The 57,671-nt window shown below is 59.9% G+C and carries 34 protein-coding genes, 1 tRNA gene and 1 pseudogene (1 of these 36 running past the window's edge); 22 read left to right on the top strand and 14 right to left on the bottom strand.

Annotated features, from left to right (window positions below):
- The 4 genes from H1B37_RS27550 to H1B37_RS27535 form a co-directional block, all read right to left on the bottom strand.
- On the bottom strand, positions 1–1,583 hold the 5' portion of the coding sequence (locus H1B37_RS27550) for a prenyltransferase/squalene oxidase repeat-containing protein (RefSeq protein ID WP_286178265.1). It extends 259 nt beyond the left edge of the window; the window shows 1,583 of its 1,842 coding nt (coding positions 1–1,583); the start codon lies at positions 1,581–1,583; its stop codon lies off the left edge, out of view.
- A complete protein-coding gene (locus tag H1B37_RS27545) occupies positions 1,580–2,014 on the bottom strand; it encodes an ExbD/TolR family protein (protein ID WP_182870497.1) in 435 nt (144 codons plus the stop codon). The genes H1B37_RS27550 and H1B37_RS27545 overlap by 4 nt, the downstream gene beginning before the upstream one ends.
- Before the next feature lie 180 nt (positions 2,015–2,194).
- Positions 2,195–3,325: a MotA/TolQ/ExbB proton channel family protein gene (locus H1B37_RS27540; protein ID WP_182870496.1), complete on the bottom strand. Its 1,131-nt coding sequence runs from the start codon at positions 3,323–3,325 to the stop codon at positions 2,195–2,197.
- Between the two features lie 13 nt (positions 3,326–3,338).
- Positions 3,339–5,096 carry a tetratricopeptide repeat protein gene (locus H1B37_RS27535; RefSeq protein ID WP_182870495.1) on the bottom strand — a complete coding sequence of 586 codons (1,758 nt, stop codon included), beginning with the start codon at positions 5,094–5,096 and terminating at the stop codon, positions 3,339–3,341.
- A gap of 699 nt (positions 5,097–5,795) precedes the next feature.
- Between H1B37_RS27535 and smc the strand changes: the two genes are divergently transcribed.
- Positions 5,796–9,392, top strand: a complete 3,597-nt coding sequence (gene smc, locus H1B37_RS27530; protein WP_182870494.1) for a chromosome segregation protein SMC — start codon at positions 5,796–5,798, stop codon at positions 9,390–9,392.
- 447 nt (positions 9,393–9,839) lie between these two features.
- Here smc and tnpA read toward each other — a convergent pair whose 3' ends face one another.
- Positions 9,840–10,286 (bottom strand): IS200/IS605 family transposase, encoded by a 447-nt coding sequence (tnpA, locus tag H1B37_RS27525; RefSeq protein ID WP_182870493.1) that lies wholly within the window; start codon positions 10,284–10,286, stop codon positions 9,840–9,842.
- Between the two features lie 318 nt (positions 10,287–10,604).
- Positions 10,605–11,633: a TIGR03009 domain-containing protein gene (locus H1B37_RS27520; RefSeq protein WP_286178264.1), complete on the bottom strand. Its 1,029-nt coding sequence runs from the start codon at positions 11,631–11,633 to the stop codon at positions 10,605–10,607.
- 339 nt (positions 11,634–11,972) lie between these two features.
- Here H1B37_RS27520 and H1B37_RS27515 point away from each other — a divergent pair, with 339 nt between their 5' ends.
- From H1B37_RS27515 to H1B37_RS27505, 3 genes are all read left to right on the top strand, one after another.
- Positions 11,973–13,097: a WD40 repeat domain-containing protein gene (locus tag H1B37_RS27515; RefSeq protein WP_182870492.1), complete on the top strand. Its 1,125-nt coding sequence runs from the start codon at positions 11,973–11,975 to the stop codon at positions 13,095–13,097.
- 243 nt (positions 13,098–13,340) lie between these two features.
- Positions 13,341–18,113 (top strand): SdrD B-like domain-containing protein, encoded by a 4,773-nt coding sequence (locus H1B37_RS27510; RefSeq protein WP_286178263.1) that lies wholly within the window; start codon positions 13,341–13,343, stop codon positions 18,111–18,113.
- A 108-nt stretch (positions 18,114–18,221) separates the two neighbouring features.
- Entirely contained in the window at positions 18,222–20,315 is a 2,094-nt protein-coding gene (locus H1B37_RS27505; RefSeq protein WP_220498398.1) for a prolyl oligopeptidase family serine peptidase, read from the top strand.
- A gap of 253 nt (positions 20,316–20,568) precedes the next feature.
- Here H1B37_RS27505 and H1B37_RS27500 read toward each other — a convergent pair whose 3' ends face one another.
- The 4 genes from H1B37_RS27500 to ligA all read right to left on the bottom strand — a co-directional run bounded on the left by H1B37_RS27500 (position 20,569) and on the right by ligA (position 24,335).
- Entirely contained in the window at positions 20,569–21,069 is a 501-nt protein-coding gene (locus H1B37_RS27500) for a TIGR03067 domain-containing protein (protein WP_286178262.1), read from the bottom strand.
- 85 nt (positions 21,070–21,154) lie between these two features.
- Positions 21,155–21,751: a CDP-alcohol phosphatidyltransferase family protein gene (locus H1B37_RS27495; RefSeq protein WP_182870491.1), complete on the bottom strand. Its 597-nt coding sequence runs from the start codon at positions 21,749–21,751 to the stop codon at positions 21,155–21,157.
- A 398-nt stretch (positions 21,752–22,149) separates the two neighbouring features.
- Positions 22,150–22,223 (bottom strand) — tRNA-Met (locus H1B37_RS27490).
- 54 nt (positions 22,224–22,277) lie between these two features.
- Complete coding sequence (gene ligA / locus H1B37_RS27485) at positions 22,278–24,335, bottom strand: NAD-dependent DNA ligase LigA (protein WP_182870490.1); 2,058 nt, start codon at positions 24,333–24,335, stop codon at positions 22,278–22,280.
- A 165-nt stretch (positions 24,336–24,500) separates the two neighbouring features.
- Between ligA and H1B37_RS27480 the strand changes: the two genes are divergently transcribed.
- Complete coding sequence (locus H1B37_RS27480; protein ID WP_182870489.1) at positions 24,501–24,812, top strand: Dabb family protein; 312 nt, start codon at positions 24,501–24,503, stop codon at positions 24,810–24,812.
- Between the two features lie 110 nt (positions 24,813–24,922).
- Here H1B37_RS27480 and H1B37_RS27475 read toward each other — a convergent pair whose 3' ends face one another.
- Positions 24,923–26,182, bottom strand: a complete 1,260-nt coding sequence (locus tag H1B37_RS27475) for a glycosyltransferase family 4 protein (RefSeq protein ID WP_182870488.1) — start codon at positions 26,180–26,182, stop codon at positions 24,923–24,925.
- Between the two features lie 256 nt (positions 26,183–26,438).
- Between H1B37_RS27475 and leuB the strand changes: the two genes are divergently transcribed.
- The 4 genes from leuB to H1B37_RS27455 all read left to right on the top strand — a co-directional run bounded on the left by leuB (position 26,439) and on the right by H1B37_RS27455 (position 30,626).
- Positions 26,439–27,512, top strand: coding sequence for a 3-isopropylmalate dehydrogenase (gene leuB, locus H1B37_RS27470; RefSeq protein WP_182870487.1), 1,074 nt, complete (start codon positions 26,439–26,441; stop codon positions 27,510–27,512).
- Positions 27,513–27,550: 38 nt separating this feature from the next.
- Positions 27,551–28,591 (top strand): phosphatidate cytidylyltransferase, encoded by a 1,041-nt coding sequence (locus tag H1B37_RS27465; RefSeq protein WP_286178261.1) that lies wholly within the window; start codon positions 27,551–27,553, stop codon positions 28,589–28,591.
- Entirely contained in the window at positions 28,591–29,370 is a 780-nt protein-coding gene (locus tag H1B37_RS27460; RefSeq protein WP_182870486.1) for a TatD family hydrolase, read from the top strand. The genes H1B37_RS27465 and H1B37_RS27460 overlap by 1 nt, the downstream gene beginning before the upstream one ends.
- A 356-nt stretch (positions 29,371–29,726) precedes the next feature.
- The gene (locus H1B37_RS27455; protein ID WP_182870485.1) at positions 29,727–30,626 is read left to right on the top strand and encodes a LysR family transcriptional regulator; all 900 of its coding nucleotides are present in this window, start codon (positions 29,727–29,729) and stop codon (positions 30,624–30,626) included.
- Positions 30,627–31,075: 449 nt separating this feature from the next.
- Here H1B37_RS27455 and H1B37_RS27450 read toward each other — a convergent pair whose 3' ends face one another.
- Complete coding sequence (locus H1B37_RS27450) at positions 31,076–31,795, bottom strand: hypothetical protein (protein ID WP_182870484.1); 720 nt, start codon at positions 31,793–31,795, stop codon at positions 31,076–31,078.
- A 119-nt stretch (positions 31,796–31,914) separates the two neighbouring features.
- Between H1B37_RS27450 and H1B37_RS27445 the strand changes: the two genes are divergently transcribed.
- Complete coding sequence (locus H1B37_RS27445) at positions 31,915–32,331, top strand: VOC family protein (RefSeq protein ID WP_182870483.1); 417 nt, start codon at positions 31,915–31,917, stop codon at positions 32,329–32,331.
- Positions 32,332–32,352: 21 nt separating this feature from the next.
- Here H1B37_RS27445 and H1B37_RS27440 read toward each other — a convergent pair whose 3' ends face one another.
- A complete protein-coding gene (locus H1B37_RS27440; protein WP_182870482.1) occupies positions 32,353–33,339 on the bottom strand; it encodes an SDR family oxidoreductase in 987 nt (328 codons plus the stop codon).
- Positions 33,340–33,914: 575 nt separating this feature from the next.
- Here H1B37_RS27440 and H1B37_RS27435 point away from each other — a divergent pair.
- The 12 genes from H1B37_RS27435 (at position 33,915) to H1B37_RS27380 (ending at position 56,891) form a co-directional block, all read left to right on the top strand.
- Entirely contained in the window at positions 33,915–36,539 is a 2,625-nt protein-coding gene (locus H1B37_RS27435; protein WP_182870481.1) for a polysaccharide biosynthesis tyrosine autokinase, read from the top strand.
- Between the two features lie 66 nt (positions 36,540–36,605).
- Entirely contained in the window at positions 36,606–38,462 is a 1,857-nt protein-coding gene (xrtU, locus tag H1B37_RS27430) for an exosortase U (protein WP_182870480.1), read from the top strand.
- A gap of 1 nt (position 38,463) precedes the next feature.
- Complete coding sequence (locus H1B37_RS27425; protein WP_182870479.1) at positions 38,464–40,014, top strand: tetratricopeptide repeat protein; 1,551 nt, start codon at positions 38,464–38,466, stop codon at positions 40,012–40,014.
- Positions 40,015–40,460: 446 nt separating this feature from the next.
- Positions 40,461–40,850, top strand: a complete 390-nt coding sequence (locus H1B37_RS27420; RefSeq protein WP_182870478.1) for a hypothetical protein — start codon at positions 40,461–40,463, stop codon at positions 40,848–40,850.
- A gap of 329 nt (positions 40,851–41,179) precedes the next feature.
- A complete protein-coding gene (cimA, locus tag H1B37_RS27415) occupies positions 41,180–42,775 on the top strand; it encodes a citramalate synthase (RefSeq protein WP_182870477.1) in 1,596 nt (531 codons plus the stop codon).
- An 8-nt stretch (positions 42,776–42,783) separates the two neighbouring features.
- Positions 42,784–45,882 (top strand): valine--tRNA ligase, encoded by a 3,099-nt coding sequence (locus tag H1B37_RS27410; RefSeq protein ID WP_182870476.1) that lies wholly within the window; start codon positions 42,784–42,786, stop codon positions 45,880–45,882.
- Positions 45,879–46,223, top strand: coding sequence for a hypothetical protein (locus tag H1B37_RS27405; RefSeq protein WP_182870475.1), 345 nt, complete (start codon positions 45,879–45,881; stop codon positions 46,221–46,223). The genes H1B37_RS27410 and H1B37_RS27405 overlap by 4 nt, the downstream gene beginning before the upstream one ends.
- Positions 46,224–46,620: 397 nt before the next feature.
- Positions 46,621–47,922 carry a DUF1501 domain-containing protein gene (locus H1B37_RS27400; RefSeq protein WP_182870474.1) on the top strand — a complete coding sequence of 434 codons (1,302 nt, stop codon included), beginning with the start codon at positions 46,621–46,623 and terminating at the stop codon, positions 47,920–47,922.
- Between the two features lie 119 nt (positions 47,923–48,041).
- Positions 48,042–50,480, top strand: a complete 2,439-nt coding sequence (locus tag H1B37_RS27395; protein ID WP_182870473.1) for a pre-peptidase C-terminal domain-containing protein — start codon at positions 48,042–48,044, stop codon at positions 50,478–50,480.
- 147 nt (positions 50,481–50,627) lie between these two features.
- A complete protein-coding gene (locus H1B37_RS27390) occupies positions 50,628–53,096 on the top strand; it encodes a DUF1549 domain-containing protein (protein ID WP_182870472.1) in 2,469 nt (822 codons plus the stop codon).
- Between the two features lie 237 nt (positions 53,097–53,333).
- Positions 53,334–55,331, top strand: coding sequence for a c-type cytochrome domain-containing protein (locus H1B37_RS27385; protein WP_182870471.1), 1,998 nt, complete (start codon positions 53,334–53,336; stop codon positions 55,329–55,331).
- Positions 55,332–55,880: 549 nt separating this feature from the next.
- A complete protein-coding gene (locus H1B37_RS27380) occupies positions 55,881–56,891 on the top strand; it encodes a PIN/TRAM domain-containing protein (protein WP_182870470.1) in 1,011 nt (336 codons plus the stop codon).
- A 566-nt stretch (positions 56,892–57,457) separates the two neighbouring features.
- Here H1B37_RS27380 and H1B37_RS33450 read toward each other — a convergent pair.
- A pseudogene (locus H1B37_RS33450) lies at positions 57,458–57,671 on the bottom strand (hypothetical protein); the annotation flags it as partial.

The raw sequence follows: 57,671 nt of genomic DNA, 5'->3' as shown, positions 1-57,671 counted from the left end.
TGTCGCATCCCTGGCAACGATTCCAACAGATACCGTTCCGCTTCGTCGATTTCGGTTTGCGGGACGTTTTCTCCGATCAGCAAACGCGTCGCCAAGGCTTCGGCGGTCATCGTTCGGCTGACCGCTTCACCGGGACGGTAGCACGCCAAGCCGCCGTTGCCCGCACGAACGCTGCGCAGGAACCGGGCGATTCCCGCAACCGATTCACGCTGAATCGCAATCCCCGCCCGTTTGCCTGCATCGAGTACCATCGCTTGCCAGCCGAGTTGACTGAGATCGCCGGGATCGCCACGCGTGTACCGCCAGCCGCCGGTGACCGGGTGTTGCATCCGAACAGTGTGGGCGATCGCCCGGCGGGAGGCTTCGATCGCGGATTTGTCGTTCGTCATCACCGCGGCTTCACACAACGACAGCGCCGCCATCGAATGACAGTAGCTGGCCGCATACACGGTGGCGTCACCGCTGAGCGATCCGTCGGGGTGTTGGTGTTGTATCAGATAGGCCAACCCGCGATAGACGTTTTCGGCATAGTCACCGGACAGGTGCGTGTTGCCGGCACCCATCATGGCCAACAGGGAAAGCCCCGTCAGCCCCGTCGTGCTCTTGCTTCCCGCGCCCGGTCGGCGTTCACCCAGCGGCATCCGATCGACACCGCCGCCGGACGCTTGGGGGTCCCACGCGCCGTCGCGTCGTTGTGCCGCGGCCAAAAAACGAAGCGCGGCTTTCACGGCCGCTTCGGTCTGTGCGTCGCCGCCGGTTTCCGCGATCGCCACCTGTTTCGCCGCGCCGACTCGGTTGGCAAAGTCGGCTTGTTCGGATCCCGGCACGACCGCCGCGGCGGAGCGTGTGCTTGCAGTCCGCTCGACAGGTTCGGCTCGCGGAATCGGTTCGGTCGTCGGCTTGGACGTTTTCGTAGCGACCGACGGTGGCGTTGGTTCGGAGGCAATGGCGGGATCCGATTCGGCGACCTGAGGCACATTGGTCTCGTCAGGGACTTCCGCGGCCGCCAGGCTCTCGGCCATCTCCAGTTGCGATTGCAGTAACTGATCAAGCGACGCATCGACGGCTTGAGCGATCTGATCGATCGACGTAGCGGGTTCCAACGGCGATGTCTCTGCCAAGGATTCCGGCGCTGGCATCGGTTCGACCGTGTCCGGCGGGTCGCTGACCGTCATGGTGTCTTCCACAACGGGTTCATCAAACGGCTCGTCCAGCAAGTCCTGAAGCTCCGCCACCGGTAACGGTTCGATCGCCGGCGTGTCGCTGTCGCCCGATGCGTCGTCGACGGCCAGGTCGGGATCGAAGGTGGAGAACGTCAACGCTTCCACTCCGTCGGTGTCCGGTTCCAGCTCTTGCGTTGCCGATCCGCCGTTGTCACTAGCCTGGTAAGGCACCAAATAAATCAAGACGGCATGCAAGGCCACCGACAGCACCAGACAAATCGTTCCGGCGGCTCGGCCATCGCGTTTGGCGCGGCGGAACAACCAGATGGTGATCGCCAACAGGACGACCGCCACGATCGCGACGGCATAGATCAGTCGCGGATCGTCCCACAGCCCCGTGATTTCGCCGATCAAGTTCAACGAAGCATCCCTCCGCCTCCGCCGGCATCCACCTTCACGGCGATCCCGATTTGAGCGACACCGGACCGGCGAACGGTGTGAATGGTTTCCGCGAACCCTTGCAGCGATCCGGCGCTGTCGGCCCGCACGACGACCTTCAGATCCGGGTACTGGGCGAACTGGGTTGCCAGGACGTCGGCGAGTTGTTCGTTGGTGACGGCCTGTCCGTCGAGCAACACGTTCCCTTCAGCGGTCAACTCGACCACGCGTTCATCGGGGACGCGCGAGATCGCTTGCATCGGGCCGACCGAGGGGACCGAGACGTCGATGCGGCTTTCCGATTCACTGAACTTGCTGCCGACCATGAAGAAGATGACCAGCAGGAACACGACGTCGATCATCGGCGTCAAGTTGATCGTCACGTCTTCGTTGGATCGGTTGCGTTTGGCCATGGGAGTTGAGTTGCGAGCGTCGAGTCGCGAGTCGTGAGGGGGTGGTGATGCTAGCGGGGCGCGTTAGCGAACGGCGGTTGGAGGAGACAGAATGATTCGGGGCAGAATGATGTGAGGGGCAAAACAATGGGGGCAGAACGATGGGGTGTGTGCCGACAGGCTGGAAGCCTATCCCACCGGTCAGGCTGCCTTGCGTCGTTTGTTTCGCGAAGCTCCGCCGTTTTCTTCGAGCCCTTCGGCGGAAATGCAGTCGATCACGCGTTGGCACAGTCGTTCGATCTCGCCCAGGTAGCGATCCGATTTGCTGCTGAAATACATGTACGCCAGGTAGGCCGGGATGGCGACGGCCAGTCCTCCGGCGGTGGTCATCAATGCCATGCTGATTCCACTGGCCAAGGTCTCCGGGCGTCCGATCGAACTCTGGTCGCTGATCACTTCAAAGGCGTCGATCATCCCGATCACCGTACCGAGCAACCCGATCAATGGCGCGACGTTGCTGATCGCGTGAAAGACTCGCAAGTACTTTCGCAGTCCGTCCGACACACGATCGCCGGCATCCAGAACCGCTTGTTCGATTTCGAACATCGGCCGGCCCCAGCGACGCAATGCCGCTCGAAAGACTTCACTAACCGGACAGTCAAACTCCTTGCACAACTCGGTCGCTTCATCATAGCTGAGCACGCCGTCTTCGACACATTCGGTGAACCGCTGCACAAACGGACGTGGGATCACGCGGCCACGTCGAAGTGCAATCAAGCGTTCAAACGACAGCGACAACACGACCAGCGAGCAGATCGCCAGCGGCAGCATCAGCCAGCCGCCCGTCATCACTTTGCTGACCAGCGCGGGCGTTTGAAACCAACCGGCTTCGGCCTCGCTTTCGGTGTTTCCATCGGCGCCGATCTGTTCGGTGGCCGGCCCCGTGGCAGGGATGGCCGGGATGCCGCCCTGTGTCGGCGCAGCTTGGCCTTGGACATTCCCTGGTTGCATCGCGGTGCGAAAGGCGGGTTGTCCCGGCGTCGCCGAGTATTGGGGCTGATTGCCGTACTGGCCGTTTTGAAATTGACCGCCGTATTGACCACCTGGAATTTGGCCGCTTGGAATTTGGCCGGCCGAGAACTGCGTTTGTGCGACCTGGGCCTGGGCGGTGCTGATCGTGGACATCCACCACAGCGTCCCGACGGCCAAGACGGCAACGGGCAACACGTGCGAAAGCAAACCGCCCCATCGTCGTGGTTGCCGCGCCGGTCGCAGTTGAACGGTCGAACGCTGCTTGCGGGGCGATCGTTGATTGAGTGCAGAATCTGTCATCGGTTGGCGTGGTTCAGCGTCGCAAAATGGGGGAATCAAAAGACGCGTCGTCGGGAGGAGATCCGACGGGTGGGCGCCCGCTTGGTGGTCGCTTGCCCGATGACCGACGCACGCCTGGCAAAACGGCCATCCGGCGGCGTGCTTCGGTCGCGTGCGAACTGTCGGCGAAACGGCCCAGCAGTGCTGAGTAACAATCTCCGGCCTCGCGTGTCAGCCCCAATTGCTCAAACGACTTGCCGGCTTGAACCAGCGCCGCCGCCACATAGGGACCCCCGGGATCAAGCCCTTCCACCTTGCGGTAGTTCTCGATCGCTTCGCTAAACTGTCGCTGCATCAAGTGGGTTTCGCCGATCATCCACTGGGCACGCCCGCGCAACGCCGGCGTGGCATCGGGACTGCGAACGACGTTTTCGTAAAGGGATCGAGCGGCTGCGAAGTCGACTTGCCGGACTGCCAAGTCGGCTGCCAGCAGATCCGCCAGCGCGGTTTGCAGGCCCGACGCGTTCGCATCGACACTGTCCAAGGCGGCTCGCGCGCGTTCCAGTCGACGCGTCGCTTCGGCCACGTCCGCATGTGCGACGGCAGACTCGGCACACCGCAGCAGCGTCGCGAAGTCGGTTGCGGCGTGTTGATCGACAACATGGGCCCACCAGCGAGCTGCCGTTTGTGTTCGGCCTGTCTGGGTCAAGGCTTCGGCGAACAAGCGGTCCACGTGCGCGGTCCTGCTCTCGTCCGGCGCCGCCAAATCCGTCGATTCCGCAGCCAGCGCCAGCATCGACCAGCGACCGGTTCTGCCGGCCCAACGGCACGCCGACTCGCGTGCCATCTTGGTCGCCTCGGTCAGGTCTCCGGAAATCAGCGTGGCGGCGATCTGTTCGGCAAATCCCGAGTTGCCGTTTTCGGCCGCGTCGTGCAACAGGACCGCGACCCGCTGGCCCGTTTGGTCTGCCGCGGCCAGCCGTTTCAACAGTTCATCAAACCGTGGCGGAGGCAACGTGGGGCCGGCAAACAACAGTGCCCGGCCGAGCAACTCCGCCGACCATTGTTCGCTCCGGCCCTGCCGGACCACCCAATGCATCAGGGGATCCTTCAATGGCGAGGTCTGGTCGGGCGGATTCGACCCAAGCGTTTCCAGCACCAACGCATCGGCCGCTTGGCTCCGCGGCCAACGCTGCAGGAAATCCGCGATCGCCAGTCCGGCTGGGCGGGGATCCTCGTCCCGCCGCAGGCACTTGATCCGCATCCCGGCGGCACTCGGGGCATCGGCGTGCTTGGGATAGGCGTCGATAAATTGTTGCAGACGTTTCGCCGCCTCGGCTGTCCGGTCGGGCTGCATCGCGGTCGCCCAGCCTAACCCGAGCATCGCCAAGGCACGGTCCTTGTCCGCTTTGTCGCCACCGCCGGTCTGCCGAAAATTGTCGACCAGTTCGCGATACAACGCTTCGGCGTCATCCGGGTGCTGCTGCGTCAGTGCCTGCCAAGCCGCGCGCATCGCCAGCTGGACTAGAGGCTGTCGATGGCTTTCCGGCGGCGGGGGCGTGCTCAATCGCATCTCCTCAAAAGCCGGCAGCAAGGCCTGCACAACCAACTCGTTCTGAATGCTGCCCGCGAAGTGGCTGGCTGCGGACGTCCGAACCAGCAGTCGACGGTTGGCTGATTCCGGAGTGGGATCGTGATCATCGAGTGCTTGGATGGCTTTCAAATACAGCTCGTCGATCCGATCGGCATCCAACTGTCCCTGGGCGGCGCGAGCCAAAAGCACAAAATCCACGGACAGATCCGTGTCGGACTGATCGTCGAGCTGAATCAGCAGGTCGGCAGCCTCAGAATATCGGCCTTCGTCACGAGCCTGGCGGGCTTGTCGGATCGTCGGTTCGGGAGGGCCGGCGAGGGCGAGGGGGGCACAAAAGAGTAGGTTTGCGGTGAGGAAGAATGTCAGGGCCAGCAATCGCAAAGCGGTTGCGGCGGGAGCCCTCCCCTCACTGCGCTCGACCCTCCCCGTGGGAGGGTGAGTCCAGTCCCATGAAGACGGCTTCCACTTCACCCTCCCTCTGGGAGGGTCGCGGAGGAGTGTGCGACGACGCGGGGAGGGTTCGTCGGGGTCTGAGACCACTTGCGGGTCAGCCGTCGACCCACCCTTCGCTACGCTCGACCCTCCCTTCGAGGGAGGGTTGCTTACGGCTTGTGTGCCAGTATCTTGCGGATTTTCGGCACCGCGGCGCGCAGCACGCCCCCCTGGCCGTCTGTCCAGGCCTGGCTTTGGTTCGGGTTTGGGGGATCGGGTTCGCATGGTGGCCGGTATAATCGGAAGAACCGGGGTTACCGAAAAAGTCGGCTAAATCGCAAGCCGAATTCGGCCTGGGGAGGCCGCCGAAAGCGTGGTTTGGCGGCAAACCAGCTATCCCCGCGGACCGGTTTTATCTACTCTTAAGGAGTCGATTCCCCCGGACTTTCCTTGCCCTGACCGCGTATGCTCAAAGCTCTCGAACTCGCCGGCTTCAAAAGCTTTGCGGATCGTACGCGCTTTGATTTTCCCGACGGGATCACGGTGGTCGTCGGCCCCAACGGCAGCGGAAAGTCGAATATCGTCGACGCGATGAAGTGGGTGCTGGGGTCCCAGAGCGCAAAAAGTCTCCGCGGCAAGGAGATGTCGGACGTGATCTTCAAGGGGTCCCAGACTCGCCCGGCGGCGGGTGCAGCGGAGGCCACGATCGTGTTCGACAACGCCGATGGCAATCTGCCGGTTGACGCCCCCGAAGTCCACGTGACCCGGCGGGTGTACCGCAGCGGCGAAAGCGAGTACCTGATCAACAAGCAATCGGTGCGGCTGAAGGACGTCCGGGATCTGATCCGCGGCACGGGGATCGGTATCGACGCCTACAGCTTGATTGAGCAGGGCAAGGTCGATCGGATGCTGCAGGCCAATGCGAAGGATCGCCGCGCGATCTTCGAAGAGGCGGCGGGGATCAGCCGGTTCAAAGCCAAAAAGCTGGAAGCCGAGCGGCGGTTGGCCCGCGTCCAATCCAACCTGACGCGGCTGAGCGACATTGTCGAGGAAGTCGGAACGCGATTGCGAAGCGTCCGCAGCCAAGCAACCAAGGCCGAACGTTATCGCCAGGCGAGCGAGCGGCTGAAAGAGCTGCGCACCGTCGTGGCCTGGAACGACTGGACGAACTTGCACGAAGAGATCGACCAGTGCGATGCCGAGCTGGAGGTGGCCAATGAGCAGCTGAAAAAGCTACAAGCCGAGCGTGAGGAGCTTTCGACGCGACGCCAGGCTGCCGATCTGCAGTTGCAAAAGATCGCCGACAACGCCCAGGCCCTCGAAGCCGAGCGGCGTGAATCGCTGGGTCGGATCGCGACGCTGGAAGGCCGCAAGGATGCCGATCAATCGTCGGTGACCGACGTGCGGTTTTCGATCTCCCAATCCTTGCGCCGTGTCCGTGGGTTGCGGTCCCAGGCCGAGAAGGCGGCGGAGGAGCTTGCTGATGCGTCGGCGCGCGTGGCGGCCAGCGAGCAAGAGTTGGAATCGGTGCGTCAGCGGAGCGCGGAAGTTGAATCACAGCGCGACAAGATCCAAGCGGAAGCCGACGAAATCGTCCAGCGCCGCGACACGACTCAACGCGACCACTTGGCGGCCCTTCGCAAAGTCGCGGAGCTGGAATCGCGTCGCGAGCGGATTCAATCTCGGCTGTCGGAATATGGCCGCTTGCTGGTCAATCTGACCAAGCGGGTCGCCGAGGCGTCGGAGGCGATGCAGACCGCCGAGTCGGACGACGCGGAGTGGGGCAAGCGTGTTGAGTCGCTGAAGCGGACGATCGAATCGGCAGCGGCAGATGTTCGTGCGGCCGAAGTCAAAACCAACGAACACCGCCGCACCCTGGACCGCCGCAGCGGCGAGACGGCGGCCTTACGAACCCGCTTGGAGGGCGTAAGGCAACGGTACTTGGTGCTGGAGGATCTGCAGCAACGTCATGAAGGTGTTTCCGGCGGCGTGCTGGGCGTGCTGGATCAGGTTTCCGCGCCCGATCATCCCCTGGTCGATTCGGTCGAGGGCATGGTCGCCGACCTGGTGACCGCCAACACCGACATCGCCCCGATGATCGACGCCGCCCTCGGTGAGCGATCGCAGTTCTTGGTCGCCCGGTCGGGTGACTTGGCCGATGCAATCTGCGATGGCTCGGTCCAGGCCGACGGTCGCGTGGGGATCATTCGCAGCGACCTGCTGCCTGAGCCGCCGAAAGAAAACCGCATTCAGCTGGAAGGCTTGCAAGGGGTGATCGGTCGCGCCGATCGTGTGATTGATTGTGCCCCCGAGCAGGTCAAACTGATCAGTCACTTGCTTTCGTCGACTTGGTTGGTCGAGGACCTGCAGACGGCGCGTACGGTCAAGAAATTCAGCGGCCCCGGACAACGGATCGTGACCCGTAAAGGCGAGGTGCTTGAAAGCGACGGAACGATGGTGGTCGGTCCGGCGGCATCGGCGACCGGACTGGTCAGTCGACGCAGCGAACTGAACGCCGCCGCCGAAGAGATCGAACACTACACGTTCAAGATCTTTGAAAACGACGAAGCGATCACCGAGCTGGCGAAGCTGGTCGACACGCACGCAAGCGAACTCGGTCGCTTGGAGATCGCCCATCGCAATCTGGTCACCGAACTAGCCGCGGCAGAAGCCGAGCGGCGGCACGCCGGGGAACGCTTGGCGGCAACCCGAGCGACGCATGACGCCATCGCGCTGGAGGTCCAGTCGACGCAGGCCGAGCAAGCCCAGGCGAAGACGGAATCCGAACAGCTGGCCCAAGAGATCATCGACAACCGGCAAACCGTTGAGCAGCTGGAGAGCGAAGCGGCTGAAATCGAAGAAACACTCTCGGAAACTCAGCAGGCACTGCAATCCGCGATCGGCGGTGTGATGACGGTTTCGGTCGAAGTCGCCCGCGCCGAACAAAAGCATGAGGCATTGGTGGCGACGATCGAGCAGCAGCGCCGCGACCAGGTGCAACGCGAGTCGGCGGTCGGTGAAGCCCAGGCAGCGGCCGATACCGGATACGCCCGCCTTGCCGAATTGAATCGACGGATCGAGCAAACGCTGGAAGAACTGGCGGCGCTGACGGTGGAAAGTGATCGCCAAGAGAAAGAGCTGCACGAGTTGGCCGCCAGCGCCGAAGCCGTTCGTGAAGCGAGTCGCGAGATCACGCAAGCCAGCGACGACGCGATCAAGGGTGCGGCCAAGGCCAGCGAGGAAGTTCACGCGATCACCAGTCGCCGCGACGCCGCCAAGCTGCGGTTGGTCTCGCTGGCCGAGCGGATTCAGGAAGATTATCAGATTGACTTGGAGAACGACGATCCGCCGGAAGAGTTGGCGGAAATCGAGAACCGCGTGGCGATCGACGAGGAGATCAATCGGTTGCGCGATCAGTTGCAACGCACCAGCAACGTCAACATGGAAGCGCTGGCGGAACTGGAGGGGCTGCAAGAACGCTACGACCATTTGAGCGGGCAATACGAAGACCTGTCCGCGGCGAAGGACTCGTTGCAGCGGATCATCGGGCGCATCAATGCCGACAGCCGCCGATTGTTCCTCGATACGCTCGAAGCGATCCGCCAGAACTTTCAAAAGCTGTATCGAAAGTCCTTCGGCGGCGGGCATGCCGACTTGGTGTTGGAGGAATCCGAAGATCCGCTCGAAGCCGGAGTTGAGATCGTCGCGACGCCACCGGGCAAACCCAGCTTCAGCAACTCGTTGCTGTCCGGTGGTGAAAAGGCGTTGACGGCGGTCGCGTTGTTGATGTCGATCTTCCAGTTCCGCCCCAGTCCGTTCTGTGTGTTGGACGAAGTCGATGCCCCGTTTGACGAAGCCAACATCGGCCGCTTCGTCACCGTGCTGAACGAATTCCTGGACCACAGTAAGTTCGTTGTGGTCACCCACAGCAAAAAGACCATGACCGCCGCGACCACGCTGTACGGCGTCACAATGCAAGAGTCCGGAGTCAGCAAACGCGTCTCAATTCGATTCGAAGACGTCAGCGACAACGGCGAAATCAGCGAAGGCGAAGCGGCCTAGGCCCGGCAGACACTGTGTCAGCCCTCCGGGCTTTCAGATCCGAGCAGCGAGGCCCGGAGGGCCGGCACAGTCATCTCCGGCGCAAGCATTACTGTGTCGGCCTTCCAGGCCTGCGCATGAAAGAGTGCCCCGGTTCCGGTGGCTCACGCCACCGGCAAACACTGTGTCAGCCCTCCGGGCTTTCGAATCCGAGCAGCGAGGCCCGGAGGGCCGGCAGGGTGCTTGCCGGCGGCGTGAGCCGCCGGGATACGGGCCCATCAAGCACGGAGGCCCGGAGGGCCGGCACAGTCATCTCCGGCGCAAGCATTACTGTGTCGGCCTTCCAGGCCTGCGCATGAAAGGGTGCCCCGGTTCCGGTGGCTCACGCCACCGGCAGACACTGTGTCAGCCCTCCGGGCTTGGGTATGCTTTGCATGCCGCGCTGACATCGATCCCAACCAGGCACATTCAATCAAAGACGTACCTTGGATCATATTCAACGCCATGGTTCTTCAACATGGCGAGGTATTCGTCTTCGAAACGACGCTTTGCATGGTGTTTCATCTGTTTGTCGATGTAGTCAAAAACCGGTTGGCGCATCGAGGAGCTGACGGTGAATGCCCCGTAGCCGTCCTGCCACTGAAACTTCCTCGGACACCACTTGTTGTCATTGATGTGTTTGCTCGTGTTTGCCTTCACGCGTCCGACAAAATCTGCCACACAGACTTTGGTTGGAATTCGAGCGAGCAAGTGCGCGTGGTCATAGAAGCCATTGACGTTCAGCGCGTATCCGCCAAGTTTTTTTGCAACACCTGACATGTAGCAAAACACCTCGTCACGAATCTTGTCGCTGAGATATCGACGCCGTTCCTTCACACTGAAAACGATGTGATAGAGCAGTTGGTGATGGCTCATCAAATGCCCTCTCGAACAGGCGAGTGAATAGAAGAGTAGGCGAGAGAGCTTGATCCTATGGCACCGAAAACTCCATGGCAAGCATCGTCGACACTCTCAAGGCCGGTTGTGTGCTCGCTGTCCTCCGGCAGGCAGCGAGGGCCGGAGGGCCGGCAGAGTGTCTGCCGGCGGCGTGAGCCGCCTGTTAGGAATGCTTGGTTGGCAGCGAGGCCCGGAGGGCCGGCAGAGTGTCTGCCGGCGGCGTGAGCCGCCGGGATACGGGCTCATCAAACACAGAGGCCCGGAGGGCCGGCACAGTAATGTCTGGTGCGCGTGAGCCTATCGCTGCGGCGCCGCCGGAGCGCCGGGTTGGCCTTGGGCGATTTGCGGGGGCATGAAGTTCTGTCGCGTGATCTCCCAGTTGGACGGCGGCTTCTTGGGGATGAAGTTGCCCATGAATTGCTGCAGCCCCGCCCCGATCGCGTTGCGTTTGACGTCTTTGAACTCGTAGTGGTCCCACTGGGGCGCCAGTTTCTCGTGGAAATTCGGTGCGTACATGATCAACACCTCCGGCTCAAACGCCGCGCTCAAGACGACTTGCACCATCTTGTACTGGGCCCGGTCCTCTTGCGCCTTGGGCCAGGCTTGGATCAGGAACGTGTTGGGTTTCGGCGACGGTTTCAGTGTCACCCAATAGCGCTGCTTAATCTTCTGGGCGTCCAAGTTAAACACGAACGGCAAGGGGCTGTTAAAGATCTGTTGCCCTTGCATGTTCGGCGGCAGCGTCTGCACGTTGCACTTCTTTTCGCCGCGATCGTATTCGATCAATTCCACGCCGTTGCAAACCCAGTACTCTCCAAACTTGTTCGGGTTCGGTCCGTACTGCGGCTTGCCGTTCTGCATGCCTTTGTAAAACATCATGCTGTCAACGCGGAACAGGCCCTTGTCGGGATTCGCATACTTGATTTCACCCTCGGCCTTGTGAGCGTGAACTCCCGCGGGGGCCGCCATCAGGTCAAAGTGCCAGCGTTCAAACTTGCATTCGAGCGTCTTCGTCCCTTGGCTTTGCGTTTCCCACGCCTTCAGAACCTGATCCAACTGTGCCTGTTGTTGCGGAGTCAGCGGGGGAAAGGGCTGTTGAGCCGGCGCGGCGGCTTGGGCACCACCGGCGACGGCTTGCTGGGCGGCGCCTTGCGGGGCAGCGGCCTGCTGTGCCTTGGTGACCGACGCGGTGATCAGGCAGCCGATGATCGCAGCACCAAACCATCGAAATGCGGGGCGACGGCTGCAAAAACCGGTCCCCTGGTCGTCCTTCCTGTTGTGTGGGTACGTCTTTCCCATGGCCAGCGGCACCATCCTTGGAGTCATTGAGTGGTCAATCCATTCGACAAGAGCCGCGTCAAATACCTGCGGCAGCTGGCGGTTGTAGCAAGTCGTGTCACATCGGAGAAAGCCGGATTTACCCCCACCACAGAGATTTGCCGTCTTTGCCGTCAATGCTAGCAACGGCTTTTCGAGATTCCGATTGATCCGGTCATGAGTGACGCGTTGAATGGCCGATGAGTGAAAAGAATCGGGCTGCGCAAAGTATGCTTTTCGGGTTTGAGCTTGAGGGTTCGACGCCACAAAGGGTGCTCGCCGGCCATTGAGGAATCCGCACGAGGGACGAAGGACCACCGGCGACAATCGGGGGAGGGGTAATTCTTGATGTCAATACAAACAGAGCGATGGAACGGCACCTGCACGCGGTCGCGGCGGTCGTTTCTGGCGGCGTTTGGTGCGATTGCCGGACTGCCTTGGCACGTGACCTGCGGGGCGACCGAACCGGCGCGTGTCGCGGAGGGAAAACTGTCGGTCCAGCCGGCGGTCGAGCGGCTGGTGCAGATGAATGACAGTCAGAAGTTTCAATTGGAGCCGATCAGCCAAGACTTTCGCAGCACGGTCGTCCAAGCAATCGCGACGGACCCCCGTGGCGAAGTCGTCGCGGTGGCCGGGGATGACCATGCGATCCGGATCTACGATGCCAGCCGCTTGACATTGATCGCAACACTGCAAGGGCACACGGACCTGATCCAGACGTTGGACTTTCACCCGACAGGAAACCAACTCGTCTCGGCGGGCAACGACGGGCAACTCATCCTTTGGGATCGCAACGCCGCGTATCGCGTCTTGCAGCGGATGTCGGGAACCCCCGCTCTGGCCTGCGTCCGGTTTTCGCCGGATGGTCAGGAACTGGCGGCGGTCGGTTTTGAAAACAAAGTCTACTTGATCGGGCGAACGAAACGGGAAAACCAGCCCCAGGCGACGTGTGATTGCACGGACCTTCGCGCGGTCGATTATCGCGACGACGGAAAACTGTTGGCGGTCGCCGGTCGCAGCGGATATCTGCATCTGTTTGACCGCAAGACGAGCGCGCTCCTGGGCGATTACGAGATCCACAGCGGGCGAATCCACGACCTGAGATTCAACGACAAGTCGCCGGTGGTCGTCAGCGTCGGCGAAGACGGTTGCGTGGGGTTGTTCGATACCGAGGTCAAGCAACCCGTCCGCCGCATCAGTGTGACGACAGGAAAACTGTTTTCGGTCTGTATTTTGGATGACCAGCACTTGGCTGTCGCCGGCAGCAGCAACGTGACCTGGATCGTCAACGCGACAAGCGGAAAGACGGTTGGAGAATTGGTCGGACACAACGGCTCGATCGCCGCCTTGGCATCAACCGGCAATTTCTTGTTTTCCGGCGGATACGACACCATGCTGCGGCGATGGCAATTGACAGGTCTGCAATCCGTTCGCGACCGCATCGCCGAACGCAACAACCCGATCGACCGCTAACCCAAATGAAGATTCGGCAACCGTTGGTGTCCAGCCTTGAGGCGATTCCCCGTCGCTGCGACGCAGCGACCATGGGCGGCTCAAGCCTGGACACCAACGCAATCCCGAAAAAAGAGGCCTGACCCCTTTTTCGTATTGGCACAGGGAGGTGCCGCGCTCGTGATTTGGAAACCCAAACGGACTCGCCGTTCTTCGCGGAAACAGCCGTCGGACGTCAAACGACGTGCGCCGCGGCCGCAGCAGTTGGAACGACGAGAATTGTTGGCCGCCGATCCGATCCACGTCGGCGTGGTCTATCTGGAAACGGACTACTTGGAGTCCGACAACGATGTGGGCAGCGATTCCCAGGGCGATCGATTCATCCTGTCGTTCACCGGAGGCGCTGCGGACACCGAGCTGCAGCAATTGCGGATCCGCACCGACAAAGACGGCGACGGCATCTCGGTCGGCGATCCGATTTTTGATACCCTGCCCGGCGGGCGCGGAAAGGCCAACGCGCACGATTTTCAAATCATTCGAATCGTCACTGCCGACGGACGGATTGCGACCGCAGAAGCCAGCGTGGCCGACGGCGGACAAGAGTTGGTCTTGAACCTGCAAAACTTTCGCGCCGGCGATCGATTGGAATTCACCATCGACGTCGACGAAGTCCTGCGCAACTCGCTGGACTTGGAAGTCTTCAACGATCGCTTGGACGTCATCACGTCCGGCCAGGAATTCCAGGACTCGATTTTGGAAGCGGTGTTCGAAGCCCCACACTACGAATCGGTGACCGCCGACGCGATCTTTCTAAATGATTACGGCAGCCCCGACGTCGACTACGGATTGAACTTGCCGCCGGACGAAGGCTCCGGGCCGGACAGCCGCCCCAACCGCAGCGCCGCGGCGGTCGCATCGACCGTCCAGACGCCGAAACCGGTTTCAATCAGCGGGGGGGTCTGGTTGGACAACAACTTGGATGCCGTCTGGCAAAGCGGCGAACTGGGATTGTCCGATGTCGAGTTGTCGTTGTTCGCCGCAGACCAAACCGGGCAGTACGTCGACACCGGGCATCGCGTGCGAACCGACAGCAACGGGCGTTACGAATTCGGCCGCTCGCTGAACCTGATGCCCGGACAATACCGCGTCGTCCAACAACAGCCCGATGGTCTGTACAGCGTCGCGGCCGTGCCCGGAACGGTGGACGGTCAAACCACTGGCGTGGTGCACAGCGTCGACGTCTTGTCGTCGATTCAAATCCCGCTGGGGGATACCGACGCGATCGAAATGAACTTTGCCGAAGCGGCGCCGGCGTCGATCAGCGGGTCGGTCTATGCCGACGACAATGACAACGGCATTCGCGACCCCGGTGAATCTGGAATCGCCGGGGTGACGGTGCGAATCGTTCCGATCGATGCGATCGCCGACCAAGGCGTCCTGACGACCGTCACCGACGCAACCGGAGCCTATTGGTTTGATGGCCTCGCACCGGGGGAATACGAAATCATCGAAGTCACCCAGCCGGCGGACTTCGTCGACGGCAGCGACTCGGCGGGAACGATCGACGGACAGATCGTGGGGACGGCGGTCAATCCCGGTGATCGGATTCACGGCATTGGCTTGGACGGGGGCGACGTCGGAATCGACTACAACTTCGGCGAACTCGCCCTCGGCGAACTGTCCGGATACGTGTTCCTGGCCGCACCCGGTGAGGACTGTGACGGCGTTCACACGCCGGGTTCCGACCAGCCGCTCGGCGGCGTCATCGTGGAACTGCAATCGCCCGACGGTAACGTGATCTCGCGGGTCACGACGACGCCGATGGGACACTATCGTTTCGATGCGGTTCCGCCGGGCACCTACCGCATCGTGCAGTACACGCCATCGGGATTGCTTGATGGTGCGTCGCATGTCGGCACGATTGATGGGATTCAAAGCGGTCGTGCCACCGACGGAACGATGATCCAGAACATCACGCTGACTCCCGGCGGCGTCGGCGTGCAATACGATTTTTGTGAAATCGCGCCCGTCTCCATCTCCGGATACGTTTATCACGACCAGTCCAATGATGGCCGTCGAGACACAGGCGAGGACGGGATCGAAGACGCGTTGGTGACCCTGGTCGGTGAAGACGGATCGGTGGTCGCGACCACACGCACCGATGCCAACGGACGCTACGAATTCACCGATCTGCCACCAGGAGTCTACGAAGTTCGTCAATCGCAACCCGCCGGTTACCTGGACGGGATCGATTCGATCGGTCAAGTCAACGGCCAAAACGTCGGTGTCGTTTCCAATGACCGCTTCCAACGGATCGATCTGCCGCAAGGCCTGTCCGGGACCGAGTACAACTTTGGCGAGTTGCTACCCGTCTCACTTGCCGGCATGGTGCACGTTGACTTGGACGGAGATTGCATTCGCGACGATGATGAAGTCGGATTGGCGGGTGTGACGATCCGCGTGCTGGACGAAAACGGTACCGAAGTTGCATCGGTGGTTACCAACTCCGAAGGAATCTACCGGTTCACCGATTTGGCTCCCGGTCGCTACACCGTCGTGCAAGATCAACCGGCCGGCTTTTTTGACGGCGGAACCAAGCCTGGATCACATGGAGGCGTTGCCGGCGAGAACCGAGTCAGTGAGATCGATTTGGAATCCGGGAACGTTGCAACGGACTACGATTTCTGCGAAGAGCCGCCGGCCAGCCTGGAGGGGGCGGTGTACATCGATAGCGATGGCGATTGTGTCCGCGACGATGATGAACGCGGCATCGCCGGCGTGACCATCGAACTTCGCGACGCCAACGGCAACCGGGTCGCGACGACCACCACCGACGCAAACGGCGACTATCGTTTTGACGGGCTGCGGGGCGGCCAGTACACGATCTTTGAACATCAGCCCGACGGATTCCTGCAAGGCGGCCAGGTGCTCGGCAGCGCCGGCGGCGTCGTTTTGGGCGTCGACCTGATGTCCGTCTCGCTGCAACCCGGTCAAGACGCGGTCGATTACCTGTTCTGCGAATTCGAACCCGGAACCATTTCCGGAATGGTCTGGAGCGACAAAGACCTGGACCAAGTGCAGGACGACGAAGAAGATCCGATCGGCGGCGTGACGATCAAGTTGGTCGACGAGAATGGCGTGGTCATCCAAACCACCCAAACCGACGTGCACGGCCGCTATGTCTTCGACCAACTTCCACCGGGGGTCTATAGCGTCTGCCAAGAACAACCCGACGACTACTTCCACGGCGGCCAACTGATCGGCGACCGTGGCGGTTCGGTCGCCGAAGACGATGTGATCGTGGGCATCGACATCGGCAGCGGTGTGGATGCAGCGGGTTATCATTTCCCCGAAATCCCACCCGCAGCGATTTCCGGGTTTGTGTTCATCGATGGCGGCGTGATTGAAAGCGAAACGCCGATCCCACCCGAGATGCTACGACAGTATCGCGACGGCATGTTCACCAGTGATGACACGCCGCTCGCTGGCGTCCGCATCGAGATCCGTGACGCCGCCGGCAATCGGCTGACCGATGATGCGTTTCTATCGGGCAGTGCGTCAGAAAACTCGGTTGTGATGACCGACGGCTCGGGCGCCTACGTGTTTGCCGGACTGCGGCCCGGCACCTACACGCTGTTTCAAACTCAACCCGACGGACTGACCGATTCGATCGACACGCCGGGCAGCACCGGTGGGTTGGCCGTCAACGCGGCGGATCGGTACAGCGACGAAGAATTGCAGTGGATCGCGTCGATCGATGGCACGCAATCGTTTGACGCATTGTTGTCGATCAGCGTTGGTGCGGCGGACGAATCGCATCACAATAACTTCAGCGAAGTCCAGATCGAAATCGTGCTGCCGCCCGTGGAGCCTCCGGTGGATCCGCCCGTCCAGCCGCCCGTCGAGCCGCCGCCGTCGGACCTCTTGCCGCTGCCTGATCGAGAGACGCCGCCGGTAGTTCAGCCGCCGCTTGAAACGTTTGAACCGAAAACCATCGCGTTCACCGCGGGCGAAACGGCCGAGCAAATCGTTCCGCGATTCATCGGTGAAGTCGATGCGGTCACGTGGCACTTGAGCATCATCAACGGCGGGTTCCCGCGTGGCACGATCGCGTCGAGCGGCAAATTCAAAGCGGTCGCGATGCAGCAGATGAGCGAAAACTGGTCCGAGGGCGACAACGCCGAGGGCACGTGGAAACTGATGACGCTCGATGGCGAAGTCCTTCAGGAGAGCCGTCAAATGACGTTGGGTGCCGAAGATGCCGTCGCGCTCGTCGGCGATTTTGACGGCGACGGCGATGACGAAGCGGCCGTGTATGTCGCCGGACAATGGTTCGTCGACCTGAATGGAAACGGCGTCTGGGACCAGGGCGATCTGTGGATCCTGCTGGGGACCGAAATGGACCAACCGGTCGTCGGCGACTGGGACGGCGACGGCAAAGACGACATCGGCATCTTCGGCCGCAAGTGGGAACGTGACCTGCAACGCGTCAAGCTGGATGCCGGCTTGCCCGATCCGTCGAACCGATCGCGACGTTACCTGGAAAACCGCAAAACGCTCGGATTGGTGTCGACCAAGTTGCGCGGCCAAGATCGCGAGCGATGGCTCCGCCGCGGCAACCAGGGTGAGTTGCGTGCCGATGCGGTCGACCACGTGTTCCAGTTCGGCGAAGATGTCGATACGCCGGTATCCGGCGATTGGAACGGGGACGGGATCGACCAAATCGGCGTCTTCCGCGGCGGCACCTGGGTGCTGGATTCCGAAGGCGATGGACGCCGCAAGACCACCGAAACCACCTTCGATTTCGGCCAGCCCGGTGACCGGCCGATCGTCGGCGATTTCGACGGCGATGGGATCGATGAAGTCGGCGTGATCCGCGGCAACACCTGGATCATCGATTCCGACGGCGATCAAAAAATGACCGCCAACGATCTCCGCATCGAACTGCCCCCAGGCGACGCCGATGCCCAACCGGTCGTCGGCGACTGGGACGGCGACGGGAAAGATGAACCGGGGTACTATCGACGGGCGGGGTAGGGGAGTTGGGAGTTGGGAGTTGGGAGTTGGGAGTTGGGAGTTGGGAGTTGGACCTGTAGTTTACTATACTCGCCGCTTCCCCGTCTCCTTGCTCCCAAAGGTCTCACCGTGAAGCTGCCGTTGTTTGTCGTTGCTGTTGTTGGTTTCTGTTTGGCGTCAATCGCGGTGGCCGATGGCCCCGCCGATAACCGCCCCGACTCGGTGCGGCCCATCCCGCCGTCTGGTGAGCCGTTGGACCAGGCACAGACGCGGCAACTCCACGACGGCTGCCAAACGGTCCGCCGAATTTGGGGGGAATTGCTCGATAACGCGGAACAGAAAACGCGCGTCGGCAACAAATGGCAACGGGCACAGCATCAACAGGCCTTTCAAACGCTGTCACGGCTAACACCCGAAATCCTGGTCTTTCCTCGCGCGGTCGAACTCGCGTTGGAGTTCGACCAGTTCTATAAGCCGCAAGATTTTGACGCCGCCGTCACGTTGCTCGACGAGGCACAGCGGCGGATCAAAGTCGCAGCGGTCACGCCGAGTTGGAGCCGCGTGGTCGGGATCGGCGACGGCGAGCATCGGCAATTGATCATCGGCGGTTACCAATCAAAGATCGATCAATCCTACCAACCCTACGCGTTGGTGGTTCCGGCCGGTTTCACGCATGGTGATTCACGTCCACGCCGCTTGGACATCTGGTTCCACGGACGCGGCGAAACACTCAGCGAAGTCGGGTTCCTGGCCAAGGGGCGAACGTCCGCCGGACAGTACACACCGAACGACACGTTCGTGCTGCATCCCTACGGACGCTACAGCAACGCGTTTAAGTTTGCCGGCGAAGTCGACGTCTTGGAATCGCTGGAGCACGTCGGCAGCAATCTTCCGGTTGACGATCACCGCATCAGCGTCCGCGGTTTTTCCATGGGCGGCGCGGCGTGTTGGCAGTTCGCGACGCACTATGCGGATCGATTTTTTGCGGCCAACCCCGGCGCGGGGTTCTCCGAAACCCCCGAGTTCCTGAAGTCATTCCAAGGCGAAGACCTGACGTCCACACCCGAATACCAGCGGACGTTATGGCGGCTTTATGATTGCCCCCATTGGGCGCGGAACCTGATCCACTGTCCGACCGTTGCCTACAGCGGCGAAATCGATCGGCAAAAACAAGCGGCCGATGTGATGGAAGCGTCACTCGCCCAGCACGACATCGATCTGGTGCACGTCATCGGCCCCCAGACGGCACACAAGATCCACGAAAAATCCAAGCTGGAAATCGAACGACGAATGGATGCGCTTGCCGCCGCGGTCCGACCCGACGTGCCCCTGACCATCGACCTGACGACCCAGACATTGCGCTACAACCACATGCACTGGGTGTCCGTGCATGGATTGGGCCAGCACTGGGAAACTGCACGCGTCCAGGCACGGCTTGATGCAGACGTCGCGCCGTCGCGGATCGAGATCGAGACCTCCAACGTCACCCACTTGCGATTGGAGTTTGCTCCTGGTCAGTGGCCGGCGGCGATTCCCGAACGTCCGCTCATTGTGATCGACGGCGTCGAATTGCAAGGAACGCCGATTCGATCGGATCGCTCCTGGATGGCCGACTTTGTTCGCCGCGATGGCCGGTGGGAATTAACATCGATCGACGACTCCGGACGTCGCAAACGTCCCGGCATGCAAGGACCGATCGACGATGCGTTCATGGATTCGTTTCTGTTTGTGCTTCCATCAGGCAGCAGTGGTGACGACCAGTTCGACGCCTGGGGCGCATCCGAAGCGGAGCATGCGCAATTGCATTGGCGCAAGCACTTTCGCGGCGACATACAACGCGTCTCCGATCGCGAACTGACGAAGCAGCAGATCGAATCACACCACCTGATCCTATTCGGAGACCCCCAATCTAACTCTGTGATCGCACGATTGGCCGATTCGTTGCCGGTCCAATGGAACACCGATTCGATTCAACTCGGTTCCAGCAATTTCCCTCGCCGCGGCCATGCGGTCGCGATGGTTTATCCGAATCCGCTCAACCCCGATCGCTACATCGTCACCAACAGCGGCTTTACGTTTCGTGAATACGACTACTTGAACAACGCCCGCCAAACACCGAAGCTGCCCGATTGGGCGATCATCGACATCACCGGCGGAGCGACGACGCGTGATCCCGGCAAGATTCAAGCGGCGGGATTCTTTGACGAGCGTTGGATGCCGTGAGTTGCGTTATTTGAGGGCCTGCCAAATTGCTGATGGGGCAACACGAGAAAGCACGCTCCTTTCCAGAGGTCGCGCCGTCTACGGAAATCGGGTAAGAAGATTCCGGGGTAAGAAGATGATGAAACGCACCATCATTTGACTTGGCTAATTTTCCTTTCTCCAAAATCTTCCTACCCGTCCAGCTGCCACGGCGTCCTGTCACTTTAAAGGGGGGGGTGAAAGAGGGATGCGATCGCCGCATCAGCGTTCCCCGCTACTCGACGCGTCTGAACGCGACCAGAATTTGCTTGTTCTCAGCCGTGGACGTAAACTCCGAGGGACGTTCCTGGTCGGCTCGAACGAAACAGAGTTTCCGTTTGTTGTTGCCGAGCTGATAGATTCCGACAAAGCGATCGCCGCTGCCGCCGCCTTCGGTCGCGACAAAGTCGATCGTTTTGGGTTTGGCCGTCGGGGCGAGCGTGCTGGTGCCTTTGCTGACCACCTTGCCTTCCGAAAGCACCTTCCAAGTCCCGTCGTCACCGTTGACGACCGTCAGTTTCTTCACGTCTTCTTTTTTTGACTTGTTGCCACCGACGACAAGCGAGGTGACTTGCCAGGTGCCCTCCAGTCGTTTGCGATCCTTGGTGATCGCGTTGTCCTTGGCATCGTCTGCCCCTGCAACCGCTGGTAAAGCAATCACGACCATCAACAGTCCAATCAGCAACCTTCGCATCGTATCGACCTCCACCGGATCAAATTGACAGAGCAACGCCATCGCTGATTATAGGGCGGGACCTCAGTGGTTGGCTCAAGGATGGTGCCATTTTCTTGTCTTTCCGCCCCGATCACCGGTGCGCCTTTCAAACCATCGAACGCTGTCTTTCAATCCGCCTGGCATGCCACAGCGACGGAACGTCGACCTGGCACTGGGAAAGGACATGGGTGATGCAGATGGCTTCCAGATTGGCCAGCGTCACCAGCAGCATCGCAAGTCGGACCATCCAGGCGGTGATGTCGGCGACCCACAGGATCGTGGCCGGGATGATGATCAGCCACACGCCCTTGGCGGCCCACGTGTGGTAACTGGGCAATTGACGAAATTTGACCAAGCATGCCAACCAGCTCAACGCATAGCTGGTGATCGCCGCCAGCATCCAATACTTCTCCTGGGCGACCTCGTCGCGTTGAAGGGCGATCAAGGCCCCCAATAGCGAAAGGTAGAACACGGCGTCGGCCACCGTGTCCAGTCGAGCACCAACCGAAGAAGTCACGTGGGATCGCCGGGCAAGGAATCCGTCCAGCCACTCGGTGAACACCAGAAACAGGGCCAGCGCCGCCAGCAATGTCATCTGCCCACCGATCGCCAAGGGGATCAACGCGGGGGATCCGACGATGCGGGCACTGGTGACCAGATTCGGGAGCGTCAGCCAGCGGTCGGTCTCGTACAGCAAGGTCACTGTCCCCCGTCAATCATCGGTGTGGTGCTCGCGCGCGGTCGGCATGTCAATGCGGCTGGAGTTCAGCATACCACTGCGGCCCTACCGGGCGGAGAAGAAGGGGCAAAACGATGAGCAGCAATGCCAGCGGGACGCGTTACGGCCTGTTGATTGAGTCGAAATGAAACAGCTAACGATTAGCCGATGGGCGCTAGCCCCGGTTTTGCGGCGGCGAGAACCGCGGCTAGCGCCGTGCGGCTGATTAGATCAACAGGCCGGTTAGCGAGCGTCGCGTGGGGGGAAAAGGCAGAATGATGCCGGGCGGATCGTGCCGACGATCACGCCTGAGGAATCCTGCGTGGGGCCGACCGGATGGGGCCCCGAGAGACGCGGTCGACCTGACCGACCGCGGAAAGAAGTAGCGAGGACTGGACTTGAACCAGCGACCTATGGCTTATGAAGCCACCGCTCTAACCGACTGAGCTACCTCGCCAAGTGCGGCACAGTATGCCAAAGCCCGCCAACCCTGACAAGCCTGGAAAGCAACCTAGGAATCTTCGCCGGCGACCAACTCCTGGAACGCCGTTTCGGACAGCACTTTGACCCCCAATTCGTTGGCTTTGGTCAGCTTGCTGCCGGCTTTTTCTCCTGCGACCAGGAAGTCGGTGTTCTTGCTGACGCTGCCCGAGGCCCGGCCGCCGAGTTTGGCGATCAATTTTTTTATTTCGTCCCGTTTGTAGTGTTTCAGCGTCCCGGTGACGACGACGGTTTTTCCTTCCAACAAACGACCGCCTTCCACCTCGACAGGTTCGGGGTCTTCCAGTGTCACGCCCTGGGAGCGGAGTTCGTCGAGCGTTTTCTGGCCGTAGTCGCTGTGCAAAAACTCATGCAAGCTCTCGGCGATTCGATCGCCGATCTCATGCAGCCCCGCCAGATCTTCGACCGACGCTTCGCGGAGCAGATCCAGCGTGTGGTACTTGGCCGTGATCAGCGATGCGACTCGCGGGCCGACGTGGCGAATCGAAATCGACGACAGCACTCGCGCCAGCCCGCGGTCTCGGCTGTCGTCGATCCCCGCGATCAGATTCTTCGCGTTTCGCTCGCCGACCTTGACGATGATCTGTTTCCCGTCTTTTCCCTTCCGCGGTTTCAACCAGTCGAGCGCCGCGACTTGGTCCACCGTCAGCCGATACAGGTCGGCATAGCTTTTCACCAGACCGTGACCCAACAGCAAGTCCACGACTTCTTCGCCCAGGCCGTCGATGTCCATTCCCGGCCGGCTGCCGAAGTAGATCAGTCGTTGTTTCAGCTGGGCGGGGCACTGGGGATTGGGACAACGGATGTAGACCCCGCCGTCATCTCGCACCAGTTTCGTCTCGCACTCGGGGCAGGTTTGCGGGAATTGATACGCCGGCAACGCACCGGTGCGGAGGTGTTTCTCCACGCGGACGACCTTGGGGATGATCTTGCCGGCTTTTTCGACGACGACCACGTCACCGACACGCACGTCCAGACGCTCGATTTCGTCGGCGTTGTGCAGTGACGCGCGCGAGACGGTGGTGTCGGCGATGTCGACCGGTTCCAAATGGGCCACCGGCGTCACCGCTCCGGTCTTGCCGACCTGGACGCTGATGTCGTTCAGCCGCGTGACCGCTTCGTAACGCTCGAATTTATACGCGATCAACCAACGCGGACTCTTGCTCCGCATGCCCAGTTTTTCGCGTTGGGCAAAATCGTTGACCTTGAACACGATCCCATCGACTTCGAACTCCAAGTCGGGCATGCCCTGTTCCAACGCTTCGACCGCCTCCAACACCGCCGCCGAATTGGGAAACACACGGACATCGGGAGTCATCGGGATGCCGTAGGAGGCGATTTCGTCCAAAAACTGCATGTGGTTTTTCGCGGCCAGCCCGTCGACTTCGCCCACCCCGTGACAAAAGAAACGCAGGTTGCGTTCGGCGGCGATGGCCGGATCGAGCAACCGGATCGTTCCGGCGGTGACGTTGCGGGTGTTTTTGAACGGCTCGGCGCCGGCCGCGACTTGTCGCTCGTTCAGATCCGCCAGATCGGTATTGGTCATGTAGACTTCGCCACGGACCTCCAACACGCTGGGTGTCTTGTCGCCCGTGGTTCGAAGCGGCAGGTCGCGAACGGTGCGGATGTTGTGGGTGATGTCGTCGCCGACGGTGCCGTTGCCGCGGGTCAGAGCCAGTTTCATCAGACCGTCCTCGTATCGCACCGACGCCGCCACACCGTCGATCTTGTATTCCATCACCCACTCGATCGACTCGCCGTCGAGCAGTTTTTCGGTGCGGTCAAAGTAGGCCTTCAACTCCTCGCGGCTGTACGTGTTGTCGATCGACAACATCGGAACGCGATGCGGGACTTGGACCAAATGCTCCACCGGTTGATCACCGATTCGTTGGGTCGGCGAATCGGAGGACCGCAATTCGGGGTGCTCGGTTTCGAGCGTGCGCAACTCCTCCAGCAAGCGATCGTACTGCAAGTCGCTGATCGAGGGCGTGGCCAGAACGTAGTAGGCGTGGTCGTGCGCGCGGATTTCATCGCGCAGGGTTTGGACGCGTTGGGCCGGAGTCGTCATGGAATCGCTTGGGAAGGGGCGCAGAGAGACAAGGCTGGCGGAAAGACAGCGGGCGACGTAATTTACCGCGTCCCATCGGGGGCTCGCCACGGGGCGCGGTTTGGTTAGGATACGTGCCGCCGACGCATTCCCGATTTTCCCTTTGAATCCGCGCAAGGTTTTTCCATGGCACGGCTCGCCCACCACGTTTTTTTCACGCTGAAAGACAACTCCCCGGCCGCGGTCGACAGCTTGGTCGCCGACTGCCAAAAATACCTGGACGACCACGACGGCGTGGTAGGGTTTTCCGTCGGCCGTCGCGACACCGAACTGGACCGGGCGGTGAACGTCAAATTCGACGTCTCGCTGCACGTGATCTTCCGCGACCGCGCGACGCACGACGTCTATCAAACGGCACCGCGGCACCTGGAATTCATCGAGCGTCAAAAAGAGAACTGGGCGACGGTCCAGGTCTGCGACAGCCTGCTGGAAGATTAGTGGATCGAGCGCGCGCGAAAAGGGGACGGGGGTCAATAGCCGGTACGGCCCTCCGGGTGCTTCGCACTATTGACCCCCGTCCCCTTTTCGCTCTGCGCCAGCGGATCCGATTAACGGAGCGTTGGAATCGTGTTGGCGAGCACCTTTCGATAGACGTCGGCGGTGCGGGTTGCCATCGCGAGATCAGAAAACGCTTCCTCGTGACGTTCCTTCGCGGCGTCGGACATCTGTTGCCATTCGTGCACGCCCGAGATCAGTTCGTCCAGTTTTCCGGCCAGACTTTCGGCATCCCCCGGCTCGGCCAACAAACCTTGGGCGCCGTCGGTGACCGCCTCGGGGGTCCCCTCGACCCGTGTCGCGACCACCGGCAATCCCGCGGCCATGGCTTCTAAGACGACCATCGGCAGCCCCTCGCCGTACAGACTGGGCAGCACCATCGCATCCAGCTTGGCCAGTTCCGCGGGAACGTTCTCGGTGAATCCGACTCGCTCGATCAGCCCGGTAATTCGCAATTGTGCGATCAGGTTTTCGATCGATTCGCGGTAGGCGTCCGTTTCATACGGTCCGATGATGCGTAGTCGAACGTCGTGTCGATCCTGTAGTTTTGCGATCGCCTGCAAGGCCACTTCCAATCCCTTTCGCGGCCGCATCAACGCGACCATGCCCAGCACCCAGCGACCGCCGACAATGGGCGTCGTCGTCCGCGGCGGACAGATCGCGGGCACGCCGTTGTGCACCACCGAGACATCTTCTTCGCGACAACCGCGGCGAATGCAATCCAACCGTAAACTTTCCGAAACCGTGATCAGGTGGTCGCACCGGTGCAGGGAAAGTCTTTCGACCGCGGCGTTGACATGGTTGGTCAGGGGGTTGGACGAATCCCGCGCCGCGGGGCTGTGGACGTGGTAAATCCACGGCAATCCGGTCAGCCGCGAGGCGAGTGCGGCGATCATGGCTGTTCGCGGCGTGTGCGCGTGCAACAGGTCATAGCGATTTCGACGGACCAGGTGGCGAATCTTCCACGCCGCCCGCAAGTCGAATCGATTCTTCATTTCCGCCGGATAGCACGCCCCCCAGGCCCCGCCGTGTTCGGTCAGCGTTTTGGCAAACTGACCCGGCTTCACACAGGCAAAGTCGGCTTGGACGGAGCATTGTGGCAAGCATCGTCCGAGGTGTGACTGGACACGCTCGGCGCCCGCGAAATGTTCCCCGTTGACGAGGTGCAACACGCGAACCGTAGAAATCGGGAGCTGTCCCCCGTCCTGATTCTCGACATCGTTTTCCCGCATCGCGACCTGCGGATGGATGACGATCGGAGTTGGAGTGTTTGGCCCGAGCGGGCTCGATCGGCCGAGGTTTCCAGCTTGCATGATGTCGTTGGGGGCGCAATAGATCGGGTCGTTTCAACAAGTTGCGTCGCGTTTGCCAGCCGCCGCGGGCAATTCGTCTCGTCGCATGGGAACCGACGCCAAGCGAAGCTTCGGTGGGATCGAAATTGCGGATTGCTCCGGTTATTCGGGCGACTGAATCGTCCGGAGCGCCTCTGGGGAAACGCGGCCGATTCGGCTACAGTACGCGTTTCGTCTCCATCCCGGTCAGTCATTCCCCCCTACCAGCTCAATACCCTTGAAAGCTTCCATCGTTCTATTGCCCGGCGACGGCATCGGCCCGGAAATCACGCAGCAAGCCAAACGTGTGCTCGAAGCGATCGGTGATCGTTTCGGCCACGAATTCACGTTTCAATCGCATTTGATCGGTGGAATCGCGATCGACGAAACCGGGGATCCGTTGCCGGAGGCGACGATTCAGGCGTGCCGAGATTCTGATGCGATTCTGTTGGGTGCCGTGGGTGGCCCCAAGTGGGACGATCCGTCGGCGAAAACGCGTCCGGAGGCGGGCCTGCTGAAGATCCGCAAGGAATTGGGGCTGTTCGCCAACCTGCGGCCGATCAAATTGTTCGACCAGCTGATCGACGCGTCGCCGCTTCGCCGTGAGATCATCGAAGGCACCGACATTCTGTTTCTGCGGGAATTGACCGGCGGAATCTACTTCGGCGAGTCGGGCCGAACCGGATCCGGTGCCGAGGAGACCGCCAGTCAAGCAATGGTGTACAGCGTCGCGGAAGTCGAGCGCATTGTCCGTCTGGCGGCACAGGCGGCCAAGGGACGCGACAATCGATTAACCAGCGTCGACAAGGCCAATGTGCTGGAGCCGAGTCGGTTGTGGCGTCAAACCGCCGCCCGGGTGATGGCCGAAGAGTTTCCCGAGGTGGAATATGACGTCGTGCTGGTCGACGCGATGGCGATGCACTTGATCAATCGCCCGTCGGACTTTGACGTCGTGGTGACCGGCAACATGTTCGGCGACATCCTGACCGACGAAGCGTCGATGTTGCCGGGTTCGTTGGGCATGCTGCCCAGCGCCTCACTGGGCAGTGACGGTCCGGGGTTGTATGAACCGATCCACGGGTCGGCACCCGATATCGCGGGCAAAGGCATCGCCAATCCGCTGGCGACGATCCTAGCCGCGGCGATGCTGCTGCGTCATTCGCTGAACGCGGAAACCGAAGCGGCGGCGATCGAACAAGCCGTCGCCGACGTTTTGGCCGCCGGGTTGCGAACCGCCGACATCGCGCGTGGCGGTCCGTCGGTCAGCACCGATGCGATGGGAGACGCGGTCGTCGATCAAATCAAGCAGTGATTGGTTTGCGATGACATCGCAGTGAATCGGGAACCCTGATGAACGACACTCTACTTCGACCAGAGATGGGGATGCTGGCGAGCACCGTCTGGTTGTCCACGCGGGCAATGATTCTCGTTGCCGTGATCCTGTCCGCGCTGGGAATCGCGTCGTTGGTCGGATTCCTGCTGTCGCGTCGTGAAACGATGGGCGTCGATTCGGCGCTCGTCCGGCGGTACAACCAGAAACTGCGCGTCTGGTGGTTGATGACGGCGATCTTCGTGTTCGGTTTTCTGTTGCAGCGAATCGGAGTCGTCGTGCTGTTCGGATTCGTGTCGTTCTGGGCGTTGCGCGAATTCATCACCATGACACCGACGCGGCGCGGTGATCACCGCACGCTGTTCTGGGTGTTCTTTGTGTTTACGCCGCTGCAGTACATCCTGATCGCCTTGGGCAGCCATCCGCCCAGCTACGTCCCGCAGAACGATTACTACGGGTTGTACAGCATCATGATCCCGGTCTACGCCAGCCTGTTCATTCCCGCCCGGGCCGCGATCGCCGGCGACTACAAGCGGTTTCTCGAACGCAGTGCAAAAATCCAAGCCGGATTGCTGATTTGTGTTTATGCGCTCAGCTACGCCCCGGCGCTGTTGGATCTGAATCTGGTGCGTACCGGCGGTGAACCCTGGCGTGGCAGTAACGTCAGCGTGTTGATCTTTTTGGTCGTGATCGCGCAGCTGGCCGCTGTGCTGGAACGCGGCTGGAGCAAGCTGGCCGGACGCCATGTGATCGCAGAAAAAATCAACGGGTCACGAACTTGGGAAGGCGTGCTGGGATCGATGGTGACCACGGGGTTGATCGCGGCGGCGCTGTCATGGGCGACGCCGTTTTACCCCTGGGAAGCCGGGGTGCTGGCGGCCGTCGTGACCACCATGGCCTGTGGCGGGGCGATGACGATGAGTGCGATCAAACGTGACCGTGGCGTCACCGACACCGGAACGCTGGTTCAAGGCCACGCGGGGGTGCTCGACCAGATCGACAACATCTGTTTTGCCGCCCCGGTTTTCTATCACCTGACTCGCTATTTCTTTTCAGCCTGATGACGTTGCGTTTATTCGACACCCACGCGCACTTGAACGTCGATGCGTTTGCCGATGACTTGGATCTGACCGTTGACCGCGCGCGACAAGCCGGCGTCGAAGCGATCATGGTGATCGGAATCGATGTCGCGACCAGCCGACGCGCGTGTGATCTGGCCGCCCAGTACCCGGGCTATCTGTACGCCGCGGTCGGCATTCAACCGAACTCGGCCGCCGAAGCCGACGCCGGCGATTTCGCCATCATCGAAGAGTTGGCCGGGTACCCCGGCGTCCGAGCGATCGGCGAGACCGGATTGGATTGCTACTGGGACGACACACCGATCGAATTGCAACACGTCTATTTCGACCGACACCTGCAGCTTTGCCGCGACACCGCATTGCCGATGGTGATTCACATGCGGGAAAGTGGCGATCTGATCGTCGATCAATTGAAACGGCAAAGCAGCGTACCGCCGGGCATCATGCATTCCTTTACCGGCGATTGGCAGTGCGCCGAAACGTGCTTGGATCTCGGATTGCACATCAGCTTTGCCGGGATGGTGACGTTCAAAAAAAGCGACGCATTGCGAGAGGTTGCAAAACAGGTGCCGGCGGATCGATTGCTGGTCGAAACCGACTCGCCCTACCTGAGTCCTGAACCGTTTCGCGGAAAACGGCCCAACGAGCCGGCGCGAGTCGAGCACACGCTGCGCTGTCTGGCCGAAGCCCGCGGCGTCTCGCCCGAGTCGCTCGCCGAAACCACCACCGAAAACGCCCGGAAGTTGTTTCAGTTGCCGTAGCACGCGGTGTTGGGATGTTTTCCTGTAGCGGAATTCGCTAAGAATTTCGCTGACCAACAGAAAAATCGAGCGTCGAGCAAGTGTAATGTCAGCGTCGGGTCCCACTCCCTTTTTTTCGGGGGGGCGGTTTAGTGCGCCGTCGGCTCATAAAGTAGGTGCCATTGGGCTAGCGCCATCAACTCACGATTGTATCGGTTGCGATTAAATCGACAGCCCGCATGCGCATCGTGCTTGTATTAGGGACGCAGCTTCAAAACACGTTCAAGAGTCGCCCCATCGGTTATGATCGGCAGGACGAATGACGGCCGCACAGACTGCAGCGATTCGCAGCTGCTTCTCGACGGGATTCCTGCACCATGGAACTGGATCAACTTCGCTACTTCTTACAGGTCGCCGCCGACGGCAATTTCACGCGGGCGGCCGAGCACTTGGGTATCTCCCAGCCCGCACTCAGTCGATCGATCGGGCGTTTGGAAGACGAACTTGGTCAACCGGTGTTCGAACGCCAGTCCCGCTGTGTCGCGCTGACCGATGCCGGCCGGTTGCTGCAAGGGCGTGCCAAAGACGTGTTGGCGATTGTGGAAGACACGCTGGCGGAGATCGTCGACGATGGACGGTCCGGACGTATTCGTGTGGGTGCAATCCCAACCATCGCACCATTCTTCTTACCCGAATTGCTCCGCCGATTCGCGACAGACTATCCCGATGCCACTGTGGTGGTCCAAGAGGAAACGACCGACGCGTTGTTGAAAGCCTGTGCCGACGGAAAGGTCGATGTGGCGATCCTGGCGTTGCCGATCCACGCCAAATACTTGGAGATCGAAAGGCTGTTGGACGAGGAACTGGTGCTGGTGTTGCCGCCGAATCACGAGCTGGTGTCCAAGCCGTCGATCGAGCTGTCGGACCTCGAACAGGTTCCCTTCGTCTTGCTCGGTGAGGCGCATTGTTTGTCAGACAACATCGTCTCGTTTTGCAAGCAGCAAGCCTTCCATCCGGTGTCGGTCGAACGCACCAGCCAGATGGCGACGGTCCAGGAACTGGTTTCGCTCTCGCACGGCATTTCCATGATCCCGATGATGGCCCGCCGCTTGGATCAATCCGACCGCCGCGTCTACCGTTCGCTCAGCGGAGTTCCGCCGACGCGAACGATCGTGGCCGCCTGGAATCCCTATCGGTATCAAAGCCGTCTGCTGAAATCGTTTCGCCAAACCCTGCGGGAGCACGCCCAGTCGATTTCTTACGAGTCGTCTTCGTAGCTACGCTCGCCAGAGCGTGGCAAACGGTGGAGCGCAAAGACGAAACCCTCCCTGGAGAGGTCGTGCGGTTTTTCAAATTAACCCTCCTGGCAGGAGGGTCGAGCGCAGCGAGGGGAGGTCGAACGGTGAATCGCTGGACGAGCTTTTGTCCGCCGGTCGTGTCAAATCGCGGATCAACCCTCCCCGCGTCGTCGCTCACTCCTCTGCGACCCTCCCAAGGGGAGGGTGAAGTCGTAAACGCCTGTTAAATCAGAGGTTAAAAACCGCACACCTCTGGAAGGGAGGGTGACTTACTTGATGAACGACTTATAAACCGCACGACCTCGGCAGGGATTGTCGAAGGCGAGGGTGTTGTTGCTGACTGCACGTCTTGCGGCGGCGTATCGTCGGTGTAAATCACACCGCGAACCAGTTCCTGGCGAAGGGAACTGCGATTCACCGGGACGTCTTTATGAGTTCGACTTTGATTCCGAATCGGCGGCGTCTTCGTACGGCTCCGCGTCCTCGTAGTCCTCGTCATCCTCATACGCTTCCTCCTCGGCGGCTTCTTGCTGGGCGGCTTCCTGCATTGCGATGCGTTTTTTGTCGCGTTCCAGGAAGTCGCCGGTGACCTGGTCTTCGCTCAGGTTCGCTTCGGCGAATTGCATCAATTGGCCCATCGGTTCGCGTTCGTATTTGAAATCATCCATCACGAATTTCATTTTTTTGCCGTCGACTTCGTAATAGACTTTGGCGATCCCCTTGGCTTCCCACTTGCGTTTGTCGATTCTGGTGATCGCATCGATCGGCACCTCCCGGCCTTTGCTGTTGCGAATCAGCGTCTCATCCCCTTCGACCCAGGTGCCTTGGCCGGACATGAACATCAACAGTGCGGGGATGCCGAACAGCATGCACAGCACGACCATCATAAATTGGCTGCCGATATCATGGCGAATGTCATCGGCGGTCTTGGCCGGCGTGATCGTCGGCCATCCATTTTCACCGGCCAGCTCTTTCCAGGCCTCGCGGCGGTTCTCCTCGGGCAGACTCTCGTAGGCTTCGGCGATCGTCAGCTTTTTCGGATAGCCGATCAGCCCGTCGTACAGGCACCACCCTGCAAATGCCGTGCAACCCAGAAAGACGTACAGGAATTTGCGAAAGAACGGTTGGTGAACGTCAGCACGAATCATCAAATCGGTACCGGTGGGCGTGAAGCGGGCGTGTCGGATCCATTATGATTGAGAAAGATCGATCGAATAGCTCCTTCCGGTTCGATCGGCGGATCAAAGCATAACAAAAGAGACTTCGAATGTCGGATACACCGCTTTTCAATCGACTCGACCACATCGCAATCGTCGTGCGAGACACCGACGAAGCATTGGCGTTTTATCGTGACCAACTGGGATTGCCGGTCGTGCTGAGCGAGGAAATTCCCAGCGGCAACGTGCGGCTGACGCATTTGGACATGGGCAATGTCCATTTGCAACTGGTCCAACCGTTGACCGAGGACCATCCGCTGCACGCGCATTTGGCCCAGCACGGCGAGGGGTTGCACCACCTGTGTTTCCAAACCAACGACGTCGCGGAATCGTTGGCCGAATTGCCGGCGCGAGGCATGCGGGCGAAATCCGAGACGCCGCACGACGCGCCACGGGGCCGCAAGGCCGGATTCATCGACCCGGAAACCACCCGCGGCGTGGTCTGGGAAATGACCGGCCCGATGTGAATCGGGCCTGTGGGGCTGTGATCAACAGATCGTTCGATAGTAGTCGACGCTTTGTTCCAGACCGGATTTCATGTCGACGTCGGGTTCGAATTGCAGCTTCGTCCGGGCCTGGGTGATGTCGGCCAGTGAATCCTTGATGTCCCCCAGTCGCGGCGGGTCGTGAATCGGCTGGATGTCCTGACCCAGGATCTCGCGGAGCATGGTCAACAACCCCAACAGCGTCGTGCGTTGGCCTTGTCCGATGTTGAAGATTCCGCCGTTGACTCCGGGTATGGTCGCGGCCAACAGATTGGCCTTGGCGACGTCGCGGACGAAGACAAAGTCGCGCGACTGCGATCCGTCGCCGTAGATCACCGGTCGTTTTCCCGAAAGGATCATCGAAACGAAACGCGGGATCACCGCGCTGTATTCACTTTGCGGATCTTGTCGCGGGCCGAAGACGTTGAAGTAGCGCAGGATCACGGTTTCGATCGTCGCGGTTCGCGAGAACGATTGCATGTAGGCTTCGGCGGCCAACTTCGACGCGGCGTAGGGAGACAACGGGGCGGGCGTGTCTTCTTCGCGTTTGCTGACATACGGGGAATCCCCATAGGCGGCACTGGTGCTGGCCAGGACCATGCGGCGGACGCCGGCCGCATCGGCCGCCGCCAACAGATTGATGGTGCTGGTCGCGCACCAGGCGTGGCACAATGCCGGTTCGCGCATCGAGCGGGGGACGCTGGCCATCGCGGCATGATGAAACACGGCGTCGCAGCCCGCCACCGCCTTTTCCGTCACCGCCGCATCGGCCGCGTCGCCGCGAATGATCTGGACATGGGGATGGTCGCTTAGATGTTGCAGATTGGATTCGTACCCGGTGCTGAAATTGTCCAGAACGCGGACCGACGCCTGTTGGCTGAGCAAGGCATCGACCAGGTGCGAACCGATGAAGCCGGCCCCTCCGGTGACCAGGCAGGTCGTACCGGCTAGAGGATGTGCGGCGTCGGGAAGCGTGATTGAGTCGAACATGAAGAAAACTTTATTTCGTCGGGTGTATCAAAACAGCGGCGCATCGGGAGGGCCGGACAGCGGCGCGCGACCGCATCCAACTCTTGCGCAGAAAAGCTGCGGGGCGTCCAGAATTTACGGAACCATCGCGATTTCCTGAAGTCAGACGAGTGTTTATTCCAGCGGCGTAAGTGTCCGAAAACCGCCAACATTCTGTCGATGAAGCGGATTCTTCCGACCGGGAAGCGTTTTTGGGGCGTCCGATTTTCGAAATCGCTATGGACGGAATCCGATGAGGGTTAAACTACATTGGCACGGATTCCCGGTGGGTGTTGAGCGAAGTCTCCATCGATCGGCCTTCGGGAAACCGCGTTTTCCCAGTCAAATGCCCCACTGGCGTTGGAGCCGTTGATTCGACATGTTGAGTTTTGAAGCTGTCGGTTTTCCCCCATCGTGACAGATTCATTCAACGGATCCTTGTTTGTAACCTGGACCGCGACCAGACTGCTCCCGCACGGCCCACACGCACGAATTGGCCGACATTCTCGACTTGTCGGTGCTCCCCACGCTCTGCCGAAACAGATTCACGCCCCACGATGATTGCAGAACAAACTTCGACACCAACTTCCCAACGACGCAGCCGCCAGATCGCGGCGACGGGGTCGACGCAACCGCTGGATGTCCTCGGAGCGCTATGGCGTTATCGATGGGCAGTCATTGTGCCGGCCTTCCTATTCGGAGTGATCGGTTTTTTAGTTTACCTGCGGACCCCGGAGACCTTTCGCAGCAGCACGCGGCTGATGGTCGAATCGAACCGTCCGCCGATCTTCGACGCGTTGACCGGCGAAGTCGTCGGCGGCGTCCCGGACATCGAAGTCTTGCAGGCCCAATTGTTCAGCGACACCGTCGCGACGATGGCCTTCAACGACCCCGACATGGCGCCCCACCGTGAGTTCTACGGCAACAGCATCGAACGATTCATCGTCGAAGTCCAAAAACAGCTGGAGCTTGAACCGGAGGTCACCGACATCACAACAGCTCAGTCCCTGATCACGCTGCTGCACTTCGACAGTGGCAACACCGAACACTGCGAAGCCGCGATCAAGGCCTACAGCAAGGCGCTCCAGGATTATTACGACCAACGGCACCGAAGCGCCCGGGCTGACCTTTCACGCTTGATCAAAATCGCGATCGATGAGGTCGGCCCCAAGCTGTCGAAACTGGAAGAGCGTTACGCGGAGTTTCGTCGCGACGCTCCGCTGACGTGGGACCCCGATGGTCGCGTCCAGAACCCGCGCCGCGAGCAACAGCAATACTTGACCAAACGCCTCTCGTCACAAACCGAGGAATGGCGTCGCGAGAAAGAAGTGCTCCATTCGATGAAGGAGGTCGCCGAGCAGACGGACGACCCGCGAATCGCGCTCAGTGTGATGAGCCAGTTGTTGGGTGTCAAAATCAGTGCGGTGGGCAACACCCGTGAGCCCGATCCGCTGATCGGTGACAGTCTGCTTGCGGAAATCGATTTGGAAAAGAAGCTGCTGCCGCTGATCGTTGCCAAGAATCAAAACGTGTCCCAATTCGGGCCCTCTCACCCGACGGTCAAAGCACTCGATCAGGAACTGGAAACCACCCGCGAAGAACTGCTCCGTCTCGTGCGTGAGCAGGCCGATCGGATCACCAAGCTGCGACGAGAATGGTACGAAGACCTTGGCGACCCGGTCGAACGAGCCAGAGAAACCGTCCAAGCGGTCCTTGCCTCGCACGAGGCCAAGGTCAAGATGTTGGAAGGATTCGTTGACGAGTTGGAAGAACAAATCATCACTGAAAAGTTGGCGGCAGCTGATATCTCGAACTACGAACTGGAAAACGATGCCATTGTTCGAGAGATGGAACAGTACCGCGCAATGATGCAACAACTCGAGGAGAACTTGGGCAAGACCAAGCTGTCTGACGAGGAGAGCGTGACTCAGGTGGTCGAGTTGATGAAGCCGACCAAGGCCTACCTGGTCGGCCCGAGCATCCTGAAACTCGGCGGCCTCGGCACACTGGTCGGCCTGATACTCGGTGGCGGGTTGGCGCTGTTGTTGGAAAAGAACGCCAACACGTTCCGTGATCCCGATGAAATCAGTGCAATGCTGGGTGTCGCGATCCTGACCCACATCCCGTTCTTCCGCGGCAAGCGACGCAAAACGAAGAAGGGCGAGATCGATCCTTACAAGACGCTGTCGACCGATTTGACCGTCGTGCACCAACCGGCTTCGTCGGCGGCCGAAGCGATCCGCTCACTGCGGACCACGGTCTTCTTTGACACCACCAACATCGACGGCGGCAAGGTGATTCAAATCACCAGCCCGCTGCCGGGTGATGGCAAGAGCACGATCGCGTGCAACCTGGCTTGCTCGATCGCCCAAAGCGGTAAACGTGTGTTGGCGATCGACTGTGACCTTCGACGACCACAACTGACCGACAATTTCGACTGTGACAGCAAGTTGGGACTGACCAATGTGCTCAACGGCGAATGCGAACCGCTCGATGCCGCCCATGCCACACCGCTGGCAAAACTTTCGATCATGCCCTGTGGCCCGATCCCAAGCAATCCGGCCGAGGCACTGTCGTTGCCGGTGATGAACGAGTTGCTCGAAGTTTTGAGAGAGCAATATGATTACATCATCTTGGACACTCCGCCGCTGTTGGTCGTGACCGACCCCAGCATCACCGCCAGCATGGCCGACGCGTTGATCTTGACCCTGCGGATTCGTCGCAAGAGCAAACCGAACGCACGCGAGGCACTGAATATCCTCAACGGCGTCGGCGCGAATGTCTTGGGCGTGGTGATCAACAACTCCGACGAAGCCAATGCCAGCGATGGTTACCGCGGATACGGATACTACAAGCACGGACGCTACGGCGGGTACTACCGACGCAACGGCCAGACCTCTGGCACCAGTGTCGCCGTCACATCCAACAACTCGATCCGCGTCTCGCGGACCACTCCGGCAATTCCCTCGGGAGCGTCCACCGGAAATGGAGCCAAACCGGCGGTGAAGAACGGCTCTGCCTCGCCCCGGGGAGCGACGGCCAGCCAGGGACGGCCCTACGCTTCGAACGGCTCAGGGACACTGCTGGTCGACCCGCCCAGCCAGGCGGGCAAGTCGCAATCGGGTGGTGAGACGGGTGGCCCGCAGGGAGCGTCGTCGGTCCAATCGAAGTTCGATGACTGATACGCGTCGCCGCGATGAATTGAACCATTACGACCCGCACACACTTCAAATCCGCAGACTGTAAGAATGTCGACCACCGATTCGACAGGTTTGTACACGTCGATGATCGACGAGGCCGAAACGAACGCGACCGCCGCAAATTTGGAGTTAGAGCCCCATCCGAATTGGCGGTGGTTTTGGCTCGGTCTGCTGCTGGCCGTTCTGCCGTTGCTGGTGCCCTACTTCATCAGCATGTGGGAAAAGCCGACGTATCGGTATTTCCCGTTTGCGATCGCCGCGGTGGCTTGGTTGACCTATGTCCGCAGCGACGGCCATTTCTATCCGCCACGAGGCTGGTTCAGTTGGGCAGCCATCGGGTTTGCGTTGTTTCTGGTCGCGTTCGGGACCGTGTTGCAGTTTCCGTGGTTCGCCGCGGTGGCGTTGTCCATCCTGTGTGCGGCCATGTTGTATGCGATGCGCGGCCCGGATGATGAGAATTTGCTGGTCGTCGTACTGCCCCTGCTGACGACGGTCCAACTGATACGCGCCGACACCTTGCTGGTGCTTTGGCTGCAGAATGTGACGACGTGGATGTCGAGCGTGATGTTGGACACGCTGGCGGTTCCACACGCGGTCACCAACAACGTGATCCAGCTGGCCGACCGAGAGTTGTTCGTGGCCGAGGCGTGCAGCGGCATTCAGTCGGTCTTCACGCTCAGCTTTTTGGCGTTCTTGATGATCGCCTGGCGGCGGCGACGGATTTGGATGGCGCCGTTGTACATCGCGATCGCTTGTCTGTTGGCCATTTTTGCCAACGTGGTCCGTGTCACCGTGGTCGCCCTGGTTGCCAATTCCTATGAATTCGATTTGGCGGTGGGTTGGCCGCACGAACTGTTGGGTTACATCGCGTTGGCGATGGCCTTCGGGTTCTTGTTGTCGTTTGATTACCTGGTCGCGACGCTACTGCACCGCGTCCCGGAGGAATCCGAGTTCAATCCGTTGGTGTCGGCGTGGAATTACCTGTCATTGCGGAACGTCGAGGACGGCGGCGGGCGTGGGACGCAGCGGAGCGTCACCGACCTGCTGGACCGGGACAGCCGCAGCGGCGCGTTCCAATGGGCACAGCGGTTGGTCGACAACCGGATCGCGCAAATCAGTTTTGCCGTTCTCGCCGGCGTGATCTGCTTGGCATCGCTGGCCCAGGTGGTCCGGTCGCGTCGCCCCGCCAACATGGTTGAAAGCGACAAGTCACTGGTCTTTGATCCGCCCTCGGATCTGATCGCCGATTCCTTGAATGTCTTGACGGTCGTCGGGCACAAGGCCAATCGGGGTTACGAAGAGCCTCGCTTGGGCGCGAACTCCGATGTCTGGGAATGCCGCTGGAACGAGGTGACGGTTCAGTTCGTGTTGAGCCAACCGCACCAGGGCTGGCACGAACTGTGCAACTGTTACGAGCGGCTGGATTGGACGTTGCTGGACCGCGACATTCGATCGCCCGACGAATTCGAAGATTTCGAAGTCATCGCACAGAATCCCGACGCACTGAGTTCCACTTATGTCGTCGCCCGCTTTAAACGCGGCCCGACCCAGCACGGCTATTTGATTTTTGCCGGAATCGGCAGCGACGGGACGCTGGTCGATGCACCGGACAGCCTGTCCGCGTTCACCCACCGGGTTTGGAATCGAATCGATACGACCGGTGTTTGGGATCAAAGCGAGGTGATCATGTTGCAGATGTGGATCACATCGCCGGACAAATTGAAACCTCGGCAGTTGATCGAAATGCAAGAGGAGTTCATTGCGGCGCGAGCCCGTATCGCCGATGCGATTGTCAAAAACGCCGGGCGAAAACTCCCGGCCCAAGCCTTGCGGGGTGATTCTCCATCGGCCGTGTCCTCGTTGGCGGCGTCCGCCGATGCCGTCACGAAAAAGGAGCTGAAATAAGATGCAATTCCTGAACCCGCTGGCCTGGTTCCGCTGGATGGGCGAATTCGTTCACAGTTGGTTTCTGGGGATTCCTTGGCGTGATGCCCCCAAAGCGATTCCGGCGATCATCCTGTCCCTGGTGTTGTTCACGACCGGTTTCATCGCGTTCAGCGGTGGGACGGGTTGGCGGAACCGTCAGCTGGAACGTCAGCTGAAAGTCGCGTTGGACCGCGAAGACTTTCCGACGGCGGAGATCGTGATTCGCCGTCAATTGGAAGCCGATCCGAGCAACATGCAGTTGATCCACCGCTTCGCGCTCGTCCGCGAAGCCCAATCGTTTGAAGAAGAAGCCAAGGTCCTGATGCGGCGTCTGCTGACGCGTCGCCATCTCCCGGCAGCGAAGTGGTTGTTAGAAAACCAGATCATCGGCAAGAAGCTGACCGATTTCGAGCCCGAGGAACTGGACGAGATCGGCACGGTATTGGAATTGATCACCGAAAGCGAAGACGACAATCTGGGCGTCAAACGGATGTACGCCGAGTACCTGATCTATCGCCAGCGTCTCAGTTCGGCGATTCCCGTCTTGATCGAATTGTCCGAAGCCGAACCGATGCGCGGGTTACAGGCGGCGGCGCTGGCGCGTCAATTGAACGAAATGGATGCGGCCGAGCGTTATGCATCGACCGCTTTGGAACGCGTCGAAGAACTGCACAAGGACGATCCGACGAACACGTATTATGCGATGAGTATCGCCCGCAACCAAATCTTCCTGGAACGTCACAGTGACGCGATCCGCACGTTGAAGCGGAGCGTCGACGTGGCTAAAACCCCCGACGAGCGGCGGGTGCTGACCCAGGCCCTCGGCGACGCGATCATCGCGTACATTACCTACATCGAAAAATCGCCGACCAACACCGTGCAAGAAAGGCTGCGAGTGCTGCGAATGCTTGACGCGGCCGTCAAGATCGCGCCGAATAACCCCCGCGTGGTCACGATGGTGGCCGACCACGTGCTGAGCAATCTGAATGAAAGCGATGCGCAAATCACCAGCGTCCGCGAGGCGCTGATTTCGGGTTCGCCGGCCGGGATCGCCCACTTCATCAAAGGCACCGCGGCATTGATGAACGAGGATCAGCCGATGGCCGAATTGCACCTGGAAAAGGCGGCCGAACAGATGCCGCGGAGCGCCGCGATCCTGAACAATTTGGCCGTCGCTCTGGCGATGAAGGAAGAGCCGGAGTACGACAAGGCGTTGCAAGTCTCCAACGCCGCGATCGGCAATGTCACCACGCCGACGCCGCACTTCTATGAAACGCGGGGCCAGATTCTATTTCGCATGGGGCGGTTCCGTGAGGCGATCAGCGACTTGGAACGCGCCCTGCCCGAGCCAACGTTGGCGGCCAAGGCCCATCAAATGCTGGCCGATTGTTACGACAAGGTCGGCGATGAAGACCTGGCGCAAGGGCACCGCGACGCGGCAGAAAAGCTGGCCAAGGAACAGGCTTCCGCCATTGAAATAGGCGGCCAGCGATCGGCCGAGGAGCCTGCGGAAGATGCCGAAGAAGAGTAAAGCGTCGGGCTGGGCGCTAGGTGAAGAATTCACCTTCCCTGGAGAGGTCGTACGGTTTCTAAGTCTTTGATTCTGAGGGTTTTTGCGAGTTTCTCTAGCCGCCCTGAACCACAGGCGGGTCGATTGCCCGCGGATGGCAGCGCGAACCCACGGATCCCAGGCCGCATCACATCCGCGGGTTCGCGCTGCCATCGGTGGGCTTATTCGTTCTTCCAGACCTGGGGAGTGAAGCGCGTAAACGCGTTGTATCTCTGAGGTTAAGAACCGCACGACCTCGGCAGGGAGTCGCCAGGGGAGGGGTTTGTCTGAGCTCGGCGCCTTTGTCCCCCAGACCCATCCTGCAGGGGGCTGGATGGCGGCAACGTTTGGGCTGACATTGCGGACCGAAGAGAGCTAGGATTCACCGAGGTCAGGCGGCGTTGGTACCCCTTTTTCGAAAGCGATTGATGGCTCGATTTGGCATTGTTTCCGGTCTGTTGCTGTGCATCGACACGGCGATCGCCCTGTTCGGATCACTGAACAAGGCCCCGTTGCTGTTTATTCCGATGATGCTGGGGATTCCGATCCTGTTTTTCGGCGTCGTCGCGCTCAACCCGCACCGCCGTCGCCAGGCGTTGGCGACCGCCGCGATTGTGGGCGCACTGGGAAGCTTGATCGGCTGCGGCCAACTGTTCCATTTCTTTTCCCTTTGGCGGACCCAGGGCGTGGTGAACCTGCACTCGACCCAAATTGTCTCGCTGATGGTCGCGATTTGTATCGTGTTTTCGGTCAGCTACCTGTGGTCGGTTACACCGTCCCATCGGCAGCGCGGGCGACGCTCGGCGGCCTCCCCCTGACGGGCCGGTTCGCTGGGTTGCCGTCTGCCGCGATTGACGGATGATACGTGACGCCGTATTCTCTCGATTCCTGGGCGAATCCAGCGATTCCTCGCGATCCGCCCCACCGATCATTCCATCCACAACGATCACTGTGCAAACTCAATCTGTCATTATTTGCCGCGTCCCTGGCACCGTTTGCCAGCGATGACGCGGGGGAACGAAACTGCTCCTTGGCTCGGCGACGCTTCGCTCGGCCATTGAGTGCGTTTCAAGCACAGCCTTTGGAAGAAACTTTTACCCCCGTGGCTTTCCAGCTCCGGGGGTTTTTTCGTACTTGAAAACCAGCCATGACTTCAAAACCGATCCAAATTTACGACACCACGCTGCGGGACGGATCCCAGGGGGAAGGCGTCAGTTTTTCGCTGAACGACAAACTGCAGATCGCGCTGCGATTGGCCGAGACGGGCGTCGATTTTATCGAGGGCGGCTACCCGTTGAGCAACGAAAAAGACGTGGCGTTTTTCGAGGAGATCAGAAAACACGATCTGGGCGACACCCAAGTCTGCGCCTTCGGGATGACTCGCCGACGCGGGATCGACCCGGCCGACGACCCCGGCATGAAGGCGCTGGTCGCCGCACAGACCCCGGTGATCACCGTGGTCGGAAAAACCTGGGACTACCACGCCACCGAAGTGTTGCGGGTTTCGCTGGAAGAAAACTTGGCGATGATCGGCGAAAGCGTCCAATTCTTGACCGGCAATGCGGCCGTGATCTATGACGCCGAACACTTTTTCGACGGTTATCGGGCCAACCCCGAATACGCCCTGAAAACGTTGCGGGCGGCCGCCAGCGGCGGTGCAACCGTGATGTCGCTGTGCGACACCAATGGCGGATCGCTGCCCGAACAGATCGCCGAAATCACCACGGCGGCGATCGATTCGCTGCGCGACTATCCCGACGTGACCTTCGGCATTCACTGCCACAACGACAGCGAACTGGCGGTCGCCAATTCGCTGGCCGCCGTCGACGTCGGCGCGACCCAGGTGCAAGGGACGATCAACGGCATCGGCGAACGCTGTGGCAACGCCGATTTGATTTCCGTGATGGCCAATTTGGCGCTCAAGAAAAAGGGCTACAGCGTGCTGGGCGGCCGCAGCTTGCAATCGCTGACCGAGCTGAGTCGATTCGTGTATGAAACGGCCAACTTGCAGTGGCGCGGCGGGCAAGCGTTTGTCGGTCAAAGCGCCTTTGCACACAAGGGCGGCATGCATGTCCACGCGATCAACAAGGCCGCGTCGACCTATGAGCACATCGATCCGACATTGGTCGGCAACGAGCGACGGATTCTGGTCAGCGAGCTGTCCGGCCGCAGCAATATCGTTGCCGTCGCCAACAAGCACAGCATCGAAGACGACCGCGAAACCCAAGACCGGATTTTGGCCGAGGTTGTGCGTCTGGAAAACCAAGGGTTCCAATTCGAAAACGCCGGCGGTTCGTTCGATTTGCTGATCAAACGGGTGCTCGGTTCGTTCACCCCGCACTTCAGCCCGATCAAGTACCGCGTCGTTGCCGGAGAAACCTCGGCGGACGAAAAAGACGTCTATGCCGAAGCGATTCTAAAGATCCGCGTCGGTGACCAGGACTGCTTTAATGCCGCCGAAGGCCACGGCCCGGTCAACGCGCTCGACACCGCTCTCCGCGAAACCCTGCTGCCGTCCTATCCTCAACTGCGCGACATGCGACTGGTCGATTACAAGGTGCGTGTGGTCGACAACGGCGCCGGCACCGCGGCCAGCACCCGCGTCAATATCGAAAGTGCCGATCACCACGAATCCTGGGGCACGATCGGCGTCAGCGACAATATCATCGAAGCCAGCTTTCAGGCCCTGATCGATTCTGTCGAATACAAATTGCACAAAGAAAACGTTACACCGGCAACTTAAACATCGTCATGATTCCAAACCGATTTGATCACAGCACGGCGGCAGGCAAGATTGGTGCCCAGTGGGATGAAGCGGGTTGCAATAACGCCGAAATCAATCCCGACAAAAAGCCTTATACGATCGTGATTCCGCCGCCCAACGTGACCGGCGCGCTGCACCTGGGACACGGGCTGAACAACACCCTGCAAGACATCCTGATCCGCACCAAGCGGATGCAAGGCTTCGAAACGCTATGGATGCCGGGCACCGACCATGCAGGGATCGCTACCCAAGCGGTGGTCGAACGGCGATTGAAAGAACAGGAAAACCTTTCACGCCACGACATCGGACGCGAGGCTCTGGTCAAACGGATCTGGGATTGGAAAGACCAATACGAAAAACGGATCCTGGGCCAGCTGAAACGGATGGGGTGCAGCTGCGATTGGCGGCGTTTGCGATTCACACTGGACCCCATGTGCGGTGCCGCGGTCCGCGCGACGTTCTATGATTTGTTCCACAAGGATTTGATCTACCGCGGCAAACGCTTGGTCAACTGGGACACGTTCCTGCAAACCGCCGTCAGCAACGACGAAGTGGAAAACGTGACCAAGAAAGGGCACTTTTACCACTTTCGCTACCCCGTGATTGATCCCAAGCCGGGCGAACCCGATCACGTGGTGATCGCCACGACCCGCCCAGAAACGATGCTCGGCGATACCGCCGTGGCCGTGCACCCCGATCCCGCCGCGGCGCTCGATAAACTGCAGTCGGAGCTGGAAGAAAAGTTGGCTGCTGCGACGGCCAAGGAACAGCCCGACTTGCAAAAGCAACTCGATGGTTTGGTCGAGCGGCGGCGAACGATGCTGCCCAAGTTGGAGCAATTGCGGGACATGGCCGCCGACGGCCGTTGTTTGATGTTGCCGCTGGCCGAACGCAAGATCCCATTGGTGGCTGACGTCTGGGCGAAACCCGAACTAGGATCCGGGTGCGTCAAAATCACGCCGGCACACGACCCGAACGACTATGAAGTCGGGAAACGGCAGTCGTTGCCGATGCTGAACATTCTCAATCCCGACGGCACGATCAACGCTCTGGTGCCGGCTTATCAAGGATTGACGATCGCCGCGGCGCGCAAACAAGTGGTCGCCGATTTGGATGATGCCGGCTTGCTGGGCGACATTGAGGATCGCGACATCGAAATGCCGCTGTCGGATCGCAGCAAGACCGCCATCGAACCCTACTTGGCGGATCAATGGTTCGTCAAAATGGATGACCTGGCCCAGTCGGCGATGGACGCCGTTACCGACGATCGCGTCCGTATTTATCCGACCCGCTATCGCAAAGGCTACCTGGACTGGCTGGGCGAAAAACGTGATTGGCCCGTCAGCCGTCAACTCTGGTGGGGACACCGAATTCCGATCTGGTCGGCATCCTTCGACAGCCGCGCCGAAGCGTCTCGGGTTGCCGAGCAAGCGGCAGCCTTGGGGAGCGACGATCTGATTGCCACCAAAATCCAGGCCGACGATGAAGACGATGCGTCGGCGTCCTACAGCGTGTTTGTTTGCCTGCGAGACGAAGAGTCACCGCTGGAAGCCAAGGTCGAAGCGCTGGGGTTGGAACGTGATCCGGATGTTCTGGATACCTGGTTCTCATCGGCATTGTGGCCCCACAGCACACTCGGCTGGCCGCAGCAGACCAAGGAGTTGGAATACTTTTATCCCACGTCCACGCTGTGTACGTCCCGCGACATCATCACGCTGTGGGTCGCGCGGATGGTGTTGATGGGCCTGAACAATTTGAACGAAATCCCGTTCGACGAAGTCTTCATCCATCCGACGATCCTGGACGGACACGGCGAACGGATGAGCAAGAGCAAGGGGAATGGCGTCGACCCGATCGATGTGATCGACAAGTTCGGGCCCGATTCGCTGCGGTTCGGTTTAGCTCGATTGGCGACCGAGACTCAAGACGTCCGCATGCCGGTCCAGTACGAGTGCCCGCACTGTGAAAAGCTGATCGACCAGACGAAAAAGAATCGTGTTGCGACGACGATCAAGTGTCCCCAGTGCAAGGAAACGTTTTCGACGCAGTGGGCGGAATCCGACGCCGATTTGGCATTCCCCAAGGCAGCCGTCGTCAGCGAGAAATTTGAAACCAGTCGCAACTTTGTCAACAAATTGTGGAATGCCGCCCGGTTCGTGTTGATGAACTTGGAAGGCTTTAAGCCACAGACGATCGACGTCGCAACGCTGCCGGTGGAAGACCGTTGGCTGCTCAGCCGACTGGCGACGGTGACCGAGCAGGTGACCGAGGGGATCGACCAGTTCAAATTCGCCGACGTGGCTCGCATCCTGTACGACTTTGCCTGGCACGAATTCTGCAGCTTCTATGTCGAAATCGCCAAGCCTCGTTTGGCTGACGAATCACAGCGCGCCGTGACCCAAAACGTCATCGCCCACGGTCTCGATACGCTGTTGCGTTTGCTGCATCCGATCATGCCGTTCGTGACCGAATCGATCTGGGGCTACCTGGGCGAATTGGCGCCCGAGCGTGGGCTGAAGCCCGCTACGGTGTCTCAGTTTGTGATGAAAGCGGAGTGGCCGGAGGCAGACCGCGGGCATTTCGATGAAACGATCGAACGGCAATTTGCGGAATTCCAAAGCATTGTCGGCGCGATCCGCCAGATCCGCGCCAGCAGCAACATTCCGCCGCGGGAAACCGTCCCGGCGGCGATCCGCTGCAGCGATTCCAGCCGCAGCTTGCTGGAACCGATGAAGGCCTACTTTGGTGCCCTCGCCGGTGCCGATGTTGTTACGATCGGACCGTCGGCCGAAGCGTTCGAAACCGACGCGCCGTTGGCGATCCCGGCCATCGATGTCGAAGTCCACGTCGATCTGGAAAAGTTCATCGATGTCGAAGCCGAACTTTCACGCCTGGAAAAGCTGCTCGGCCAATTGCTCAAGCAGATCACCGGCAAAGAGTCGAAGTTGTCCAACGAGAACTTCGTGTCCCGTGCCCCGGCCGAGGTCGTCGAAAAAGAACGCGCGACCCTGACCGAATTGGTCAACCAACGAAACTCGGTCGAAGGCGATATCAACAAGCTGAAGGAGAAGGTCTCATCAAATTGAACCACGCCCCCGAGTTTGAATCCGGACATGCCGAACGTGTGGAGTTTGTTCGCCACACGATCCGGGTCGCAATGAAAGACCGGTCGTTGTGCCATGCCGGACACGTCACCGCCGAAGGTGTGTGCCGAGTGCTGCTCGAGTTGGCGGTCGACCATTTCGCCGAAGCGGGCAAGGACGAATTGATCGCCTGGGAACTCGGCTCCAGCAAACAGCTCGGCCAGTTCATTCACCAATTGGCCGATCAAGGGGCGATCGAACTGGCCGAAAGCGACCGACCGGAAGACTTCGACGGTTGGTACGATTTGCAGCAGGCTCCCGAGACTTGGAAACTGCAATGGTAACCCCCCGTCGGGGAGGCGAGTTTGACTCGTTTGTGGTTTGCCGCTACCCTATGCGTGCCTTAGGGGAATTACGTTCACTATCCGGTGGAATTAATTTTTCCGGTTAGATCATTTTCCCGGGTTCATTGAGACGATAGACTCGTTGTCGTTCAGGATAGTATTCGTTTGTGCAAACAAGCGACGACGATGCTGGACACCACACCCACCCCCAGCAGCTCTGCGGCGAAAGAATTCTCCGCGAGAAGCTGTTCCCGCCTACAACCATTTCAGCGAACTCGGATGCACCGATTGTGCTGGAGACGTGACGTCGCAAACCGCGCCGATGGATGCATTGGTTTGGTCACCTTTCTGGCCGCTGGAATTCACCCCACCCATCACTGATTCACGGAGTCGTTCGATGCGTTGCGAAGGAAACCCATTTAGCCGTCGCGGATTTTTGGCCGCTGGTGCTCTTGGAGGGATCGGCCTGTCCTTGCCGGAATTGCTGATGCGTCAGGCGATGGCCGAGCAAAAGCACTACGATTTTGTCGAAGCGAAAGCGAAGAGCGTGATTCACGTTTATCTGCCCGGCGGGATGGCCCAGCAGGAATCGTTCGACCCCAAACCGTACAGCCCGCTGGAATACCGGGGCGAGATGCGGACGATTAAAACGAACACCGGCGAAGTGTTCGGCGAATCCGTTCCTCAGCTTGCCAAGCGGGCGGACAAGTTCAGCGTGATTCGCTCCATGACACACGGTGAAGCGGCCCACGAGCGGGGGACGCACAACATGTTCACCGGTTACAAGCCCAGCCCGGCGCTGCGTTACCCGTCATTCGGTGCGGTCGTCAGTCACGAGTACGGACCGCGCAACAATCTGCCTCCGTACGTCTGCATTCCCAACGTCCCGAACGAATTTGCCGGCACGGGCTACTTGCCCAGCAGTTACGGCGGCTTTGCCCTCGGATCTGATCCGGCGCAAAGCGGTTTCAAGGTGCGTGATTTGGATTTGGCCGGCGGCGTGGACGGCGATCGGTTCATGCGACGCAAAGAGGCTTTGGCGGCCGTCAACAAGCATTTTGTTTCTGCCACGGCGGCCGACAACGTCGGAGCGATGAATACGTTCTACGAGCGCGCCTACAGCTTGCTGGACACCCCGGCAGCCAAGGAAGCGTTCAACATCGACAAAGAAGACGCCAAGACGCGTGACCGGTATGGCCGCAACCAAGCCGGCCAGCGTTTGCTGATGGCGCGTCGTCTGGTCGAAGCCGGAACGCGACTGGTCACGTTGACCTACGGCGGCTGGGACATGCACAACAACATCACGAGCGGATTCAAGAGCCAGATGCCCGCTTTGGACACCGGGCTTGCCGCGTTGCTCGATGATCTGTCCCAGCGTGGCATGTTGGACGAGACGCTGGTGATGGTCAGCAGCGAATTCGGCCGCACGCCGAAAATCAACAACGACGCGGGCCGTGACCACTGGCCCAAGGTCTTCAGCGTGTTGATGGCCGGCGGTGGCATCAAGGGCGGCATGATCTACGGCGCATCGGACTCGACCGCCGCCGAACCGGAAGACAGCCCCGTGTCGCCGGCTGACTTGGCAACTACCATGTACCGCTTGCTCGGCATCGTCGCCGACAAGGAATTGATGGCGCCCGGCGACCGGCCGATCGAAATCGTCGATGGCGGAAAACTGATCGAACCGTTGATGGTTTGATTCGGCCAGATGTGAAAGTAGTCCTCTCGCCTGGCGGTCGTATGATCGACAGGCTGGAAGCCTATCCCACTTTTTTGCCCAGCACGAAATACGCCTGCCCCACAATCGGTTCCGAATTGATGATCAAACAATCCACCGTTCTCCGCTCGCTTGCGGCATCCTTGCTGGTCACACTGATGCTGATCGACAATGCTGCTGCGACGCTTCCCGTGGTGACCAGTCTCCAGCCGCGAGGGGTGGTCCGTGGCGAAGAAACCGTCGTGACCTTCAAAGGCACCCGGCTGAGCGACGCCTCGGAAGTCCTTTGCGATTTGCCAGGTATCGAAATCTTGGAGGTCAAAGCGGTCAACAACAGCACCACGGAAGTCAAACTCCGTGCGGCTGAAGACCTGACGCCGGGGCTGTATCCGGTTCGCCTGATCACCAAAAGCGGCGTCGCCAACCTCCGTCTATTGGGGGTCGGTGCGATGCCCGTGGTCGCGGAGGTGGAACCCAACAATGACTTCGCCGCTCCGCAACCGATCGAATTGAATTCGACCATCGACGGTGTGGTCAAACGCGAGGACTTGGATCATTACCAGGTTGAACTGAAGGCGGGTCAGACGTTGAATGTGGAGATCGAAGGCATTCGTCTGGCTCATTCGCTTCGCAACCGAGACATCTTGGACCCCTACGTTGCGATTCTTGACGAAGGCCGCTTCGAAGTCGCCTCCAGTGATGATTCGTCGCTGTTCCAGCAGGACGGTTTTTGCACGTTTACGGCTCCCGCAGATGGCAAGTACTCGATCCTCGTGCGTGACAGCTCGTTCCGCGGCAGCGACCTTGGCGTTTATCGATTGCACGTCGGCACGTACCCGCGACCGGTCGCGGTGATTCCCGCCGGCGGGCCTCCGTCGACGGTACTGGACGCCAAATTGATCTTGTCCGACGGCAGCGAACGATCGGCCAAGATCCCGCTGCCCAGTGAGAACTACCCGCAGTGGGGCGTCACGACCGAAGACGAAAACGGAGTCACGCCGTCGCCGAACTGGGTCCGTGTCAACGAGCTGCCCGTTGCGATGGAGCAAGAGCCGAATGACGATCGGACGAAAGCTCCGGTGGTTCCGGTTCCCGGTGCCTATTGCGGCGTGATCGAAAAACCAGCCGACTTCGACTGCTTTACGTTTGAAGCCAAGAAGGGAACCAAGTATCGCGTGGAGGTGTTCGCACGCGACGTGCTTCGGTCACCACTGGATGCCGTGTTGAACGTGTTTGACCCGAAACATGCGACCATTACGTCCAGCGACGATAGCCGCGGCAAGGTGGATCCGTTCCTCGAATTTGACGCCAAAGTCGATGGCAAGCACACTGTCCGCGTGTACGACCATTTGCGTGGCGGCGGGCCGACGTACACCTATCGCATCGAAGTCAGCACGCCGACGCCCGCGGTCAACCTGACCCTGAAAGAACTTCGCCGCGATGAAGCTCAAGTGGTCGCGGTTCCGATCGGAGGCAGCGTGGGGATGGTCGTGTCGGCCGCCCGGGACCGATACAACGGCGAAGTCAATCTGTCGTTCGATGGTTTGCCCGACGGCGTCACGGCGACGACGTTCCCGATGCCCGCCGGTCGCCCCGAAGTCCCCGTTTTGCTGACGGCCGCTGCGGACGCTACCCACAACGCCTCGCTGTACACGATCTTTGCCAAAGGCGATGACAAGAACCCGCTGGTCGGCGGCAAGCTGTCACAACACCACAAAATGGTCTTGGGGCAGAACCGTCGCGAGATGTGGGGCTATGACACCGACCGCGCCGCGATGGCGGTCACCGACGAAGTGCCGTTTACCCTGGAGATCGTCCAGCCGAAGACGCCGATCGTGCGTTACGGCAGCAAGAATTTGAAGGTGCGGATCAATAAGAAGGAAGGGTTCGACGAACGCGTGTCCTTCCGAACGCTGTACAACCCGCCGGGAATCTCGATCAACAACAGCCGCTACATCGACAAGGGCAAGACCGAAATCGAAATTCCGATCACTGCCAACAGCGGTGCCGGAATCGGAACCTGGCCGATCATCTTTGTGGCCACCTACAACTCCAAGACCGGCTCGGCGATGACCGCGACGCCGCCGATCATGTTGGAAGTCGAAAACTCGATCTTCAAGTATTCCTTCCCCAAGAGTGCCGGTGAGCTGGGGACCGAAGTCAGCGTGACGATTCCGGTCGAGATTCTGCGTGAATACCCGGGGGAAGCCGAAGTCGAATTGGTCGGCATCCCCGCCGGCGTCACCAGCCCCGCGGCCAAGCAACCGATCAAACCGGATTCGGAAAGCGTGACGTTCCCCTTGGTGATCGATGCCAAGGCGAAAGTGGGCACCCACAAGACGCTCAACTGCATCGCTCGGGTCAAGGTCGGTGACGAAACGATCGTCCAGACCAACGGAACCGGCGAGCTGCGGATCGACAAACCCTTGCCGCCGAAATCCGATGCTCCCAAGCCGGCCGCACCCAAGGCCGCCCCGAAACAACCTGCCAAGCCGAAACCGCTCAGCCGGCTCGAACAGCTTCGGCAAAAGAAACAGTAGCACGACGATGGCGCCGGCCCGACACGCCGGTGCCATCGTCTTTTAACCCACCACAGTTTTGGTGCCCGGTGGTTGATTCCGCCTGGCGACTCGACTCGACACGGATAGCGATCTGATCGAGTGCTCCCCCAAAAACGCGTTTTTGACATGAAGATTCGCCCCGCTGCATCCCTGTTGCTCCTGACCGCTCTGGCAATGCCGTCACTTGGGATCACCCCCGCCGACGAGGCCGCGTCTCGTTCGTCGGATGCCCCCCGCAAGCCGGACTTGGCGGTCTATCCGCCGGAAATCAAACTCAACTCGGCTCGTGACTTTCAGTCCTTTGTGGCTGTGATCCGACGCGATGACGGGATCACCGAAGACGCCAGTGACCGAGTGATCTGGAAGATCGCTGATGAATCCAAAGTCAAACGGGACGGATTCAAACTGCTGCCGCTGGCCGACGGGGCGACCGAGTTGGTCGCCGAATACCTGGGGACCGAAATCCGGATCCCCGTCACCGTCTCGAAAGCGGACGTCAAACCGCCGATCAGTTTTACCAATGACGTGATGCCGGTGCTGACACGCTCCGGTTGCAACACGGGCTCCTGCCACGGTGCGGCGCGCGGGAAAGACGGCTTTCGATTGAGCCTGTTCGGGTTTGATCCCGATGGCGACTACTTGCGAATCACCCGGGAAATCGGCGTTCGACGGATCAACCTCGCTTTGCCCGAAGAAAGTCTGTTCCTGAAAAAGGCGATCGGATCCGTTCCGCACACCGGCGGTAAATTGTTCGATACCGATTCGGATTACTACGCCACCGTGTTGGAATGGCTGTCCGACGGAGCCCCCGCCGATCCGGCCGACAAGAAGCCGCCGACCGTCGATTCGGTTGCGATTTATCCCGACCAGGCGGTGATCGAAGGCGAAGGTTCCACCCAGCGATTTGTTGCCGTGGCGACCTACAGCGACGGCACCACCCGTGACGTCACCCGCCTGGCCGCGTTCACGTCCAACAACTCCGGCACCGCCGCGATCGACGACACCGGCAATGTGACCGCCGGTCGACGTGGTGAAGCCTTCGTGATGGCTCGCTTCGATACCCACACCGTCGGCAGCCAAGTTCTGGCGTTGCCGACCAACTTGCAATACACGCCGCCCAAGGTCACCGGAAACTACATCGATCAATCGGTGGGCAAGAAACTTCAACAACTGCGGATTTTGCCCAGCGGGTTGTGCAGCGACGAAGAGTTCATTCGTCGTGTCACGGTCGATATCACCGGGATGCTGCCGACCGAGGAAGAGTATCGCAGCTTTGTCTCCGATCCCGCCGACGACAAACGAGCCGCCTTGATCGACCGACTGCTGGAGCGAAAGGAGTTCAGCGAAATCTGGGCGATGAAGTTCGCGCAGCTGTTGATGATCAAAAGCACCAACCAAGTCAGTTACAAGTCCGCGTTCTTGTACGCCAACTGGTTGACCGACAAATTTGCCAAGAACGTTCCCATCGACCAGATGGTTCGCGATCTGCTGACCAGCACCGGCGGCACGTTCAATTCGCCGGCAACCAACTTCTATGAAATCGAACGCGACACGCTGAAGACCGCCGAGAACGTGGCTCAAGTCTTTATGGGAATTCGCACCCAGTGCGCCCAGTGTCACAACCACCCGTTCGATCGCTGGACGATGGACGACTACTACGGGTTCGCATCGTTCTTTTCACAGATCGGGCGTAAAAACGCCGAAGACTATCGCGAAAAGATTATCTACAACCGTGGCGGTGGCGAAGTCAATCACTTGGTCACTAAGAAGCCGGTCCCGCCGACCTTCCTGGGTGGCGAGTCGCCTGAGACCCGCGGCAAAGACCGCCGTGCCGTCGTTGCAGAATGGCTGACCAGCCCCGACAACCCGTTCTTCGCCCGATCGATCGCCAACCGCGTGTGGGCACACTACATGGGCGTCGGACTGGTGGACGAAGTCGATGATATCCGCGTCAGTAATCCCCCCAGCAACCCCGAACTGTTCGACTTGTTGGGCGAGAAACTGGTGGAATACGACTTTGATTTTCGCCGCCTGGTTCGCGACATCTGCAACAGCCAAGCGTACCAGCGTAGCAGCGACACGAACGAAACCAACGCGCACGACAATCGCAACTACGCCCACGCGATCATCCGCCGAATCCCCGCCGAAAGCTTGTTGGATTGTATCTGCCAAGTCACCGAGGCGCCGGACAAGTTCACCGGTCTGCCGCTGGGGGCACGTGCGGTTCAGATCGCCGACGGCAAAACCAGCAACTACTTCTTGACGACCTTCGGTCGTGCCCCGCGTGCGACCGTGTGTGATTGTGAAGCGTCGACCGATCCTTCGCTTTCGCAAGCCCTGCACCTGCTCAACGGCAGCAGTGTCAGTAGCAAGGTCGCCCAGGGGAACAAGATCAAACGTTGGATGGACGCCGACAAGTTGACCGAAGAGCAGGTGATTGATCGGATCTATGTCCGATGTCTCGCCCGCAGCCCGTCCGCCGATGAGCTGGCCGAATTGAAGGCAACGGTCGACAAAGCTGAAAACAAGGTCGCCGCCCTGGAGGACATCTTCTGGGCCGTGCTCAACAGCCGCGAGTTTGTGTTCAATCACTGACGCCGCGTCTCGCCTCGCTGCGTTTCGCTCAACACCTCACAGACAACCTTCGCAAAAGCCCTCCCAGGTAGGGAGGGCTCGGCGTGGTCAACGGCGAGTGAAACCGGCGGAAGGCCAATCCAAACGAAAACGCTAACGCTGGAAAACCTGCACGTCGGTTTTCGGGCGATGTTGACTAAACTAGAACGCGTGCCCTCTCCCGCCTCACTTTCCCCCGCCATGTCTGCCGGATCTACGATGGTTCGATCTATTCCCGCTCGATTCGTTCTGCTGTGTGTCGCCGTCGCGGCTGTTTCTGTAGGCCAAGCGGCCGAGGAAGCGCCGAAGAAAGTGACTTACGAAGACGACGTCAAACCGATCTTTCGGCAGTATTGCCTGAACTGTCACCAGCAAAGCGACAAGAAGGGCGGGCTGGCGCTGGACACGTTCGGGTCGGTCGTCGAAGGCGGCGGTAGCGGCGAAGTTGTTTATGACGATGGCGATGCCGAAAGCAGCCGATTGTGGCAGTTGGTCAATCACGACGACACACCGGTGATGCCGCCCAATCAAGACAAATTGCCGGCGGACAAGTTGGCGGTGATCCGAGCTTGGATTGAAGGCGGGATCTTGGAGAACTCGGGGTCGAAAGCCAAGGCCAAGAAAAAAAATGCGTTGGCGTTTGTCGCGTCATCCAGTGGTAAGCCCGAAGGCCCGGTGGCGATGCCCGAGACGCTTCCGCTGGAAACACCCGTCGTGACCTCGCGGGCCGCTGCGGTCACCGCGATTGCCGCCAGCCCCTGGGCTCCGGTGGTCGCCGTCGCCGGTCAAAAACAAATTGTGATGTACCACAGCGACACGGCGGAGTTGTTGGGGATTCTGCCTTTTCCCGAAGGCGTGCCGCAGGACATCCGGTTCAACCGCGACGGTTCGTACTTGATCGTCGGTGGTGGCGAACACTCGGTGCTGGGGATTGTCGCGATTTATGACGTCAAGACGGGCGAACGCGTCGCAACCGTTGGCGATGAACTGGACATCGTTTTTGGTGCCGACGCCAATGAAACGCTTTCGCGAGTCGCCATGGGAGGGCCGCAAAAGATGTTGCGAATTTTCGATGTCGGCAGCGGTGATAAGTTGTTCGATATCAAGAAGCACACCGATTGGATTTTCAGTGTCGCATACAGTCCGGATGGAGTGCTGTTGGCATCGGGCGATCGCTCGGGTGGGCTGGTCGTCTGGGAAGCCGAAACGGGACGCGAGTACATGGATCTGACCGGACACAAAGGCGGTATCAATTCGATCGCCTGGCGTGATGACTCCAACGTCTTGGCCAGTGCCAGCGAAGACGGGACGGTCAAGTTGTGGGACATGAATTCGGGCAAGGCGATCAAGACGATCAACGCTCATGGAGGTGGGGTGACGGCGGTGTCGTTTGATCACCAGGCGCGGCTGGCAACGGCGGGACGCGACAACCGAGCCAAATTGTGGGACGCCACTGGAAAGGAATTGAAGTCGCTCAGCCATGGCGGCGAAGACATGTTGGAAGTCGCCATCACCCATGACGGCAAACGCTTGGTTTACGGCGACTGGGCGGGATCGGTTTTCAACACCCCCGTCGACGATCCCGATGCGATGGTTCGATTGGCCGCCAATCCAGAACCGGCGGCGAAACGTGTCGAGGCGGTCAAAACCACGCTGGTTTCGATCCAGGAAAAATTGACGCCGGCAAAGGCCAATTTAGACAAGGCCAACGCGGCGGTCGCGGCTGCTCAAACGTCGTTGGCCGACTTGGATCAAAAGGTCGCGATGCTCAACAAGCAAGCAGCGGACAGTGACGCCCAGGCCAAGAAAACGGAGCAAGCGAATGCAGCGTTTGACCAACAGCTCCCGTCGCTGACCAACGCGATTCGTGACCTGCAAGACGAAGTCACTGCGTTGCGGGTGGCGTTGAAATCCGATGCGTCCAAGATGATTCCGTTGGCCGAATCGGAAGAGAAGCTGGCTGGCAAGTTGACCGACTTGGCCAAGCAACGTCGAAACCGCGTGGCGATGATCGATGTCATCAAGACACATCGGCAGACTGCGGCGGCGCGAAAGGCCGAAGCGGAGAAGCTGGCTGCCGGTCGAGCGGCATTGCAAACCAAGCTCGATCAGGCTCAATCGCTCGCCCAGGCGGCCAAGCAGGCACACGACGAGATTGCCGCAGCCGCGTCGAAGGTCCAATCCAAGATGGATCGCTTGTTGGCGGAGATCAAATAGCGGAGATCAGGTCGCGAGGCAGTCGAGTTTGTGCGGATCGAAGGTTGGGAGCGGCATCCGGGGATCTTCAGCTAAGGTCGGCGGCGAATCGCGACGAATCCGAGTGATCTGACCGATTAGGCAAGAGGTGGTTGGGTGAGGGGTGTACGACGTCCTTTCTAGACGCGTCGTGCGGAGCCCCAGCGGCGACGGCCCGGAAGGGACCATCGTACACCGGGTGGTGGTCGTTCTAATCTGGACGTTCCCTCCGGGGTGTCTTTCCGGCATGCGTGATGTTCAATCGCGGCCCGCTCCGTTTCGTCTCCGTTTGCCTCTGGCCAGCGATTGGCAGGGCCGAACGCCTGGATTGGTGGCCGCCGCAATGCGACAATTAGCGCGTTTCTGTGGGTTTTGCGGGCACTTTCTGCCTGTCACAGGGTTTCAAAATTCGTGTCCCCTTGGGGACTGATCGCCGCGTCATTTAGACTGTGGCATTGGCCTACAGGGGAATCCGGCGCATCGAGACGTCCGGAATTGTCCCAACAATTGATCCTGTGACGAACGAGTCTAATGGAACTGATCATCCTTCGATGTGTTTTCTTGCTCTGCGCCGGCGGGGTGTCGTGGATCATCAACACGGCGCTCCCCAGTGATGCCGACGTCAATCCCTACGTCGTGTTCGCGGGGGTGATGGGGATCGCAGTGGTCGCGATCATGGGGGATATCTTTATCCCGCGCAAACGCATCGATTCGATTTCGGCCGTTTACTTCGGCGTGCTGATCGGGATTTTGCTGACGTACATTTTATGGATCGCGATTGCGCCGTTGTTTGCTCAGTCGTTGTTGGTCGGAAATGCGGTGAAGCTGATCATGGGGATGTTGTTGTGTTATGTCTGTGTCAGCATTCTGATTCAGACGAAGGACGACTTTCGATTTTTGATTCCGTACGTTGAATTTGTTCGCGAGGTAAAGGGGTTTAAGCCGTTGGTGTTGGATACCAGCGTGGTGATTGACGGTCGGATTGCGGACTTGGTCAACACCGGTGTGTTCGACAACCAGCTGATCATGCCGCGTTTTGCGCTCAGTGAGTTGCAGGCGATTGCCGACAGCAGCGACAAATTGCGGCGTGTCCGTGGTCGTCGCGGGTTGGATGTGTTGAACCGGATGCGTGCCGACGACAACGTCGACCTGATGATTTTTGACCGCGACTTGCCAGAGTTGGCTGGGCAAACGGTCGATTTGAAGCTGGTGTTGTTGGCCAAGCATCTCGAAGGCAAGGTGGTCACGGGCGACTTCAATTTGAACAAAGTTGCCAAGCTGCACAACGTGCCGGTGATCAATTTGAACGAGATCAGCAATTCGCTGCGACCGGTTTATCTCCCCGACGAATCGTTCAACGTGAAGATCATCAAGCCCGGCGAGGGAGCCGAGCAGGGCATCGGTTACTTAGACGACGGCACGATGGTGGTGGTCGAAGGGGCCCGCAATCGGATCGGACAAGAGTTGGAAGTGCGAGTGACGAGCACCCTGCAGACCAATGCGGGTAAAATGATCTTCGCCAAATACGAAACCCGCAGCTAATCCGCTGCAAATTCGTCCACCGCTTACCCCCCTCCCCAATCGGTGCCACCCACCTTCTCCTCACCCTTTGCACCCTTTGGTGCCACCCACCTTCTCACCCTTTGCACCCTTTGGTGCCACCCACCTTCTGGTTCACTAGCAACTTGCAGTTTTGGAACGGCGGCGAGAATATTGGGTGGCACCAATTGTCTCTATTAGGTGCCACCCATCTATCAGGTCCCTTTATTCCTGGCGTTTGTGATTTCTTAAAGCTCGGGGAGTCGCACGACCAACTTAATTCGTGAACGGTCAAGGGGCCCCGCCGACAGGGGGGGCGGGGTCGCCGAGGATACCGGCGGTGCTGCACGGCAGATAAACGTAAGACCATTCAACAGGCATAGTCGCTGAGCAGATGTCTTCGCAGGGGAACGCGGCTTCACATCGCCGGTTCGCGATCGATGTAAATACGAGTCGCACGACCGATGTTGCTCCCTTGTTGACTATTGCGGCACGTCTAGCAGGTTTCCCGCCGCTTTAACGCACAACGAACCGAACCCGTCACCCGCCGATCGCGGTCACTTTCACTTTCAAGCGACGAAGCATTGGGCGACGTGCTGTTGCTCCTTGGACCAGTGACGGCCGGTCGATTCGGCGAACTTCCCCATCGCACTCGGGGATCCCGCGCAACAACTCTGCCCAAAATACCGCTTGAAATTCCACACCAAGTCGCGCGACATCGATAGATCGATCCCCAATCGGGTCAGTATCGACTGCATACTCTCAGGCACCGCGCGGCCCGAT

The organism is Stieleria mannarensis (genome assembly GCF_014154935.1).
GTDB lineage: Bacteria > Planctomycetota > Planctomycetia > Pirellulales > Pirellulaceae > Stieleria > Stieleria mannarensis.
The sequence above is the reverse complement of the archived record's forward strand: the minus strand, read 5'-3'. Positions and strand labels throughout refer to the sequence as shown.

What these genes read in the sequence shown, in the direction of transcription:
- H1B37_RS27545 (WP_182870497.1), bottom strand. Translation starts at nt 2,014, where the DNA reads ATGGCCAAACGCAACCGATCCAACGAAGACGTGACGATCAACTTGACG.
- H1B37_RS27540 (WP_182870496.1), bottom strand. Translation starts at nt 3,325, where the DNA reads ATGACAGATTCTGCACTCAATCAACGATCGCCCCGCAAGCAGCGTTCG.
- smc (WP_182870494.1), top strand. Translation starts at nt 5,796, where the DNA reads ATGCTCAAAGCTCTCGAACTCGCCGGCTTCAAAAGCTTTGCGGATCGT.
- tnpA (WP_182870493.1), bottom strand. Translation starts at nt 10,286, where the DNA reads ATGAGCCATCACCAACTGCTCTATCACATCGTTTTCAGTGTGAAGGAA.
- H1B37_RS27520 (WP_286178264.1), bottom strand. Translation starts at nt 11,633, where the DNA reads ATGACTCCAAGGATGGTGCCGCTGGCCATGGGAAAGACGTACCCACAC.
- H1B37_RS27515 (WP_182870492.1), top strand. Translation starts at nt 11,973, where the DNA reads ATGTCAATACAAACAGAGCGATGGAACGGCACCTGCACGCGGTCGCGG.
- H1B37_RS27500 (WP_286178262.1), bottom strand. Translation starts at nt 21,069, where the DNA reads ATGGCGTTGCTCTGTCAATTTGATCCGGTGGAGGTCGATACGATGCGA.
- ligA (WP_182870490.1), bottom strand. Translation starts at nt 24,335, where the DNA reads ATGACGACTCCGGCCCAACGCGTCCAAACCCTGCGCGATGAAATCCGC.
- H1B37_RS27480 (WP_182870489.1), top strand. Translation starts at nt 24,501, where the DNA reads ATGGCACGGCTCGCCCACCACGTTTTTTTCACGCTGAAAGACAACTCC.
- H1B37_RS27475 (WP_182870488.1), bottom strand. Translation starts at nt 26,182, where the DNA reads ATGCAAGCTGGAAACCTCGGCCGATCGAGCCCGCTCGGGCCAAACACT.
- H1B37_RS27465 (WP_286178261.1), top strand. Translation starts at nt 27,551, where the DNA reads ATGAACGACACTCTACTTCGACCAGAGATGGGGATGCTGGCGAGCACC.
- H1B37_RS27460 (WP_182870486.1), top strand. Translation starts at nt 28,591, where the DNA reads ATGACGTTGCGTTTATTCGACACCCACGCGCACTTGAACGTCGATGCG.
- H1B37_RS27455 (WP_182870485.1), top strand. Translation starts at nt 29,727, where the DNA reads ATGGAACTGGATCAACTTCGCTACTTCTTACAGGTCGCCGCCGACGGC.
- H1B37_RS27450 (WP_182870484.1), bottom strand. Translation starts at nt 31,795, where the DNA reads ATGATTCGTGCTGACGTTCACCAACCGTTCTTTCGCAAATTCCTGTAC.
- H1B37_RS27445 (WP_182870483.1), top strand. Translation starts at nt 31,915, where the DNA reads ATGTCGGATACACCGCTTTTCAATCGACTCGACCACATCGCAATCGTC.
- H1B37_RS27440 (WP_182870482.1), bottom strand. Translation starts at nt 33,339, where the DNA reads ATGTTCGACTCAATCACGCTTCCCGACGCCGCACATCCTCTAGCCGGT.
- H1B37_RS27435 (WP_182870481.1), top strand. Translation starts at nt 33,915, where the DNA reads ATGATTGCAGAACAAACTTCGACACCAACTTCCCAACGACGCAGCCGC.
- xrtU (WP_182870480.1), top strand. Translation starts at nt 36,606, where the DNA reads ATGTCGACCACCGATTCGACAGGTTTGTACACGTCGATGATCGACGAG.
- H1B37_RS27425 (WP_182870479.1), top strand. Translation starts at nt 38,464, where the DNA reads ATGCAATTCCTGAACCCGCTGGCCTGGTTCCGCTGGATGGGCGAATTC.
- H1B37_RS27420 (WP_182870478.1), top strand. Translation starts at nt 40,461, where the DNA reads ATGGCTCGATTTGGCATTGTTTCCGGTCTGTTGCTGTGCATCGACACG.
- cimA (WP_182870477.1), top strand. Translation starts at nt 41,180, where the DNA reads ATGACTTCAAAACCGATCCAAATTTACGACACCACGCTGCGGGACGGA.
- H1B37_RS27410 (WP_182870476.1), top strand. Translation starts at nt 42,784, where the DNA reads ATGATTCCAAACCGATTTGATCACAGCACGGCGGCAGGCAAGATTGGT.
- H1B37_RS27400 (WP_182870474.1), top strand. Translation starts at nt 46,621, where the DNA reads ATGCGTTGCGAAGGAAACCCATTTAGCCGTCGCGGATTTTTGGCCGCT.
- H1B37_RS27395 (WP_182870473.1), top strand. Translation starts at nt 48,042, where the DNA reads ATGATCAAACAATCCACCGTTCTCCGCTCGCTTGCGGCATCCTTGCTG.
- H1B37_RS27390 (WP_182870472.1), top strand. Translation starts at nt 50,628, where the DNA reads ATGAAGATTCGCCCCGCTGCATCCCTGTTGCTCCTGACCGCTCTGGCA.
- H1B37_RS27385 (WP_182870471.1), top strand. Translation starts at nt 53,334, where the DNA reads ATGGTTCGATCTATTCCCGCTCGATTCGTTCTGCTGTGTGTCGCCGTC.
- H1B37_RS27380 (WP_182870470.1), top strand. Translation starts at nt 55,881, where the DNA reads ATGGAACTGATCATCCTTCGATGTGTTTTCTTGCTCTGCGCCGGCGGG.